We start from the raw sequence: 57,072 nt of genomic DNA, 5'->3' as shown, positions 1-57,072 counted from the left end.
GAACACGTCCTGCGGCCGGGGCTTGCCCGGCTCTCCGCCGCGGCCGACGCGGGTGGCCTTGGCCTGGGCGACGTTCTCGGCCGGGAAGGGCTCGTTGTCCTGCCATGCCAGGCGGTAGTGGAGGCGGAACTCGGAGCCCTTGGTTGCCGGCGCATCGGGCACCCAGAAGGCGCCGATATTGTCGTGGATCTCGTCATCCGTGGGGATTTCGAGCAGTTCCACCCGCCCGGCGCCGAGCGGTTCGATCGGCTGGACCCAAAGGCTCGGGCGGCGGTCATACATGACGCCGTCCTGGTAATGATCGAAGTTGCGATCGCGCTGAAGCAGCCCGAAGCCGCGGGGATTGTCGTCCGAGAAGCTCGATACGGTGGTGAAGGGCGGGTTGTTGAGCGGGCGCCAGATGCGCTCGCCCGATCCGGTCCACAGGGCCAGGCCGTCGGAATCGTGCACTTCCGGACGCCAGTCGTTCAGCCGTTCGCGCCCATACTCGCCGTACCAGAACATCGAAGTCAGCGGCATCAGGCCGAGGCGCTGGATATCCTCGCGCAGGAAGAGGTTGGCTTCCACCTCCATCTGCACGCCCTTGGTGCGGTCGAGCCCGCGCATCAGGTAGAAGCGGAAGGCGCCGGTGATGCTCGGCCCGTTCAACAGGGCACAGACGACGACCGGCTGCTCCGGGTTCTCGGCCTCGTCGATGTAGAATTCGGTAAAGTCGGGGAACTCTTCCGGAACGTCCGGGACGGCGGCGTTGATCACCACGCCGCGGGCCGACAGGCCGTACTGGCCGGACGCGCCGATGGCGCGGAAATAGGAAGCGCCCAGGAAGGCGACCCAATCCTGCGTGCGCCAGTCCTGCGCACCGTTCCATTCCTGGAGGCGGAAGCCGGCAAAACCCGAATCGGACGGCAGCCGCCGGGCCGGCGAATCGTCCGGCATGTCGAACAGATCGGGCGAATATTCGAACTCGCGCGCCTGGCCGTTGACCACGACATGCATGGCCACCGACTTGCCGAAAAACTGGCCGAGATGGAAGAAGGTCGCCGGATAGGCTCCGCCGGCGCCGGCAAAAGGCGAATCCTGCGTGCGGAACTTGATCTTGCCGTGCTGCTCGTAATCGATCTGCTGCACGATCTCAGGGTCGGGCCGGTAAGGCGCCACATAGGGCGCGGCGGCCGAATCGCGGGCCCGCTGCACCAGCCAGTCATAGGAGAAGTCGAAGGGCTCTCCCATCACGGCGGCGGCACGCGCCGGGCGAAGAGCCGATGGCGCGCCCAGAAGCGCGGCCGTGGCGGCGGTCGTATAGAGAAAGTGCCGTCGGTTGATCTGTCCCATCGGTGTCCAAGCGTCCTTCGGATCGAAGCGGTGAAGCGCGAACTGTCCTGCCGGCCCGCACCGGCGGCGGTCAGGAAGCCGCAAATCAGGGCACGATGATGGCTGACCCCACTCGAAATTCAAGCACGTGGCCCTATTTCGAGCACTACCACAGGTTTAAAGTCCGGCGGCTTTCAACGGGAATCTCTGGGTCGTGCCATGAACAGGCTGCAGTTCATCGATGGGCTGAGGGGCTATTTCCTCGTGTTCATGATGATCAACCACCTGAACTTCACCGGTGGCTACTGGCTGGTGAAGCTCAATCACAACCAGCTCGCCTTTGTGGAGGACGCGCAGGGGTTCATCTTTTTGTCGGGCCTCCTGGTCGGGCTCGTCTATGCACGCAAGATGATCAAGAGCGGCTTCATGGCCGGCGCGTCCGCCGTCTGGCGCCGCGCACGGCAGCTCTACGTCTATGTCCTCGTCGCGCTCGCCATCCTGCTCGTGGCCGCCGCGCTCCTGCCCGATGCCGCGCAGCTCTGGTCACCCTGGATGGGGGATCTGTCCATCACCGACCCGGTGCGCGTGATCTCGGCCATGCTGATGGTCTACCAGCCCACCTATATGGACATCCTGCCGCAATACATCCTGTACATGCTGGTCGCGCCCTTCGCGCTCTGGCTGTGCCTGAACGGGCGGTGGGGGGTCGTGGCGCTCGTGTCGTTCCTCTTGTGGTTCACGGTGCAGCTCGGCCTGCAGACCGTCCTGACCACGCCCATCGACCGCGCGCTCGTTGGCGAGGGGCAATTCGGCATCCGCGCGCATTTCAACATCCTGGCCTGGCAGACGGTGTTCTTTTCCGGCGTGGTCCTCGGCACCCTGACGGCGCAGAAGAAAATCGACTGGACGCGGGTCTTCTCGCCGGAGCGCAGCATCATTCCCGTTGCGGCACTGGCGGTCTGCCTGTTCTTCCTGCCCCTGCGGGTGGCGACGGGCTATGGCCTGATGTCCGAGGACCTGCTGCAGCGCTTCATGCCCTTCGAGGTCCGGGCGACCTTCGGTCCGGTCTATCTTTTGAACTTCGTGGCGGCTGCGGCGGGCGTTGCCTGGCTGGCCATTGCCGGGCCCCGGCACCGCTTCGCCTTCGTCCGCGCCATCGCCAATGCGCTGCATTGGGTGATGACGCTGCAGTTCCTGCAACTGATCGGGCGTCACTCGCTGCAGGTCTATGCCTGGCACATCATCATCGTCTACGGGCTGATCTATGTCGACCTGAAGACACCGGTCTTCTCCGAGTTGACCAAGACGCTCATCGCCTTCCTCGGCATATCGCTGCTGGCCATCCCGGCCCTGTGGCGCGAGCGTGACAAGACGGGCGGCGAAGGCGGGACCCCGGCGGCCTCGCCGCGCGTGCCGCGCTAGCGGTCTACCGGCCGGCCCTGTCCGGTCGAGGGCGCGGCGACAAGGTCGGCGAGCCGGCGCCCGAGCCCCGCGCCCGGGTCGGCGAGGGCGAGCACCACGCGCAGGTGGTCGAGGCCGTCTTCCACGCGTTCCTCGCTTGCAAGGCCAAGCGTGCCGAGCAGGGTGTGCATCTCCTGGCACTGCCGGTGGAACGGTTCCGTCTCCCGCGTGCCGCGGGTCAGGATGCGGATCGGCACCGGCCGATGCCGCGCCCGCAGGGGCGACCAGGCCTGTGCTTCTGCCACCGTCATGCGGGTTTCGTCCTTCAGGAAGCTCGTCGGGATCTCGGACAGGTCGTAAAGGCCGCTGACGAGCAGCATGCCGGTGAGCGCGGGCAGGGCGAGCGGCGCGGTCTCATGCGGCGCCGTCGCCGCGAGGTAGCTTGCCAGATGCGCGCCGGCCGAATGGCCACTCACCGACAGGCGTGCCGGATCGGCGCCGAGCCGCCCGGCCATGGCGGCCGTGGCCCGGGCTGCCGCACGAACCTGGCCGACGATATGGGCCAGCCCGACACCGGGCATCAGATCATAGCCCGCCAGGACGGCGATGCCGCCGGCGGCCAGGACCGGCGCGGCAACGAGCCGGTGATCCTCCCGCCGGCCCGAGCGCCAGTAGCCGCCATGCAGGAACAGGTGGATCGGGCAGCCGCGCGCCGGGGCGCGCGGGGCGATCACGTCCAGCTTTTCCCGCGCGCCGGCGCCATAGGGCACGCCCTCGGTCAGGGCGACGCGGGCCGACAGTTCGGCCGACCGCGCGGCGATCTCGTCCATCACGGCATCGAAATCGGCGATGACGTCCCGGTTCCGGTAAGGATCGGCGGCCATGGTTCCCTCAGAAGTTCACGGCGAAATATTTCGGCTCGAGATATTCGGCAATGCCCGTCACGCCGCCCTCGCGCCCCAGCCCACTCTGCTTGGTGCCGCCGAAGGGGGCCGCCGGATCGGACATCAGCCCCCGATTGATGGCGATCATGCCGCTTTCGATCCCCCGGCCGACGCGCAGCGCCCGGGATAGGTCCTTGGAAAAGATGTAGGCGGCGAGCCCATACTCAGTATCGTTGGCCTGCCGGATCGCTTCCTCCTCCGTGTCGAACCGGTACAGAGCGGCGACGGGGCCGAAGATTTCCTCCCGCGCCATGGCGGCATCGGGCGGCACGTCGGTGAGGACCGTCGGCGGGTAGTAGAAGCCGGGGCCCTTCGCCGCCTGGCCGCCGGTCAGGACCGTTCCGCCCTGCGCCACCGCATCGCGCACGAGGCGGTCGATCTTGTCCACGGCCGCGGCGGTGATCATCGGGCCGACCTCGGTTCCAGCCTCGGTTCCCGCCCCGACCGTCAAGGCCGCCATGCGGGCGCTGAGGCCCTGGGCAAAGCGGTCGTAAATGCCGGACTGGACGTAGAAGCGGTTCGCCGCCGTGCAGGCCTCGCCCGCATTGCGCATCTTGGCGGTCATCGCCCCGTCCAGCGCAGCTTCCAGATCGGCATCGTCGAACACCAGGAAGGGCGCGTTGCCGCCGAGCTCCATCGAACAGGAGACGACCGAGCCCGCCGCCTCCGCCAGAAGGCGGCGGCCCACGGCCGTCGACCCGGTGAAGGACAGTTTGCGCACGCGCGGATCGGCCAGCATGGCGCCGACGACCGGGCCGGGCTTCGTGGTGGTCACGACGTTGACGACGCCGGCCGGAACCCCGGCCGCTTCACCCAGCCGCGCCATGGCATAGGCGGTCAGCGGCGTTTCGCTGGCCGGCTTGAGGACCACCGTGCAGCCAGCGGCCAAAGCGGGCCCGATCTTGCGCGTTGCCATGGCGGCGGGGAAGTTCCACGGCGTGATCAGGACGCAGACGCCGATCGGGTCGTGATCCACCAGAATGTGGTTGGCGCCCGACGGCGCGTGGCGGAACTCGCCGGCGATGCGCACGGCCTCCTCGCCATACCAGCGGAAGAATTCGGCGGCGTAGGCCACCTCGCCCCGTGCGTCCGGCAGCGCTTTTCCATTCTCCAGCGATATCAGGGTCGCCAGGTCTTCGGCATGCTCCTTCATGAGCTCGAACCAACGCATCAGGATCTCGCTGCGGCGGCGGGGCGGGGTCGCGCGCCAGGCGGACGCGGCGGCATAGGCGGCCTCGACCGCCTGCAGGCCCTGTTCGACGGACGCATCGGCCACTTTGGCCAAAACCGTTCCGGTTGCAGGGTCCGTCACGTCGATGCCCGTTCCGGGCAACCAGGCACCGCCGATGAACAGGCCTTCCGCATGGACGGTTGGGTCGGCATAGGACGGGTCGGGGCGATCGAGCATGGTCATCTCTCCTTCAGACACTCAGGAAAGCCCGGCCGTATCGCCGACGAAGGCGGCATGGACGAGCCTGTTCATGGATGGCCGGTCGAGCGGCCGGGGGTTGTTGCGCAGGAGCCGCTCGATGCCGCAGGACTGCTCGGCCACCCAGTCGAGGCGGTCTTCCGGCAGGCCGAGATCGCGCAAGCTGCGCGGCAGGCCGATGCGCTGGAACAGGCCCGCCACCGCATCGATCACCTCCGCGCCGGAGGCGACGCCGATGACCTGCGCGATGGCATCCAGTTCCGGCTCGATCTTGGGCCGGTTGTAGGCCATGACATAGGGCATGAGGCAGGCGACACCCGCGCCGTGCGGCGTATGGGTCAGGGCGCCGACGGGGTACTGGATCGCATGAGCGGCGGCCGTGCCCGCCACGCCGAAGGCCAGGCCCGCCAGCGTGGCCCCCCGCATCACGCGGGAGCGTGCCGCAAGGTCGCCGCCATCGGCACAAGCGGCCGCCAGCCCGCTCCACAAGAGCTCGATGGCCGCGAGCGCGAAGTGATCGGACAGAATGTTCTTGCCCACGAAGACGCGGTCGCGCACCAGCGCCGGGTTCGCCTCGGACCGGCTGGCCGTGAAGGCCTCGATGGCATGCGTCATGGCATCCGCGCCGGCGATCGCCGTCAGACCCGGCGGGCAGGTCAGCGTCAGTTCCGGATCGCAGAGCGCAAGGTCCGGGATGAGATAGGGGCTCGAAATGCCGACCTTCAGGCTGCGTTCGCTGTCGGACAGGACCGCCACCGGCGTGACTTCGGACCCCGTACCCGCCGTGGTCGGGACGGCGACCAGCGGCACGACCGGCCCCGGCACCTTCAGCTCCCCGTAATAGTCCGCGGGCCGCCCGCCATGGGCGAGCAGCAGGGACAGGCACTTGGCCATGTCCAGGCAGGAGCCTCCGCCCACGCCCACAACGATATCGGGCGCATAGCCCCGTGCCGCGTCTGCCGCAGCCACGGCCGTCTCCGCCGGCACATCGGGCTGGCAGCTCGCATCGATGCGGACTGTAACGCCCTGGTGCTCCAGATCCGCGATCATTTGGTTGAACTGCGGATCGGCCGCAAGCCGCGCATCGGTCACGACGAGCGCCCGACTGCCGCGCCGGGCGACGAGGCCGCCCAAGGCATGCCGCTGCCCGGCGCCGAAGAGGATCTCACGTGGAGACCGCATAACCCCGAAATCGTCCATCATGTCCTTGCCCTCCCCTCGGGCATGCGCCCTGCCATTCAAAATCGGATCGTATACGATATTGTGTTTGACATTCGATATGAGCTTTGTAAACCTCTGGCTGTTCAATCTTGGATCTGACGACATGGCGATCACAGCGGAACGCGAACGCTCCGGAGCGGCGACAGGCCGGCCGGGAAGCGTTGTGGAGTGGGTCTATGACAGTATCTACGAGCGGCTCATGTCGCTCGAGATCGCGCCCGGGGCGCGGCTTCCCATCGACCTCATCGCGCGCAATCTGGACGTGTCGCAAACCCCGGTCCGTGAGGCGCTGTCGCGGCTCGAAACCGAAGGGCTGGTGCGCAAGGCGCATCTGATCGGCTACAGCGCCGCGCCGCAGCACAGCCGCAAGCAGTTCGAGGATCTGTTCGACTTCCGCCTGCTCGTCGAGCCGGACGCCGCCCGCAATGCCGCCGCACGGATGGACGAGGACGCGCTGGCGCGGCTGGATGCCATGGCCTGCGATATGAGCCAGGGCGAAGCGCCGGTCGACAGGACGAGCCGCTACTCCCGCTTCGCGCGGACCGACGCCGTCTTCCACGACGAAATCCTGAAGATCGCCGGAAACGCGGTCGTCCGGCGGGCGATGGCGGACCAGCACGTGCATCTGCACCTGTTCCGCCTCCTGTTCCACAGCCGCGTCACGCAGGAAGCGCTGACCGAGCACGAGGCGATCATGGACGCCTTCCGCCGGGGCGATGCCACGGCTGCCGAACACGCCATGCGCGAGCACATCACCCGCTCGCGCGGGCGCCTGATGCTGGCCTTCGAATGAGGGCCCAGGCACCGCGCCGGGGCGACGCGCCCGATCCAGAGCCCGCCCGATACGGGCAGGCCACGTTGCATGCCGAAGGTCTGGGCAAGGCCTACGGGCCCATCACCGTCCTGTCGGACATCACCCTCGATATCCGCCCGGGCGAGGTCCACGCCATCATCGGTGAGAATGGCGCGGGCAAGTCAACCCTGATGAAGCTTCTGTCGGGCTATGTCCGGCCGACGGCCGGACGGCTGTCGCTCGAGGGACGGGTGGTCGAATTTTCCGGCGCGGCGGCGGCCGAAGGCGCCGGGATCGTGCTCGTCCACCAGGAGATCCTTCTGGCGCCGGATCTGACCGTCGCCGAAAACCTGTTTCTCGGCCGCGAGCTGCGGCGGGGGATCATGCTGGACGACCGCGCCATGAACCAGCGCACCGCCACGGTGCTCGGATCGATCGGGGCGCGGTGCCATGCGGGAGACCTGGTCAGCGCCCTGCCCCTGGCGCAGCGGCAGCTCGTCCAGATCGCGCGGGCGCTGATGGAGCCGCGCAAACTCGTCATCTTCGACGAGCCGACGGCCATGCTGGCGCAGCACGAGGTGGCCGCGCTCCTGGACGTGGTGCGTGGGTTGCGCGCGCGGGGCGTCTCGGTCCTCTATATTTCCCACCGGCTGGACGAGGTGGAAGCCCTGGCCGACCGCATCACCGTGCTGCGGGACGGGCGTATGGTGGGCACCTGGCCCGCCTCCGGGCTGACGCAACGGCGGATGGCGGAGCTGATGGTCGGGCGCGAACTCGGCCATCTCTATCCGGCCAAGCGCGGGCCATCCGCGGCAGCGCCCCTTCTGGAGGTGGAGGATCTCTGTGTCGAACAGGGGCTGGCCACCGCCAGTCTTAGCGTAAGGCCGGGCGAAGTGCTCGGCATCGGCGGCATGGTCGGCGCCGGCCGCACCGAGCTCTTCGAAGGGCTGATGGGCCTGCGCCCGGCCACGGCCGGCCAGGTGCGCCTGGCAGGCCGACCCGTCACAAGCCGGTCCGTGCGGCGCTGGCAGGAGGCCGGCCTCGTCTACCTGACGGAGGATCGCAAGGGCAAAGGCCTTCTCCTGGACGAACCGCTCGCCACCAATCTGACGCTCCAGGCGCTGGATGCGGTGCAGCCCGGCCTGGCGCTCGACCGGCGGCGCGACATGGAGCGGCTCGACGAGGCCGTGTCACGCTACGATATCCGGGTCCGGTCGAACCATCTGACCGCCGGACAGCTTTCAGGAGGCAACCAGCAGAAGTTGCTCCTGGCCAAGCTGATGCTGGCCGATCCCTCGGTCATCGTCATCGACGAGCCGACACGCGGCATCGACATCGGCAACAAGAGCCAGATCTACGATTTCATCGACCGGCTGGTGCGCTCGGGCAAGGCCTGCATCGTCATTTCCTCGGAGCTGCCGGAACTGGTCGGGCTGTCCGATCGCATCCTGGTGATGCGCGGGGGGCGCATCGTGGCCGAACTGGCCGGGGGTGAGATCACCGAGGAGAACGTCGTCTATGCGGCGACGAGCGGCCAGGCTTCCAGCGCATTCGCCGTCAAGGACCGGGGAGGGTCTGACAGTGTCCAGCATAGCCACGCAGGTGGGAGCCACTAAGGCGCCCGCACGGATCCGTCTCGCCGAACTGGCGCCGTTCATCGCGCTGGCGCTGGTGATCGTCCTGGGCATGGCCCTCAATTCCAGCTTCCTGAGCGGGACCAATATCGCCAATGTCGTGACCCGGTCGGCCTTCATCGCCATCATCGCGGTCGGCGCCACCTTCGTCATCTCGTCCGGCTGCCTGGACCTGTCCGTCGGCTCGATGATGGCCTTCGTCACCGGCATCATGATCCTGACCATGAACCGTCTGGAGCCGACCCTCGGGGCCAACGCCATCCTGGTCGGCGCGCTGGTGGGGCTCATGGTCGGTGCCGCCTGCGGGCTCGTCAACGGGCTGATCGTGACCATCGGCAGGATCGAACCCTTCATCGCCACGCTCGGGACGATGGGGATCTTCCGGGCGCTCATCACCTGGATGTCGGATGGCGGATCAATCCCCATGGACCGCGCCCTGCGCGAGCCCTACCGCCCGCTCTACTTCGGCAACGTTCTCGGCATCCCGGTGCCGGTGCTGATCACCATCGCGGTGGTGCTGGTGGCCGGCTTCGTCCTGTACCGCACGCGCTACGGGCGCCGCTGCATGGCGGCAGGCTCCAACGCCGATGTCGCCCGCTTCTCCGGCGTTTCCGTCGCCGGCGTCAGGACGGCGGCCTATGTGATCCAGGGCCTGTGCGTGGCGATCGCGGCCATCTGCTACATCCCGCGCCTCGGCGCAGCGACGCCGACCACGGGCCAGCTCTGGGAGCTTCAGGTGATCACCGCGGTGGTGATCGGCGGCACGCTCCTGCGCGGGGGCCGGGCGCGGCTCCTGGGGACCGTCGCGGGGGCGCTGATCCTGGAGGCCATCGCCAACCTGATGGTCCTGTCGAACCTCGTCTCCGAATATCTCGTGGCCGCCGTACAGGGTGTGATCATCATCCTGGCGATGCTCGCCCACCGCTTCATCCGATAACAACGCCCCGGGAGGGGGCACATAACGGGAGGAACCGATGACGCATCTCATCACGAAAGGGCTCTTCGCGGCTTCGGCCATGGGCCTTGTCGCGGCACTGGCGGGCGGCGCGGCGGCGCAGGACAAGAAGACCATCGCCGTTTCCATTCCGGCGGCCACGCATGGCTGGACGGGCGGCGTGGTCTACCACGCCGAACAGGCCGAGAAGGAGATCGAGGCGGCCTTCCCTAATATCGACGTGATCGTCAAGACCTCTCCCTCCGCGACCGCGCAGGTCTCGGCGCTGGAGGATCTGTCCGCATCCCAGACGCTGGATGCGCTGGTGATCCTGCCCTTCACCTCGGAGGAGCTCACCGGGCCGGTCGAACAGGTGAAGGCGAACGGCACCTTCATCGCCGTCGTCGATCGTGGCCTGACCGATCCCTCGATCCAGGACCTCTACGTGGCGGGCGACAACATCGCCGTCGGGGCGAACACCGCCCACTGGATGGCCGAGAAGCTCGGCAACCAGGGCAAGATCGTGGTGCTGCGCGGCATCCCGACGGTCATCGACGACGAGCGCATCAAGGGCTTCACCGACGTCATGAAGGATACGCAGGTCGAGATCCTCGACATCCAGTATGCGAACTGGAACCAGGACGAAGCCTTCAAGCTGATGCAGGACTATCTGGCCAAGTACCCGCAGATCGATGCCGTCTGGGCCAATGACGACGACATGCTGCTCGGCGTTCTGGAGGCGGTCAAGGAATCCGGCCGCACGGACATCAAATATGCGCTGGGCGGCAACGGCATGAAGGACGTGATCGAGCTGGTGAAGGCGGAAAACGCCATGACGCCGGTCTCCACGCCCTATCCCCCGTCCATGATCAAGTCCGCCATCTACATGACGGCGGCGCAGTTTGCCGGCCAGGCGCCCATGCGGGGCACCTTCAAGCTGGATGCGCCGCTCATCACCCCTCAGAACGCGGACCAGTTCTATTTCCCGGACAGCCCTTTCTGAAGTTTTGCCGGGGCGCGTCCCGCGTTCCGGATCCCACATGCCGGCAGCGGAGGAGTTTTACATGAGCGGCAAGACCATATTGATGCTTTGCGGTGAGTTCACCGAAGAATACGAGATCTTCGTGTTCCAGCAGGGAATGGAGGCGGTGGGCCACACGGTCCATGTCGTCTGCCCGGACAAGAACAAGGGCGACCGGATCCAGACCTCGCTGCACGACTTCGAGGGGCACCAGACCTATATCGAGCGGTTCGGCCATCTGGCCGAGATCAACAAGACCTTTTCCGAGATCGACCTCGACAGTTACGACGCGGTCTACTGCGCCGGCGGACGTGGCCCGGAATATATCCGCACGGACCGTCGCATCCAGGCCATGGTCCGGCATTTCCACGAAACCGGCAAGCCGATCTTCACCATCTGCCACGGGGTCCAAATCCTGATCGCGGTGGACGGGGTCGTGCGGGGGAAGAAGGTCGCCGCGCTCGGCGCCTGCGAGCCGGAGGTGATCCTGGCCGGCGGCACCTATGTCGATGTGGCCCCGCACGAGGCCTATGTCGACGGCAATATGGTGTCGGCCAAGGGATGGACGGGGCTGGCCGCCTTCATGCGCGAATGCATGGCGGTCCTGGGCACGCGCATCTCCCACGCCTGACCCGGCGCCCCAACCCCGCGAGCCGCGTGTCCGCGCGGTTCGCGGGGGGAACGCGGACGCCACATGCCATGCGCGCCGGCGAATTTGCCGGATGCTAAAATCCGTGGTTGCCCTATTGTGGAGACGCCGCCGGGGAATAAGTCTAGCGGCGAAGGACGCGCCGCCGGCGCCGAGCCACGGAGTCGGGAGCCGACATGCAGATCGGAATGATTGGGCTGGGGCGCATGGGCGCCAATATGGTGCGGCGGCTCATGCGGGCCGGGCATGATTGCGTGGTGTTCGACGTCAATCCGGCCAATGTCGCGGCCCTGGCCGCGGAAGGCGCCACCGGCGCCGACACGATGGACGCCTTCCTGGCCGCGCTCAACCCGCCCCGCGCCGTCTGGCTCATGCTGCCGGCGGCCATCACCGGCAAGATCGCACGCGAGCTGGCCGGCGGCATGCAGGCCGGCGACACGCTGATCGACGGCGGCAACTCCTACTATCGCGACGCGGTCGATCTGGCGGACGAACTCGCGCCCCGTGGCATCGGCGTGGTGGATGTGGGGACGAGCGGTGGCGTCTGGGGCCTCGATCGTGGCTACAGCCTGATGATCGGCGGCCCGGACGAGCCCGTGCACCGCCTGGATCCGATCTTCGCCGCGCTGGCCCCGGGGCAGAACGGGCAAGGCGGTGAGGCCGGCACCTCGCAGACGGCGCGCCAGGGCTACCTCCATTGCGGGCCCTCCGGCTCCGGGCATTTCGTGAAGATGGTCCATAACGGGATCGAGTACGGGATGATGGCCGCCTATGCGGAAGGCATCAACATCCTGAAGGCCGCCAATGCCGGCAACCGGCCCCGCGCCGCGGATGCCGAGACGGCGCCGCTCGACGATCCGCATTATTACCGCTTCGACATCGACCTGCCGGCCGTCACGGAAGTGTGGCGGCATGGCAGCGTGATCGGCTCCTGGCTCCTCGACCTGACGGCGCAGGCGCTCGATCGCGATCCGACGCTGGACCATTTCGCGGGCCATGTCTCGGATTCGGGCGAAGGGCGGTGGACCCTGCGCGCAGCGGTGGACACCGGCGTTCCCGCGCCGGTCCTGGCGACGGCGCTCTTCAACCGCTTCGCCTCACGCGGCAACGACGATTTTGCCAACAAGCTCCTTTCGGCCATGCGGGCCGCCTTCGGCGGCCACGACGAAAAGCCGAAGGATGCTTGAGATGGCGGCGCAGCGCTCGCAGGCCCTGGTCGTCTTCGGGGCGACCGGCGACCTTGCCCACAAGATGATCTTTCCCTCGCTCTACCAGATGGTCCGGCACGGTCACCTGCGCGAGCCCGTCATCGGCGTCGCGCTGGACGACTGGACCGTCGAGCAACTGGCCGCCCGTGCCCATGACGGCATCGCCGCCGTCTTCGGCACGGTGGACGAGGCGATCTTCGCCCGGCTGAAGGGGCTCCTGAACTATGTGCGCGGGGACTACCGTGCCCCCGAGACCTTCGCCGCGCTGGGGCAGGCCCTCGGACAGGCACAGCATCCCCTCTTCTACCTGGCCATACCGCCGTCCCTGTTCGAGACGGTGGTGCAGGGCCTTTCGGCCGCCGGCCTGGCGCAAGGGGCGCGGCTGATGGTCGAGAAGCCTTTCGGGCACGATCTCGCCTCGGCAAGGGATCTTAACGCGGTGCTGCATGCCGTCTTTGCCGAAGACGCGCTGTTCCGGATCGACCACTATCTCGGCAAGGAGGCGATCCAGAATCTTCTGTATTTCCGCTTTGCCAATGCCTTCCTCGAACCGGTCTGGAACCGGACCTATGTGGAGAGCGTGCAGCTGACCATGGCCGAAAATTTCGGCGTGGCCGGGCGCGGGCGCTTCTATGACGAAGTCGGCTGCATCCGGGACGTGATCCAGAACCACCTCGTCAACGTGCTCCTGCTCCTGACCATGGAGCCGCCGGTCACCACCGCCGCAGACGACCTGAACGACGAGAAGGTGCAGGTGCTGAAAGCCATGCGGCCGCTGACGCCGCCGGACGTCGTCCGGGGCCAGTTCGACGGCTACCGGGCGGAGCCGGGCGTTGCGCCCGATTCCACGGTGGAGACCTTCGCCGCCGTCCGCCTGTTCGTGGATACATGGCGCTGGAACGGGGTGCCCTTCTATATCCGCGCCGGCAAGAACCTGCCGGTGCGGGCCACCGAAGTGGTGGTGCGCTTCCGCCATCCACCCATCGCCATGTTCAGGGATGTCGATACGACGCCGCCCAACTATCTGCGCTTCCGGGTCGGCCCGGAAGTGTCCATCGCCATCGGTGCGCGCCGCAAGGCGCCGGGCAGCGAGATGCTCGGAGAGGCGGTGGAACTGTCGGCTGTCGACAACACGACCGACGACATGATGCCCTATGAGCGCCTGATCGGCGATGCCATGGACGGCAATCGCCAGCTCTTCACCCGGCAGGACGCCGCCGAGCTTGCCTGGCGGATCGTGGATCCTGTCCTTCAGGCCGGCACGCCGCTGCTTCCCTATGCACCGGGGAGCTGGGGGCCGTCCGACGCCATGGAGGGTTTCGGCCCTCCCGGCGGCTGGGTCGATCCGGAGGCCTGATCCATGGCACGCCGCCCCCCCCGCACGAAACTCGTGATCCTGTCGATCGATATCGGCGGCTCGCATGTCAAGATCCTGCCGAGCACCGGCGGAGAGGAGCGCAAGGCCGAGTCCGGCCCGGCCATGACCGCCGCCGGCATGGTGGAAACCGTTCTGGCACTGGCGCAAGGATGGCACTTCGACGCCGTCGCCATGGGCTATCCCGGCCCCGTCATCCACGACAGGATCCTGGCAGAGCCGCACAATCTGGCGCCCGGCTGGGTCGGCATGGACTTTGCCGAAGCCTTCGGCAAGCCGGTCCGGGTCGTCAACGATGCCCTGATGCAGGCGATCGGCAGTTACGACGGCGGCCGGATGCTGTTCCTCGGCCTTGGCACCGGGCTCGGCGCCGCGATGATCGTCAACAATGTGGCGCAGCCGATGGAGCTGGCGCACCTTCCCTACCGCAAGGGCCGCAGCTACGAGAATTATCTGGGCGAGGCGAGCCTGGAGAAGCGCGGCCACGCGAAATGGCAGCGGCATGTCTTCAAGGCCGTCGGGCTTCTGACGGCCGCGCTCGAGCCCGATTACGTCGTCATCGGCGGCGGCAATGTGCGCGCGCTGACCGAGCTGCCGCCCAACTGCCGCCGCGGCGACAATGCCAATGCCTTCAAGGGCGGCTTCGCGCTCTATCTGAACACGGCGCTGCAGGTCTGACGGCGGGGGCCGTCAGCCGAGCGCGATGGCGTGGTCGACGCCGCTCCACCGCTCCGCGGCCACGTCGTAGAAGGTGAAGTCCAGGCGCGAATGGCCGGCCAGCATGGGGGCGTCGAACCGGACCAGGAACATGCCCAACCCGTTCGGCTCGGCCGTCAGGTCGGCCGGCCCCTGCCAGCCGTCGAAGCCGAAATGGAGACGGAAGGGCGTTGCGGCCTCCACGATCAGGCCGCGGCCTGCGGGCAAGGCCGCGAAGGGACTGCCGATCCGCCAGTGCCAGACAGCGGCGCGCGGCGGCTGGCCGTGATAGCGATCCTTGACGTCCAGCAGGCGTTCGACCGGCGTTCCGGTTGCCCGCGTCGTCAGAAGCTTGATGAGTTCGCCATGCGCCCAGACGAGCGGCATGGCGCTGCCGGAGGGCTTGCCCGGCCACAGGCCGCGCTCGGCGATCGGGTCGCTGTCCCAGACCTGTTCGGGAATGAGCCCGCCCCGCCCGACCATGCGGATCATGGCATCGAGATAGGGGCCGGGATCCTCGCCGCTGAGCGCGGCGTAATGTCCGCGCTCGCCCGAAAGGAGCGGCCAGAGACGGCCGATCCCCGTCCCGTCGAAGGGGCGGCCATCGGCATGTTCGCCGTATCCATCGCCATTGTAGCGGTAATAGGCCGGGCCGGACGGCGTCTCGGCCCGCAGCACACGATCGATCAGCCGCACCGTCCCCACGATGCGCGGGTCGTCCGGGGAGCGCAGGCCCATCCGGACCAGCGTCAGGAACTCCAGGCCGATGAGGTTGCGGGCCGGTATTTCCCCATGCAGGACATTGCGGCGGCTGACGATGCCGTCGATGCCGCCATCGGCCGCGCGCGGGGACAGGCGGATATAGTAGCCGTCCAGGCCCAGCTCGCGGCCGAGATCGCCATTCTGGACATAGGTCCAGTCCTCGATGCGCTCGTTCCAGCAATCGGCAAGCGACAGGACATAATCGCGCTCCGCACCGCTGAAATAGGCGGCCCCTGCCACGAGCGCGCAGATCATCGCGGCCAGGGTGAAGGGGCTCGCGCCGGAATTCTCTTCCCAGCGGTCCTGGTCGCTCATCGGGCCGTTACAGGCGATGAAACGGACGGCCTTGCGGACCATGTCCTCTTCCGGCTGGGAATGCGTCAGATGGCCGACCGCACCCAGCTTGGCCGCCAGGATCACCGGCAGGGCGACCTCGTCGAGCTGGCGGCCGCTCCAGTAGCCGCGCCCGTCCGGATAATAGTTCTGCGCCCAGCTTCCATCCGCCGCCTGCGTGCCGATCAGATAGTCCAGCGTGCGGCCGGCATCCTCGAACTGGCCGACGCAGATAAGCGCCAGGGCCGCCTCCACCGTGTCGCGCGTCCAGACCAGGTGGTAGCCGCCGGCATCGTCGTGGCTCGAGCCCCAGGGCACGCTCAGGCTGGCGACGACGGCCCCGGCAAAGGTGCGGTCCCGGTGGACCTTGATCACCATGGCCGAGCGCTCGGCGGCCTCTGTCAGCTCGGGCGCGGCATAGGGAAGCTTCAGCCGCGTGGCCCAGTCTTCCCATCCCTTGACGAAGATGGCGCGCGTTTCGTCGTAATCGTCGGCCAGGCTGGAACGGGACAGGGTGCGCGCGCCTTCCGGCGTTTCCGCAAAGCCGAGCGCCAGAAACCCGCTATTGGAAGCCAGCTCCCCCATCAGGCCGACATTGCCGCCTTCGGCACGCCCATAGGTCCATTGCATGGAACCGTTGCGCGAGAAATCCGTCCATCCGTCCGAGGCGCCGACGAAGCCCGCGCTCGTACGCGAAAAACCCTTGTCCGCCCGCAGGCACAAAGCCGTGCCGGGCCGGTGCGCCGCCAGATCCTCCCCGGCCTCTGCCGTATTGTCCTGCGCATCGTCCAGATGCGGGGCAAGGAGCGCGTAGAGCCGGGCCCCCTCGCCCGACAGGGCGTATTTGATCAGCAGCGTATCGCGCAGCGGGTGCGGCAGGACTTCGAGGACGAGGCGGTATCCCGGCCCCTCATGCACGACCTGCGACAGGGGAACATAGGGTTTTGGCATGGAGAAGAGGTAGTTCTCCGCGCGCTTCACCTCGGTCCAGGTCCCATGCCCGTCGACGACGATGAAGCCGAGATCGCGGATCTGCGGCCGGCCGGTCGACGGCCAGTAGACCTCGTTCAAGATGCCGTGGCCGAGCGTGGCCCAGATGCGCGCCATGCCGAGGCTGGTCGTCACCATGTCCTTGTCGCTGGACGACCAGGTCGCGACGATGCCCGGCCGGCCGGGTGCTTCATCAACGCTCATCCTGTCCCCCTCCGAGCCTCTGGCCGAGCGGGACTTTAGCGGGTTCCCGGCAACAAGAAACCCCGCCGTTGCCGGCGGGGTTCGCAAAACTGCAACTTCTGATCGGCAGGCGAGATTTCGGCCCGCCGACGCCCGTCAGGACGCGGTGTTCTTCAGATGGGCGCGCAGGAACCAGGCGAACTTGTCGTGAATTTCGATCCGGCCGGTGGCCATGTCGTTGGTCGCCCAATCGCCATGCTGCTCGGCGACCTGCGCCAGGGCCGACAGGGTGGAGGACAGCGTCTCCTGGTCGGCCAGGAGCAGCTCGACCATGGATTTGGCATCCGTATGGCCGTCATGCTCCTGGATCGCGCTGCGCTCCAGATAGACCGAGTAACGGCCTTCGGCATGGGCATCGAACGCCTTGATGCGTTCGGCCAGGAGGTCCTGCGCCTCGAAATGATCCTCGTAGATCTTCTGGAACAGTTCGTGCAGCGGCCCAAAGGACCAGCCGGTGACGTTCCAGTGGAAGTTCTGGGCCTTCAGCGTCTCGATGGCGGTTTCCGCCAGTGCCTGGGTCAGACCGTTGACGATCTCTTCCTTGGCGTTCGGTTCAATCTTTGCGGCGATCAGGCCCATGGTACTTACCTCGCGTAACGCCGGCGCGCCGGATCGGCCGCGCCCTGCAAACTGGAATGGTTACAAACTAGACCCTCTTCGCACGGCTTTCAAGAGTCTTTAGAATTTTTCTAAACAAGCTCCCGGTTCCTTCCCCGGTCCCCGGCATCGAGGCCGTGTTCCAGCGGAATGGCGGTCCAGCGACCTTGCCCCATCGCTCGCAGCGTTTCCAGAAATTCCACGAAACTCACCTGCGAGCGCGCGCCCATGAAGAGGGCAGCGACGCTGCAGGGAACAAGGACAAGGATGATATGCAGGGATGTGAATGCCACCGCAGGTGCCCCCAGCGCTTTGTCGATATGAAAGTTGAATATCACTTTCATGTTTTACGCAAGAGGCACCGTTCGGTGGGTTGCGTCAGAGGGTGCCGATCACCGCTGCGCAGTCGCCCGCCTTGACGAGGCCGGGGAAATGGCGGGCCGCCAGAATGCCGCCAAGGCCTGCGCGCAGCTCCACCACGGGCGCGCCCGTCCGTTCGATCGGGTAGATGCGCGCGACGGCCTGGCCCTCTGCGACCGGGGCGCCCAGGTCCACCAGCGGCTCGAAAAGCCCGTCATGTTCGGCGAAGGTGAAGCAGGCATCGGACGGCATGTCGAGCCAGCGCGTGGGCGCCGGAACGACGTCGCCCTCCAATATGCCCGCATGCCGCAGGAGGTTGGCGACACCCTGCCGGGCGATGCCCGCGCTCAGCGCGGTGGCGGTGCCGCCGCCGCCGAGTTCGGTGGTGACGAAGGTCTTGCCCTGCGCTTCGGCCGCCGTGTCGTACATGCCGACGGCGTCGATCTCGAGCATCTTCATGGAGTAGGGCGCGCCGAAGGCCGCGACCGCCGCGAAGCTCTTCGCCTCCTGCGCCTTGTCGGGCAGGATATGGGCGGCCGCGAAGGGCACGAAATCGAGCGTGCGCCCCCCGGAATGGAAGTCGAGCACGATATCGGCCAAGGGCAGGAGATGCCGCTGGAAGACATCGGCGATCTTCTGCGTCACGGTGCCGTCCGGCCGGCCCGGAAAGCTGCGATTGAGGTTGCCCCGGTCGATGGGGGAGGTCCGCGTCCCCGCCCGGAAGGCGGGGTAGTTCATGGCCGGCACGATAATGACCCGGCCCTGCACCTCCTCCGGCCGCAGGCTGCGCGCCAGGTCGAACAGGGCGATGGGGCCTTCATATTCGTCGCCGTGGTTGCCGCCGGTCAGGAGCGCCGTCGGCCCCGTCCCGTTGGCGATCACCGTCAACGGGATCATCACCGAGCCCCAGGCGGAATCGTCCCGGCTGTAGGGCAGCCGCAGAAAGCCGTGCCGCACGCCCGGCGCGTGAAGGTCGATCGTCGGCACGACGGGCGATGGGGGCTGGTCCGCCACGCATGTCATGACGGTCATTCCTTGACGAAGAGCTGGCGCGGAACATCGGCCAGGATCTCGACGCCGGTCTGCGTGATGGCGATGGATTCAGTGATTTCCAGGCCCATATCCTCGAGCCACAGGCCGGTCATGAAGTGGAAGGTCATGCCGGGCTGCAGCACCGTCCGGTCCCCCGGGCGCAGGCTCATGGTGCGCTCGCCCCAGTCCGGCGGATAGGACAGGCCGATCGGGTAACCGGTGCGGTTGTCCTTGACGATGCCGTATCTACGTAGGACCGCAAAGAAAGCGTTGGCGATATCCTCGCAGCTATTGCCCGGCCGCGCGGCCTCGAGGCCGGCCTCCATCCCTTCCAGCGTCGCCTTCTCGGCATCCAGGAAGGCCTGTGTCGGCTTGCCCAGGAAAACGGTGCGCGACAGCGGGCAATGGTAGCGCTTGTAGCATCCCGCGATCTCGAAGAATGTCCCCTCGCCCCTCCGCATGGGCCTGTCGTCCCAGGTCAGGTGCGGCGCGGATGCGTCGGCGCCGGAGGGCAGCAGCGGCACGATGGCGGGGTAATCGCCGCCATGGCCGTCGACCCCCCGCGTGCCCGCATCGTAGATCTCGGCCACCAGGTCGCACTTGCGCATGCCCGGCTCGATCCGCTCGACGATGCGCTGGTGCATCGCGCCGACGATCTTCGCCGCCACGCGCATATAGTCGAGCTCCTGCGCGCTCTTGACGGCGCGCTGCCAGTTGACGAGCCCCGTCGCATCCTGGAACCGGGCATTGGGCAGGTGCCGCGTGAGCGAGGCGAAGGCCGCGGCCGAAAACCAGTAATTGTCCATCTCCACGCCGATGGACAGGCGGTCCCAGCCGCGCTCCGCGATCACCTGGGACAGGTAGTCCATGGGGTGGCGCTCGGTCGACTGCACGTAATGATCCGCATAGCCGATGATATTGTCGTGCGACAGATAGGCCGTCCGCTTCGCGCCGTTGCCGTCCTGCCCGCGGCCGAACCAGACGGGCTCGCCCTCCGGCGGGACGATCACGCCCTGATGGACGTAGAAGGACCAACCGTCATACCCGGTCAGCCAGGCCATGTTGGAAGGGTCGGACACGTAGAGGAGGTCGATCCCGCGCTCGGCCATGGCCTTGCGGGTCTTGTCCAGGCGCGCGGCATATTCGGCCCGGGTAAAGTTGAGCTGTGGTTCTGTCATGGTGCCCCCTCGGCGGACAGTCAGATGGAAAAGCGCGTTCCCGACCCGGCCGCGATGGCGCGGGCATAGGCCAGCGTGGCGATGGCGGTATCCTGGACACCGGTTCCGGTCAGGTCCGCGATGGTGATGGCGTCGGCGTCCGGGCGGCCCGCATGCCGGCCGGAGACGACGGCGCCGAGCTCCGGGAAATCGGCGTCGGCAGAGGCGCAGCCGGCCGCGATGGCAGCGCGCAACTCCCCGAGGATGCGCGTCTGGGACAGCCGGTCGGCGACATAGACCCCATCGCGCAGCAGCGCCGGATCGATCTCGTTCTTGTGCTCGGCGTCGGAGCCCATGGCCGTGACATGCGTGCCGGCCCGCACCCAGTCCCGCTGCAGGATCGGCGTCTGCGCGGGCGTCGTCGTGACGATGATGTCGGCCCTTCGGGCGGCCTCTGCAGGGTCGGCCACCGCCTCCACGGGGATGCCGAGCGCCTGCGCCATCCGGTCGGCCGTCTGTGCCGCCCGTACGCCGTCCCGCGCCCAGACGACGGCGTGGCGGATCGGGCGCACCAGGCATAGCGCCTCGAGCTGGAGCCGCGCCTGAAGGCCGGCGCCGAAGATGGCCGCGACATGCGACTGCGGCCGCGACAGGGCCCGCGCCGCGACGGCCCCGGCCGCCGCGGTGCGGATATCGGTCAGGTAGCCATTGTCCAGAAGAAGCGCCTGCGTCAGCCCCGTGCGGGCCGACAGGAGCACCATCAGCCCGTTCACGCTCGGAAGGCCAATCGCCGGATTGTTGAAGAAGCCCGGGCTGATCTTGATGGCGAAGCCGTCCAGCCCCGGCACATAGGCGCTTTTGACGTCCACCTCCCCGCCGTGCTCGGGCATGTCCAGCCGCTGGATGGGCGGCATGGCGACACCGCCCGACGACAAGGCCCGGAAGGCGTCCTCGACAAGGTCGATCACGGCGGTGTCCAGCGGCACCAGGGGCCGCAGGTCGGCCTGCGTCAGGATCACGATGTCCGGCATCAGGCCGCCTCCTCCAGAGCGTCGGCCCCGGCCACGATGCGCGCGTGCAGCCCCATGTCGATGTTGCGCCCGGACAGAAGCGCCACGACGGGCCCGCCGGCCGGCAGGCGCCCGGCCAGAAGCGCCGCGATGCCGACGGCCGCGGCCCCCTCGACGATCTCCCGCTCCTGAGCGTAGGCATGGCGGATCCCGGCGGCGATCTCGGCCTCGGACAAAAGGATGACCTCGTCCACGAGATCGCGCACCATGGCGAAACTGTAGCGGTTGGACAGGCCGACGCCGCCGCCCAGGGAATCGGCGAGCGTGGGCAGTTCCTCCACCGCCACCGGCCGCCCTGCATCCAGGCTGGCGGCCATGGCGGCGCCGCGCGCCATGGACAGGCCGACGATGCGGATGCCGGGCCTTGCATCCTTGAGCGCGCAGGCGATGCCGGCGGCAAGCCCGCCGCCGGACAGAGGCACGAGCACCGTTTCCGCTTCCGGAACCTGGTCGAGCATTTCCAGCCCGATCGTGCCCTGGCCGGCGATGACATGCGGATGGTCGAAGGGCGGAACGGGCGTCAGCCCCTCCTCCACGACGAGGCGGTCGATCTCCTCCTGCGCATCGTCCTGGCTGCGGCCGACGATGCGGACCTCTGCGCCGAGCGCGGCAATGGCGCGCACCTTGTTCATGGGCACCAGCGCCGACATGGCGATGACGGCGCGTACGCCGGCGCGCCGTGCGGCATAGGCCAGCGCACGGCCGTGATTGCCCGTGGACGCGGCCGCCACGCCGCGCTCGCGTGCCGTCTCGTCCAGGAGCGCGATGGCGTTGCTGGCGCCGCGCAGCTTGAAGGCCCCGGTGATCTGGCGGTGTTCGAGCTTCAGAAAGACCGGCCGGCCGCAGATCTGCGTCAGGCTTTCGGACTGGTCGACCGGCGTTTGCCGGACCTGTCCTGCAATGCGCTGCCGGGCGGCGTGGATGTCCTGCGGGTCGATCATGCGGCAAGCCCCCGGCCAAGCCGCATGAGTGCCCCGACGCCGCGCGCGTCGACCGGCGCACCGCACAGTGACAGGGCGGCCCAGGCGGTCGCCTGGTTGCTGGTGACGACAGGGCGGCCGATGGCGGCTTCGATCTCGTCGACCGCTGCGGCCGAGCGGAGCGCCGTGCAGGAGATGAACAGGGCGTCGGACTGCGGCGCCGTGGCCGCGATCGCCGCCTCGACGATCGTGCGGCGCGACAGGCGCGCCATGACGCGGTCATCCTCCAGCCCGAGGCAGGTGAAGCGTGTCAGCTCCAGCCCGCGCGCGATGAAATAGCGGGCCATGGGCTCGCTGGTTTCCACCGTATAGGGCGTCAGCACGCTGACCCGGCGGGCGCCGAGCGCCGCAAGGCCCGACAGCGCCGCATCGGGCGGGGTGATGACCCGCGTGCCCGGCTTGCCCTGCAGGATGGCCTGCGAGACCGCCGCATCGCCGATCACCACGCAGGCCGAGGTGCAGGAAAAGACGATGGCGTCCAGCGGCTCGTCCGGCAGGATGAGCGCGGCCGCTTCCGCCAGGTGCGGCGCGGCGGCGCGCAGCGTGGCGGGCGTTACCGGATTGGCATAGGCGATCCGCGTGGCATGGACGGCCAGGTCCGGCCCGGCCACCATCCGCGCGAAATCCTGTTCGCTCGTATGATCGGTGGCCAGGAGGATGAGACCGATCCGGCGCCGGCTCGGCCTGTCGTCGAAGCTAGGGCGGATGGCCGCGCGGGTGATGGGGGTGGTCATGTCAGGCCACCTTTCCGTAGCGCCGTTCCAGAATGCGCACGCCGAGCACCGCGATGAGCGAGATGACCAGGAAGAAGGCGCCCACCAGCGTGATGGGCTCAATGTAGCGGTAGTTGTAATTGGCGATGGAGCGCGCCTGGTTCATGAGTTCGAGCACGGTGATGGCCGACAGGAGCGGCGTTTCCTTGAACATGGCGATCAGATAGTTGGCGAGTGCCGGCACCATGGGCGACACGGCTTGCGGCAGGACGATATGCCGCCAGGTCTGCCCGGAGGTCAGGTTGCAGGCTTTCGCCGCCTCCCACTGGCCGCGCGGCACGTTCTCGATCCCGGCGCGGTACACTTCGGCCGTATAGGTCGCATAATGGACGCCGAGCCCGATGACGCCGGCCACCAGCGGCGCCAGGGTCAGCCCGAGATCGGGCAGGATGTAGAACAGGAAATAGAGCTGCACGAGCAGCGGCGTGCCGCGGATGAAGGCCACGAAGGCCGAAACGCCCCGCGCCAGCCAGCGATGGGTGGAGCGGCGCGCGACCGCGAAGACGAGCCCCAGCATCGCGGCCAGGGCAAAGCCGAGGAGCGTGGCCAGGATCGTGATCTTGGCCCCTTCCATCAGGGTCGGCATGATCTGCCAGACGAAGGCCCAATCCCATTCCATCGTCAGGCCCTCACGCCGTCGAGGCCGCGTGCCATCCGCCGCTCCAGAAGGCCGACGAGCCCGGAAATGACCGTGGCCATGGCGAAGTAGAGGACGAGAATGGTGAGGAACGGGATGGCCGTATTGCCCGTCTGCGAGCGGACCACCTGCGCCTGGAAGGTCATGTCGGCGAGCGAGATGAGCGATACGATCGCGGTCGCCTTCAGAAGCTCGATCGCATTGTTGCCGAAGGTCGGCAGCATCACCACCACCGCCTGCGGCAGGATGACGTGGCGCATGGCCTGCCCGCGCGTCAGGTTCAGGGCGATGCAGGCTTCGCGCTGCTCGCGCCCCACGGCCCGCACGGCGCCGCGCACCACCTCTGCGCCATAGGCGCCGACATTGAGCCCCAGCGCCAGCACGCCGGCCTGCATTTCTGTCAGCGTCACGCCCATCAGCGGCAGGACGTAATAGGCCCAGAAGAGCTGCACGAAGATGGAGGTGCCCCGGAAGAACTCCACATAGGTGCCGGCCAGGAAGCGCACCACAGCGTAGCGGGACAAGCGGCCGAGCCCCGCCACGAAGGCGACGACCAGCGCGAAGGCGCAGCCATAGACCGTCAGCTTGATGGTGACGATCGCACCCTCGAGGATGAGCTGGAGGTAGCCGAGCCACATGTCCATGTGCAGATGGAGCCCTTCCGGCGCAGTTGCGGGAACGCACGGCGGCCGGCGCCGCCGTGCCGATGCTTGCGAGCCCTATTTCTGGGCGCAGAGCGCGTCGCGGTTGGCGTTGATGGCGGCATCCGCCGAGAAGCCGTAGGGCTCGATGATGGCGGCGAACTCGCCCGAGGCCTTCAGCGCCGCCAGTTCCGTATCGAAAGCGTCCCGCAGGGCGGTCTGGTCGCGGCGGAAGGCGGCGCCGTCGCAATAGACCGGAGCGCCTTCGACCGGCGCGACGACTTCGAGCGCCGTATCGCCCGACTGCTTGTAGAGCGCATTGATGGACAGGACCGGCAGCGAATAGACGTCGATCCGGCCCTGCTGGACCATGGTCAGCCCGCTTTGCGCGTCGGGAACGACGATCACCCGTTCCCGCGGGACGCCGGCTTCCAGCGCCAGCCGCTCTTCGGTGCCGCCGCCGGGGGCGCCGATGCGGGCCTGCGGATTGTCGGCGATGTCCTTGTAGCTCTTCAGCTTCAGGGGATTGCCGGCCTTCAGAAGGAAGGCTTCCGCATCGCACAGGATGGGCTGCGAATAGGCCACGGCCGCGCAGCGCTCGGGCTTCATGAAGAGGCCCGCGGTGACCGCATCGAAGCGGCGCGCCTGCAGCCCGGGGATCATGGCGCCATATTCGGAGATGGAGGCCACGACATCATCGACGCCGAGGCGCTTGAACACGGCCCGGGCCACGTCCGGGCCGGCGCCCGAGACGCTGCCATCCGGGTTGACGGCGGTGAAGGGCGGCTCGTTGGCAATGGCGATGCGGGCGAAGCCCTGCGCCTTCAGGGCGTCCAGCGCCTCGTCGGCACTGGCGGGCAGCGCCGTGAGCAGGAAGGCGGTGGCGGCAGTCGCGACGAGGCTGCGGGCCAGTCGGTCGGTTCTCATCAATAGGGCTCCGTGTTCCGGTGAGTGACAACCGCTCAGACGCGCGGTCCGGCGGCAACGACCTTGCGTAGGAAAGCCTGGGTCCGCTCCTGTTGCGGGCGGACGAAGATCTCGTCCGGCGGGCCGGACTCCACGATCCGGCCGCGATCGAAGAACAGGACGCGGTCGGCGAAATCATGGGCGAAGCTCATCTCATGCGTGACGAGCAGCATGGTCATGTCCGTCTGCGACCCCAGGAGCCGCATGACGTTCAGAACCTCTTCCACCAGCTCGGGATCGAGGGCGGAAGTGACCTCGTCGAACAGCATGATGCGCGGGCTGAGCGCCAGCGCCCTGGCGATGGCGACACGCTGCTTCTGGCCGCCCGACAGGGCGGACGGCATGGCATCGGCCTTTCCCGCCATGCCGACCATGTCCAGGAGCTCCATGGCCCGGCGCTGAGCATCGGCGGGCTTGACCCCTTTGGTCAGGATCGGCGCCAGGGCGACGTTGTCGCGCACGCATTTGTGCGGAAACAGGTTGAAGTGCTGGAAGACCATGCCGATCTTGCTGCGCATCCGGTGCAGGTGCTTCTCGTCCGCCGGGACCAGCGCCGTGCCGCGCTGCATGTGGAAGAGCTGCTCGCCATCGACCAGGATGTGCCCGTCGCTCAGCGTTTCCAGCGTCATCAGAAGGCGCAGGATGGTCGTCTTGCCCGATCCCGACGGGCCGATCAGCGCCAGTTTTTCACCCGGCATCACGTCGAAATCCAGCCCGTCCAGCACGGTGAGCTCGCCGTAGCGTTTGGTCACGTTCTGAAGCTGGATGATGGGCTGCAACAAGCGTCGACCCCTCGTTTCGGGCTTGGATGACCAACGATGAGGCGGGCGCTAAATCATGTCAATCAACAAAATAATATCATGACAATTTAGAGAAATGTGCCGTCTTATCCGGCAGGGTTGCGCAGAGATCGGGCAGGCCAGAGCGCCCGCCGAACGGCGCTTGCCCACGGTTCACCAAGGGTCGTCGCTCAAATGGCGAGCAGCAGCGGTTCGGGATCGGAGCGGTGCAGATGCGCGATGACCGACAGGCCGGTGCGCAACTCGGCCTCGCTCGTCGAGCCGACCGACACGCGCACCGCCGGGTGGTGTATCGGCCCGGTCTGGAAGGAACGGCCCGGCGCCAGCGCGACGCCGCGCAACCGGGCCTGGGCCACGAAGAGCTCTTCGGCCGCCGGCGAATCCAGCGGCAGCCAGACATGCAGCCCCTCGGGATGTGCAAGGTAGGGAAGACCGGCCAGGATGTCCGCCGCGACGGCCTGCCGCCGGCGGAGCGACTGGCGTTGCCAGTGAACCAGTTCGATGGCCGTGCCGTCGGCGACCCAGCGTGTCGCCAGTTCCGCAATGAGCGGCGTGGCGATCCAGTTGGTGACGAGATGGCGGTTCATGACGGCGGGCAGCATGCGATCGGGCACGGCAAGGTAGCCGGTCCGCAGCCCGGGCAGGACCGTCTTGGTGAAGGAGGTGACATAGAGCGTGCGCTCCGGCGCGAAGGCGGCCAGCGGCGGCGGACGGTGTTCGATCAGGGGGCCGAGCACATCGTTCTCGATGATGGCGATGTCGTGCTTGCGGGCGACGGCGGCCAGCGCTGCGCGCCGTTCCCCGCCCATCAGGGCGCCCGTCGGCCCGATCACCGATGGCTGCACGAAGACGGCGCGGATGCCGTCATGGCGGCAGGCCGCGTCCAGCGCCTCCGGCAGGATGCCTTCGCCATCCAGTTCCAGGCCCGTCAGCTTGAGGCCGAGATAGGTGGCCAGCGGCACCAGCGTATGATGGCCGATGGCCTCCGTGGCGATGCTGCAACCCGGTGTCGCCACGCTCATCAGGGCGATGGTCATGCCGGCCGTGGCGCCGTTGGTCAGGCACACATTGGACGGCTCGACCGACAGGCCGCAGAGGCGCAGCCAGTCCACCGCGACGGCACGATGGCGCGGAAAGACGACATTGGGCCGGAAGGACAGGACGGTGGACGGGGGCAGGTTGCCCGCCAGGTCGATCAGCGCCGCCTGCATGCGCTCCAGATGCAGGGGCTCGCAGACGGGTTTGAGGATGGACAGGTCGATGATCTCGCCCAGCCGTTCGGGGATGTAGGGAAGCGTCCCCTCCGAGCGCTCGCCGCGCACGAAACTGCCGCGCCCCGTTTCACCCGAGACGAGACCGCGCCGGATCAGATCCTCATAGGCCCGGCTGACGGTCTGGACCGACAGGTCCAGCGCATCGGCCATGCTGCGGTGGGGCGGCAGGCGGAAGCCGGGGGCGAGCCGACCGTCCCCGATGGCGCGTGCGATCTGGTCGGCAAGCGACAGATAGGCAGGCCGCTTCAAAGCGGCCTTGTCGATGAACCACATTGTCATGATAAACTATGTGCGCGAAATCAGGACAATTCACAATTGGAAATCAATTGGTGTCCGCGCATAAAACAGCGGCACGGCCACGGAAGGGTACGACGGGATGAGCGATACCAGGCTGGATGCTGCGGACCTGCGGATCCTGGCCGCGATCCAGGCAGAGGGGCGGATCACCAAGCTGGCGCTGGCGCAGCGTGTCGGCCTGTCGCCGACGCCCTGCTGGAACCGCCTGAAGCGCCTGGAGGATGCCGGGATCCTGACTGGCTACCGTGCCCGCCTCAAGGTGCGGGCGATTGCGCCGGTGACCGAGTTCCTCGTGCAGGTGACGCTCGAGCACCATCGCCAGTCCGATTTCGACAGGTTCGAGCGCGCCATGCGCGCCACGCCAGCCGTCACCTGTTGCTGGGCGGTCGGCGGCGGCGTCGATTACATGCTGAAGATCGTCAGCCACAGCATCGACGCCTATCAGCGCCTCCTGGACGGTTGGCTGGAGCAGGAGATCGGCATTGCGCGCTACTACACCTATGTCGTGACCCGGACCGTCAAGGAGGAGGTCGACGCACCTGTGGAATTGCTGGCCGCAAAGGAGTAGTGCTGGCTCCAGCATCATAGGGAGAACCCAATGAACCGACTGATCCGACCGGAAGACAAGGACGCCTGGCTGACCCTCTGGGAAGGCTACCAGCGCTTCTACAAGGTCGAGATCCCGCGCGATGTTTCGGAACGGACCTTCGAACGGCTTCTCGACCCGGCGGAGCCGATGTTCGGCGCCCTCGCCTTCGAGGACGAAAAGCCGCTCGGGCTCGTCCATTATATCTTCCACCGCTCCACCTGGACGCTGGGTGACTATTGCTACCTGCAGGACCTCTTCGTTGCCGAAGGCATGCGTGGACGCAGCCTTGGCCGCAAGCTGATCGATTTCGTCTATTCCGAAGCCGCCAAGGCCGGCGCCTCCAAGGTCTACTGGCTGACGCACGATACCAACCGCGCGGCCATGAAGCTCTACGACCAGGTCGCGGACAGATCCGGCTTCCTGCAATACGCCAAGACGCTCTGACCCGCGCGGAGAGATTCTCTCCGCGTGCCGCCCGGCCGGGGAGACTGTCTCTCGCAACGCCCCTCGATAAGGACGAAGCCTCGCTCGCGCCTGGCTTAGCATCGGACCTGCCCATCGAAGGAAGGTCCGAGCCATGCGTGCGATCAAAGAGCCCCATGACGACCATGCCGCGCCCGCTCGCCTGAAGGACGCGCAGCTCTGGCGCGACCGCGCCTACATAGACGGGCAATGGCTTTGCGCCGGGCCCGGCGACAGCTTCGCCGTGACCGATCCGTCGACGGGCCGGACCCTCGCTTATGTCGCGGCGCTCGGGCCGGACGAGACGCGGCAGGCCATTGCCGCGGCCGCCTCTGCGCTCGCCGCCTGGCAAAGCCTCTACCCGCAGGAGCGGGAGGCGATCCTGCGTCGCTGGCACGACCACATCCTCTCCGCGCGGGAAGACCTGGCCCTAATCATGACGCTGGAACAGGGCAAGCCACTGGCCGAGGCACGCGGAGAGATCGACTACGCCGCGTCCTTCATCGCCTATTATGCGGCGGAAGGCTGCCGGATCGGCGTCGAGAGCGTCACCAGCCATCTGCCCGGCGCCGCCATGAGCGTGACGCGCGTGCCCGTCGGCCCCGTCGGCCTCGTCACGCCGTGGAACTTCCCCTCCGCCATGTTGACGCGCAAGGCCGCGGCGGCCCTGGCCGCGGGCTGTACCATCGTCGCCCATCCATCGAGCGAAACGCCGCTGTCGGCCCTGGCACTGGCGGAGCTGGCCGGGCGGGCGGGCTTCCCGCCCGGGGTCTTCAACGTCGTCACCGGGCCGGCCGAGCCGATCGTCGGCGCCATGTGCGCCGATCCGCGCTTGCGGGCACTGAGCTTCACCGGCTCCACCGGCATCGGCCGGCAGATCGCCGCGCAATGCGCGCCGACCCTCAAGCGCCTCGTGATGGAGTTGGGCGGCCACGCACCGCTCGTGATTTTCGAGGATGCCGATATCGACCGTGCCGTGTCGATCGCCATGGATGCCAAGTTCGCGACATCGGGCCAAGACTGCCTGGCCGCCAACCGGATCCTCGTGCACCGCGATATCCATGATGCGTTTCTGGACCGCTTCGCCGCCCGCGTGCGCACCCTGCGTTGCGGCAACGGGCTCGAGCCGGGCGTTGAGATCGGCCCGCTGATGCATGCGCGTGCGCTCGCCAAGGTGGCGGCGCAGGTGGAGGATGCCGTGGCGCGGGGCGCCAGGCTGGTCGAGGGCGGGTTCGCCGGCCGGCCCGGCCCGCTCCATTATGCCCCGACGGTGCTGGCGGACGTGCCGGCGGATGCGCTGATCATGCAGGAGGAAACCTTCGGCCCGGTCGCGGCCGTCACGTCCTTCGATACGGAGGCACAGGCGCTCGCCACCGCCAACGACACGCCCTACGGGCTTGTCGCCTATGTGGTCACGCGCGATGCGGCCCGCGCCGCCCGCATGGTTGCCGGGCTCGACTTCGGGATGGTGGCCGTTAACCGGGTCAAGATCACCGGCGCGCCCGTTCCCTTCGGCGGCGTCAAGCAATCCGGCCTCGGCCGCGAGGGCTCGCGGCACGGATTGGAAGCCTTCACCGAGCTGAAATATGCCTGCCTGGATCTTGCCTGATCCCGGCCGCCCTTTCCCACACTCAGGACAGGAGACGTCCATGCTGGACCTCGACCCGCGCGACAATGCGTTGAACGCCTACGACCGGGACCACATGTTCCACCCGTCGACGCATATGGGCATGCATGCCAGGGGTGAGTCCCCCAACCGGATCATCACCGGCGGGCAGGGCTCGACCATCATCGACCGGGACGGGCGCGAGAGCCTGGACGCCTTTGCCGGCCTCTACTGCGTCAATGTTGGCTATGGCCGCACGGAAATCGCCGAGGCGATCGCCGAGCAGGCGCACAAGCTCGCCTACTACCATGCCTATGCCGGCCATGGGTCCGAGCCCTCGATACGCCTGTCCAAAATGATCGTGGATCGGGCACCGGCGGGCATGAGCCGGGTCTATTTCGGCCTGTCCGGGTCCGACGCGAACGAGACGAACATCAAGCTCGTCTGGTACTACAACAATGTGCTCGGCCGGCCCGACAAGAAGAAGATCATCTCGCGCTGGCGCGGCTATCATGGCTCCGGCGTCATGACGGGCTCGCTCACGGGCCTTTCCCTGTTCCACAACGCCTTCGATCTTCCCCGCGCCCCCATCCTGCATACCGAAGCGCCCTATTACTTCCGGCGGGCCGACAGGTCGCTTAGCGAAGAGGCCTTCTCGCAGTTCTGCGCCGACCGGCTGGAAGAGATGATCCTGGCGGAGGGGCCGGACACGATCGCGGCCTTCATCGGCGAGCCGGTGCTGGGAACGGGCGGCATCGTGCCGCCGCCGGCCGGCTACTGGGACAAGATCCAGGCCGTGCTGCGCAAGTACGACATCCTCATGATCGCCGACGAAGTCGTCACCGGGTTCGGCCGCCTCGGCTCCTCCTTCGGCAGCACGCATTACGGCATCGAGCCCGACCTCATCACCATCGCCAAGGGGCTGACCTCGGCCTATCTGCCGCTGTCGGGAACGATCGTGTCCGACAGGGTCTGGCGCGTCCTGGTGGAAGGATCGGACAGGCTGGGCGTCATCGGCCATGGCTGGACCTATTCGGCCCATCCGCTCTGCGCGGCGGCGGGGATCGCCAATCTGGAGCTGATCGACAGGCTCGACCTCGTCTCCAACGCCGCAACCGTCGGCGCCCATTTGCGCAAGGCCTTGCGCGACGGGCTGGCGGACCATCCCCATGTCGGCGATATCCGGGGCGAAGGCATGCTCGCATCGGTGGAGTTCGTCGCGGATCGGGACGATCGCCGCTTCTTCGATCCGGCGGACAAGGTGGGCCCGCGCCTGGCCGCGGCTCTGGCAGAGCGCGGCGTGATCGCCCGGGCGATGCCGGAGGGCGATATTCTCGGCTTTGCGCCGCCGCTCTGCCTGACCATCGAGGAAGCCGACCGTGTGGCCACGGCCGTGCACGGCGCGGTCAGTGCCGTCCTGCCAACCCGGTAATCGATCAGGCGGCGCCGAGCGCCGCCACGATCTGGTCCGGCATATATGGCTTGGTCACGAAGCCGATGGGCCGTGCGTCGGCGGCCGTCTGCCGCAGCTTGTCGGTGATCTGCGCGCTGACGAAAAGCGAGGGGACGCCCAGTTCCCCACGAAGCCGGCGCGCCGTTTCGACGCCGCAGCTTCCATGGGCCAGATTCACGTCCATGATCGCCGCATCGACCTTGCCGCTGCGGGCCATCGCCATGGCCGCCTCGCAATCGGCGGCAACGCCCACCACGTCGTAGCCGGCATCGGACAGGATGTCTTCGAGATCCATGGCGATCAGGAACTCATCCTCGACGATCATGATGCGGTGACACACGTCCGACATACAACTTCCATGGGCTGCGACGGGCCTGTACCCGGCTATCTTGGTGCAAACGCGTGGATGGCTAAAAAGTGCCATGGCATGGTCACAATTCTTCACGCCCGGCCGAATTGACGCATCGGGTATACGTTGATAACAACATAATATCTGTAGTTGGAGGACGGATATGACCCGACGCATCTTCATAAACCTGCCGGTGGCCGATCTCGACGCATCGATCGCCTTCTATGAGCAGACGGGCTTCCAGAACGAGCCGGCCTTCACCGACGCGACGGCTGCGATGATGCGCCTGTCCGATACGATTGCCGTGATGCTTCTGACGCATGCGCGCTTTGCCGACTTCACCCCCCGGACGGTTGCCGATGCCAAGGCCGTCACGCAGGTGCTGCTGGCGCTCAGCGTCGACAGCCGCGCCGACGTGGACGCGGCGATCGACCGTGCAGTGGCGGCGGGGGGTCAGGCCGATCCCGGTCCGGTCCAGGACCACGGCTTCATGTATGGCCGCAGCTACGCCGATCCGGACGGCCACATCTTTGAACTGGTGTGGATGGACATGGCGGCCCTGCCCTCGCAGCCCGACGCGCCTCTTGCGGATTAGGACAACAAGACTTCGCAGTTTGGAAAGGGTTTTGCGCAAGCCTGTTTCACTTTGGATCACCATACGCCTTGTTCCTTCATCCACGCCGTAAGGCGCCAGACACAGGAAGCGCGAATGACCAGATCCTATCCCATCCGCAGGGCGATGACGGCGGCCCTTCTCGTCAGTGGCATCGGCGCCGCCCAGGCCAGCGACCCTGACGCCTGCGCGGCACCGCGCTTCTCGGATGTCGGCTGGACCGACATCACGGCGACGACCGCCATCGCCAGCGAACTTCTGGGTGCGCTCGGCTACCAGCCGGACGTGTCCGTCCTGTCCGTTGCCATTACCTTCCGCGCGCTCGAGCAGGGCGATACGGACGTGTTCCTGGGCAACTGGATGCCGTTGCAGGAACCGATCGCGACACCGCTGATCACCTCCGGCGCGATCGAGGTTGTGGCGCAGAACCTGACCGGTGCGCGCATCGGCTTTGCGGTTCCCAAGGCCAGCTTCGACGCCGGCCTCAGGACCTATGGCGATATCGCCGCCTTCCGCGATGCCTTAAGCGGGGAAATCTACGGCATCGAGCCCGGCAGCAGCGCCAACGAGACGATCACCGCCATGATCGCGGACGACCGCTTCGGCCTGAAGGATTTCACCCTCGTCGAATCCAGCGAACAGGCCATGCTGGCACAGGTGTCCTCGCGCATCCGCCAGGACGAGGCCGTGCTCTTCTTCGGCTGGCAGCCGCACCCGATGAACCTGAACTACGAGATCGCCTATCTGGAAGACGGGCAGGACGCTTTCGGCCCCGACGACGGGGGCGCAACCGTGCAGACCGTGACCCGCAAGGGCCTTGGCGCGGACTGTCCGAACCTCGGGCGCTTTCTGCGCAACCTCGTCTTCACGGTGGAGATGGAGGATCGGTTGATGAGCGACATCCTCGACAAGGGGATGGAGCCGGCGGCTGCCGCGCGGGGATGGATGGCGGAAAACCCCGATACGGTCACGGCCTGGCTGGACGGGGTGACGACACGCGACGGCGAACCCGGACTGCCGGCCATCACGCAAGGCCTGGACCTGGCCGAGCGGCCCTGACGCCGCGCTCTCAACTGCGCTTGCGCCGGGCCATGGAGGGCGCTTCCCCATAGGCCCGGCGAAAGGCCCGCGACAGGGCAGAGATGGACGAAAAGCCGCTGCGCGCCGCGATCTCGGCCATGGACAGGTTCGTATCCAGGACAAGCCGGCGGGCGGCCCCCAGTCGCAGCTTCAGGAAATAGGCGCCCGGAGAGGCGCCGACCGTCCGGCGGAACAGCACCTCCAGGCTGCGCGCCGAGAGCCCCAGGCGCCGCGCCAGGGCCGCCATGGTCAGCGCCGTATCCAGGCTGGCTTCCATGATGCGGATGGCCTCCGCCACGCGGGGCTCGTGGTGGCGGATGCGGCCAAGCGAGACGACCGGCTGCGTATCGGCGCCGGTGCGCATTTCCTCGTAGATGTAGAGGCTGGCCACATCGAGTGCCGCCGAGTAGCCATGCCGTGCGCGGATCAGCGTGAGCATCAGGTCGAGCGCCGGCGTGGCGCCACCTGTCGTGTAGCAGGGGCCATCGCCCACGAAGCGGTCCGGCACCACCTCCACATGCGCGAAGGCGGCCGCGAACTCTTCCAGATCCTCCCAATGCGTCGTTGCGCGCCGACCGTCCAACAGCCCGGCCCGCGCCAGCACCCAGGCGCCGGCCTCCACGCCGATCACCGTCTGAGCCCGGCGGGCCGCCTTGCGTATGGCGCGCAATGTCGGCGGGACGGACTGCCGATCCGCGCCGAAGGCCGCCACGACGATCAAGAGCGCGCCGACATCTTCGGGATCGAAGGCGCCGTCGACCGCCAGCTCCAGCCCGCAACTGGCGGTAGCCGGTTTCCCGTCCATGGTGACGAGGCGCCAACGATAGGCACCCCGGGCCAGGACGCGGTTGGCGCCGCGCAGCGGATCGAGCGTCGCGGCGAGGGACAGGAGCGAGAAGCCCGGGAAGATCAGGAGGGTGACGTCGAGCGGCCCGTCGGCTTCGGCAAAGACCATGCTTTCGCATAATGGCAAACGCGCTTCGCCTCAAGCCGGAATGCCGGCTGTGGCCTCTGCCATGCTCCGTCCGGGAATGACGACAGGAAAGGCGAACAGACATGCCGCTAGCCATGAACCGCGACGTCTTCATCACCTGCGCCGTGACCGGCTCCGGCGACACGGCCGGCCGCTCCCCGCATGTGCCGGTGACGCCGGCCCAGATCGCCGCATCCGCCATCGAGGCCGCGAAGGCAGGCGCCGCCATCGTGCATTGCCATGTGCGCGACCCGCAGACAGGGGCGCCGTCGCGCCGGCTGGAGCTCTACCGGGAGGTCACCGAGCGCATCCGCGATGCGCAGACGGACGTCGTCCTGAACCTGACGGCCGGCATGGGCGGCGATCTCGTCTTCGGTTCGGTCGAGGCGCCCTTCCCCATCGATCCGGACGCGACCGACATGGCCGGCGCGACCGAGCGTCTGGCCCATGTGGCCACCTGCCGGCCCGAAATCTGCACGCTGGATTGCGGCACCATGAACTTCAACCTCGGCGACTATGTCATGGTCAACACGCCGGCGATGCTGCGGGCCATGGCGGCGCGCATCACCGAGCTCGGCGTGCGGGCCGAGATCGAAGCCTTCGACACGGGGCATCTGTGGTTCGCGCGCCAGCTCGTCGAGGAGGGGCTGATCCCCCAGCCGGTCCTGGTGCAGCTTTGCATGGGCATAGGCTGGGGCGCCCCGGACGATCTGAACACCCTCATGGCCATGGTCAACAACCTGCCGGTGGGTTGGCACTTCTCTGCCTTTTCCATCGGGCGCAACGCCCTGGCCTATCCCGCGGCGGCCGTCCTGGCGGGCGGCAATGTCCGCGTGGGGCTGGAGGACAATCTGAAGCTTGGCCGCGACGAGCTGGCGACGAACGCCAAGCTGGTGGAGCGCGCCGTCCAGGTGGTGGAGGGCATGGGCGCCACGGTGATCGGCCCGGATGAGGTGCGCCGCAGGCTCGGGCTGACCAAGCGCGCGGGGGACAAGGCATGAGTGCGCCGCTTCCCGGCCACGTGGCCTGCATCGGCGGCGGCGTCATCGGGGGCGGCTGGGTCGCCCGGTTCCTCATCGCGGGGAACGACGTGTGCCTTTACGATCCGCACCCGCAGGCCGAGCGCATCGTATCGCAGGTGGTGGCCAACGCCCGCCGCGCCTATGGCATGCTGACCACCGCGCCCCTGCCCGCTCCCGGCACGCTGCGGCTCTGCGCCAGCCTGGCCGAGGCGGTGGACGGCGCGCACTGGATCCAGGAAAGCGTGCCGGAGCGCCTGGAGCTGAAACGCGACATCCTGGCACAGATCGATGCGGCGGCTGCGCCCGACGCATTGATCGGCTCATCGACCTCCGGCCTCCTGCCGAGCGAGTTGGCGGCCGGGCTCAAGCACCCGGAGCGGTTCTTCGTCGCCCATCCCTACAATCCGGTCTACCTTTTGCCGCTGGTGGAACTCGTCGGTGGCCGGGCCACCGATCCGGCCGTCCTGGACGATGCGGTGGCAAGGCTCGACACGATCGGCATGAAGGGTGTCGTCATCCGCAAGGAGATCGAGGCCTTCGTCGGCGACCGGCTCCTGGAAGCCCTGTGGCGCGAAGCGCTCTGGCTGGTGCGCGACGACATTTGCGACGTAACGACGCTGGACGACGTGATCCGCTACTCGTTCGGGCTGCGCTGGGCGCAGATGGGCCTGTTCGAAACCTACCGGATCGCCGGTGGCGAGGCGGGCATGCGCCACTTCCTGCACCAGTTCGGACCCTGCCTGTCCTGGCCATGGACGCGGCTGACCGACGTGCCGGAGCTCGATGCCGCACTGGTGGACAAGATCGCCGCCCAATCGGACGCACAGGCGGGCGGGCGGTCGATCCGCGCGTTGGAGCGCATCCGCGACGAAAACCTCGTGGGCATTCTCCAGGCGTTGAAATCGGGCAATGGCGGCGCGGGCTGGGGCGCAGGCGCACTCCTGTCCGCCTTCGAGGAAGGGCTGCGGCACAAGGCCGATCCGGGCCCCGCGCCCGACGGGCGGTTCGCCACCGTGACGGCGGCCGTCGCCCCCGCCTGGATCGACTATAACGGCCACATGACCGAACATCGCTACCTGCAACTCTTCGGTGAGGCGACGGATGTGGTCCTGCGCCATCTTGGCGTCGATGGCGCCTATGTGGCCGCGGGTGCAAGCTACTACACGGTCGAAACCCATCTGCGGCATCTCGGCCAGGCGCGCAGTGGCGATGCGTTGCGCGTCACGTCGCGGCTCCTGTCCTGCGACCCCAAGCGGCTGCATCTCGTGCATGAGATGCAGGGGCCGGAAGGCGATCCGATCGCCACGTCGGAGCACATGCTCCTGCATGTGCGCGGCCAGGCTTGCGTGCCGGCGCCGGAGGCGGTGCTGGACCGGGCCAGGCAGCTCGCGCGATCGCAGGCGGGCCTGCCGCAGCCCGCCTATGCCGGAAGGGCCGTTTCCATGCCGGTCAGATGATGGTCCGCAGGCGGTGCCCCGGCGGGTGCACCATGCGGACCTGCGTGATGGGCTGCGTCAGAAGGAAGGTCAGGCGCTCGGCCACGAAGACCGGCGTGCCCGCGCCAAGGCCCAGATGCTGCGCTTCCGCCGCTTGTGCCGGTGCCGCCAGGAAGGCGAGCTCGGCATAGGAGAAGGGCGCGTTGTCGACCAGCCATTCGTTCGGACCGATCCTGGCGAAGCTTTCTCCCCGAACCTCAGGCACGCTCGACACGAGGATCAGCCGATCCTCGAACTGGTAGGGGACGCCGTCGGCCCTGTGCAGGCAGGTGACGGCCAGAATGGGCGCACCGGTGCCGACACGAAGGCGCCGGGCATCGGCAGCGGTGGCGGCGCGTTCCTCACGCGCGATCAGCTCGTAGCCATGCGTGCGGCCTGTGGCCGATATCTCTTCCGACACGAGCGGGATGGACAGCCGGGCATGCCGGACGGGATTGAGCGCGACGCGCGTTCCCGCCTTGCGCTTGCGCTCGATGAGCCCGGTGCGGGCCAGATCCTGCAGGGCGCGATTGACGGTGGCGCGCGCCGCCTTGAACTCCTGCGCCAAATCGGCCTCGCCCGGGATGAGGGTGCCGGGGGGCCAGATCCGTGCACCGATGCGGCGGGCGATCTCGTCCCGAATGGACCGGAAGGACTGCCGCTCCGCCATGGCCGGTTCAGGCCAGCCGGTCGAGGCGCGCGCAGACCGTCCGGTAGCGCGCCGCGATCTCGGCCCGGCCTTTGTGCGCGCCATCGGCGACGACATGGCGGCCGGCACTCCACACATGCGTCACGGCGCGGCTATCGCCCGTAAAGACGAAGCCATCGAGAAGGCCATCCCCCTCTGCCCGGCCGGAAAAGCGGGCCGGATCCAGCGCAACGAGATCGGCCCAGCGGCCGGTGTCGACGGCGCCGCTGTTTCGGGCGAGCGCCTGCGCGCCGCCGGCCAGCGCCGCGTCGTAAAGATGGCGGGCGACCGAGCCGCCGGGGCGCGCCAGAACGGCCCGCTCGCGGTGCCGGAGACGCTGGGAATATTCGAGCTGGCGCAATTCCTCTCCGGTCGCGATGCGGATGTTGGAGTCCGATCCTATGCCGAGCCGCCCGCCGGCGGAACCGTAATCGACGGCGTTGAAGATCCCGTCGCCCAGATTGGCTTCCGTCACCGGGCACAGGCCCGCAACGGCGCCGCTGGCGGCAAGGCCACGCGTCTCCGCCGCGTCCATATGCGTGGCATGGATCACGCACCAGCGCTCATCCACTCCGTACCGCTCGAGGAGAAGCTGGATCGGGCGCAGGCCCGTCGCCTCCAGAACCTCGGCCACCTCCACCTCCTGCTCGCCGGCATGAATGTGGAACGGCCCGGTCGGATTGAGCGCCAGGAGCTCCGACAGGCTGCCGGCCGGCACGGCCCGCAACGAATGCGGGGCGACGCCGAGCATCGTATCGCCCGGCAGGGCGGCAAGGGCCTGGCGGGCGCCGTCCATCAGCCGGGCGAAACCATCGAGATCGTTGTAGAAGCGCTGCTGGCCGCCCGCGAGGGCACGGCCGTCGAGGCCGCCCGTCTGGTAGAGGACGGGCAGCAGCGTCAGCCCGATCCCGCTGGTCGCAGCCGCGGCCGCGATGCGCACGCTCAGCTCGGCCGGATCGTCATAGGCGACAGCTCCGGCTGCGCGGTGCAGGTAATGGAATTCGGCAACCGCACCAAAGCCGCTCTCCAGCATTTCCATGAAGGCGAAGGCGGCGATGGCTTCGATGTCGTCCGGCGTCAACACGTCGAGAAAACGATACATCAGGCTGCGCCAGGTCCAGAAACTGTCGCGCCCTGTCGGGCCCCGCCATTCGGTCAGCCCGGCCATGGCGCGCTGGAAGCTGTGACTGTGCAGGTTCGACAGCGCCGGCAGGAGAACGGGGACGTTCATGTCCCCCCGGCGCCCGGCCGCGTCCTCGACGCCGGCAATGCGCCCATCGGCGCCGATCACGACGATGGCGTCATCTCGCCAGCCCTGCGGCGTCAACATCGTATCGGCGCGTATCAGCATCGGCTCGGCCCCCGTGCAGTGCCGCGAAGGCACCTGATTGACTTCTTATGTCTATACATAATAGCGTTCCCGGACAAGCTTCAGCCATGGGATCGCCGGCCGATGGACCCACGACTCCTCACCGACATGACGCTGTGTACGATGGCGGGGGACCGGCCCTACGGCCTCGTTCCAGATGGCGCGGTCGTGATCGAAGACGGCCTGATCGCCTATGCCGGGCCGCGGGCGGGCCTGCCGGAGCGGTGGAGCGCGGTCCCGGCGCGCAGCCTTCAGGGGCGTCTCGTCACCCCGGCGCTGATCGACTGCCACACGCATCTCGTCTTCGGCGGGGACCGCGCGCGTGAGTTCGAAATGCGGCTGACGGGGCACAGCTACGAAGAGATCGCCCGGGCCGGCGGCGGCATCGCCGCCACCGTGGCGGCGACACGCGCCCTGCACGAGGACGCGCTGGTGGCCGCCGCGCGGCCGCGGCTGGACGCCCTGCGCCGGGAGGGCGTGGCGACGGTAGAGATCAAGTCCGGCTACGGCCTGAGCGTTTCGAGCGAACTCACCATGCTGCGGGCGGCGCGCCGGCTGGGCCGGGAGGCCGGCATCCGCGTGCGGACGAGCTATCTGGCGGCCCACAGCGTCCCGCCGGAATATCGCGGCCGGGCGGATGCCTATCTGTCGCAGGTCGTGCTGCCCGGCATGGAGCATGGCGCGGCCGAGGGGCTGATCGACGCGGTCGACGCCTTCTGCGAAGGCATCGCCTTTTCCGTGGCCGAGGTCGAGCGCGTCTTCGATGCGGCACAAGCGCTGGGCCTTCCGATCAAGCTCCATGCCGAGCAACTTTCCAACCTGAACGGGGCGGCGATGGCCGCGCGGCGGGGCGCGCTGTCGGCCGACCATCTGGAACATCTGGATGCGGACGGGGTGGCGGCCATGGCGCGATCGGGCACGGTGGCCGTGCTCCTGCCCGGCGCCTACTACGCCCTGCGCGAGACGAAGGCGCCCCCGGTCGCCGCCTTGCGGGACGCCGGCGTACCCATGGCGCTCGCGACGGACTGCAACCCCGGCACCTCGCCGATGAGCTCGCTGCTGCTGGCCATGAACATGGGCGCGACCCTGTTCCGCCTGACGCCGGAGGAGGCGCTGGCGGGCGTGACCCGCCATGCCGCCCGGGCGCTCGGCCTCGCCGACACGATCGGCACGCTGGAGCCCGGCAAGCGGGCGGAACTGGCCGTCTTCTCGGTCTCTCACCCGGCGGAACTGGCCTATCGCATCGGCTTCAACCCGCACCACGAAACCATATTGGGGCATCGACCATGACAATCGTGCTGACGCCGGGCGCTGTCACGCTGTCCACGCTGGAGGCCATCCATTCCGGCGCAGGGCCCGTGACGCTCGATCCTGCCACCCGCCCCGCCGTGGAGGCCGGCGCCCGCCGGATCGCCGAGATTGCCGGCGGCGACCGTGCCGTCTACGGGATCAATACGGGATTCGGGAAGCTCGCCAGCGTGCGCATCGCCCCGGCCGATGTCGCGACCCTGCAGCGCAACCTGATCCTGTCCCATTGCTGCGGCGTCGGCGATCCGCTGCCCGATGACGTCGTCCGGCTGATCATGGCCATGAAGCTCATATCGCTCGGGCGGGGTGCCTCCGGCGTGCGGCCGGTCATCATCAGCCTGATCGAAGACATGCTGGCCGCCGGCATCACGCCCGTCATCCCCGGCCAGGGATCGGTCGGCGCCTCCGGCGATCTGGCACCCCTGGCGCATATGGCCAGCGCCATGATCGGCGCCGGGACGGTGCGTTACCAGGGGGTGGTGCAGCCGGCCGGCAAGGCCCTCTCCCAGGCGGGGCTCGAGCCCGTCTCCCTGGCGGCCAAGGAAGGCCTGGCGCTGATCAACGGGACGCAGGTCTCGACAGCCCTCGCCCTGTCCGGCCTGTTCCGCGCCCACCAGGCATCCTCGGCCGCCCTCGTCACCGGTGCCCTGTCGACCGATGCGGCCATGGGCTCCTCCGCCCCCTTCCACGCAGAGATCCACAGCCTGCGCGGCCATGCGGGGCAGATCGATGCCGCGCGCGCCCTGCGCGGCCTTCTGGAAGCCTCGCCGATCCGGGAAAGCCATCTGGAAGGCGACGAACGCGTGCAGGACCCCTATTGCATCCGCTGCCAGCCGCAGGTGGATGGCGCCTGTCTCGACCTTCTGCGGCAGGCCGGCCGCACCTTGCGGATCGAAGCCAATGCGGTGACCGACAACCCGCTCATCCTGTCCGACGGGCAGGTCCTGTCCGGCGGCAACTTCCATGCCGAGCCCGTCGCGCTGGCTGCCGACCAGATCGCCCTGGCGGTCTGCGAGGTCGGCGCTATCGCCCAGCGCCGCATCGCACTTCTCGTCGATCCGGCCCTGTCCTTCGGCCTGCCGGCCTTCCTGGCGCGCAATCCCGGGTTGAACTCGGGGATGATGATCGCCGAGGTGACGTCCGCGGCGCTGATGTCGGAAAACAAGCAGATGGCCTATCCGGCCTCGGTGGATTCGACGCCGACCTCCGCCAACCAGGAGGACCATGTCTCCATGGCCTGCCACGGCGCCCGGCGCCTGCAGGCCATGACGGCCAATCTGGCCGGCATCATCGGCATCGAAGCCATGACGGCCGCCCAAGGGGTGGAACTGCGCGCGCCCCTGCGCACCAGCCCGCAATTGCAGCGCGTCCTGGAAACGATCCGGGCAAAGGTTCCGACACTCGACGAGGACCGCTACATGGCCGAGGACATCGCCCGGGCGACCCGGCTCGTGGCGGATGGCAGCCTGACGCGCGCCGTCGAGCCCGGCCTTTTGCCGGAGCTGGAGAGCGCGGCGTGACGCCCGTCCTCGTCGAGCGGGGCGATCTGCCGGTCATCCTGGCCTTTCCGCATACGGGAACCCACCTGCCCGACGCGATCCACGCCAGGCTGAACGCCGAAGGCCGCATCCTGCGCGATACGGACTGGCATCTCGACCGGCTGTATGACGGGCTTCTGCCGGGTGCGAGCGTGGTGCAGGCGACCTTCCACCGCTATGTCGTGGACGCCAATCGCGATCCGAGCGGCCAAAGCCTCTATCCCGGCCGCAACACGACCGACCTCGTGCCGCGGACCAATTTCGACGGGGTTGCGATCTGGCGCGAGGGGGCGGAGCCGGATGCGGCGGAATGCCGGGAGCGGACCCGGCGTTTCCACGCGCCCTACCACGCCGCGCTGGCGCAGGAGATCGAGCGCGTGCGGGCGGCGCATGGCATCGCCATCCTGTATGACTGCCATTCCATCCGCTCGGCCATCCCGCATCTCTTCGATGGCGTGCTGCCGGACATCAATCTCGGCACGGATGGGGGACGGACGCTGGCGCCTGCGCTGGAGAAGGCGGCTCTGCACATCGCCTCCGAAGCGGCGGGCTTGAGCCATGTGCTGAACGGGCGCTTCCGGGGTGGCTGGACGACACGCCATTACGGACGGCCGGAAGAGGGCGTCCATGCCTTCCAGATGGAGCTGGCCCAGAGCACCCATCTGGTAAGCGAAACACCCCCCTTTGCCTATGATGCCACCCGCGCCGCGCCGCTGCGCGCCGTGCTGGCGAAGCTTCTGAACCGTTTCTCGGCGCTCGCGCCGACCCTTGCTGGAGGTGCCGCATGACGATCAGGGATCGCGCAAGCAACAGCCGTATCGTGCGGGCGCCGCACGGCACGGAGCTGACCGCCCGGAGCTGGCTGACCGAGGCGCCGCTCCGCATGCTGATGAACAATCTCGATCCGGACGTGGCCGAGAACCCGGACGAGCTTGTCGTCTATGGCGGGATCGGCCGGGCCGCGCGCAGCTGGGACGATTTCGACCGCATCGTCACGACACTGCGGCGGCTCGGGGACGACGAGACGCTGCTCGTCCAGAGCGGCAAGCCGGTGGGCGTCTTTCGCACCCATGCGGACGCACCGCGGGTCCTGATCGCCAACTCCAACCTCGTTCCGCACTGGGCGACCTGGGACCATTTCAACGAGCTCGACCGCAAGGGCCTGGCCATGTACGGCCAGATGACGGCCGGTTCCTGGATCTATATCGGCACGCAAGGCATCGTGCAGGGGACGTTCGAGACCTTCATGGAGGCCGGGCGCCAGCATTATGGCGGGGATCTGACCGGCCGGTGGATCCTGACGGCGGGGCTCGGCGGCATGGGCGGCGCGCAGCCGCTGGCCGCCGTGATGGCGGGGGCATCGTGCCTCGCCATCGACTGCAACCCGGACTCGATCGCCTTCCGGCTGCGCACCCGCTATCTCGACCACGCGGCGCAGACGCTCGACGAAGCGCTGGAGATGATCGCGCAGTGGACGCGGGCGGGCGAGGCAAAATCGGTCGGCCTTCTCGGCAATGCTGCGGAGATCCTGCCGGAGATGGTCCGGCGCGGCATCCGGCCCGATCTCGTCACCGACCAGACCTCCGCCCATGATCCGGTCAACGGCTATCTGCCGATCGGCTGGAGCGTGGCGGAATGGAAGGCGCGGCGCGAAAGCGATCCGAAGGCTGTTGAGCAGGCGGCGCGCGCCTCCATGCGCACCCATGTGGAGGCGATGCTCGCCTTCCACAAAGCCGGGGTGCCAACGGTCGACTATGGCAACAATATCCGGCAGGTGGCGCTGGACGAGGGCCTTGCGGACGCCTTCGCCTTCCCCGGCTTCGTGCCGGCCTATATCCGGCCGCTCTTCTGCCGTGGGATCGGCCCGTTCCGCTGGGCCGCCCTGTCGGGCGACCCGCAGGACATTCACCGCACGGACGCCAAGGTGAAGGAACTTTTGCCCGACAACGCAGCCCTGCACCGCTGGCTCGACATGGCGCGCGAGCGCATCGCCTTCCAGGGCCTGCCGGCCCGGATCTGCTGGGTCGGCCTCGGGGACCGGCATCGTCTCGGCCTCGCCTTCAACGAGATGGTCGCCCGGGGCGAATTGAAGGCGCCGGTGGTGATCGGCCGCGATCACCTGGATTCCGGCTCCGTCGCCTCGCCCAACCGGGAAACCGAAGCCATGCGGGACGGGTCGGACGCCGTGTCCGACTGGCCGCTTCTCAACGCCCTTCTGAACACGGCATCGGGGGCGACATGGGTGAGTCTTCACCATGGCGGGGGCGTGGGAATGGGCTACTCGCAGCATTCGGGAATGGTCATCTGCTGCGACGGCAGCGCGGACGCGGCCCGGCGTATCGAACGCGTCCTGTGGAACGATCCCGCCACCGGCGTGATGCGCCATGCCGATGCCGGCTACGACATCGCCCTCGACTGCGCGCGCGAACAGGGGCTCGACCTGCCGGCCATCCTGTAGGGACGAGCCCAAATGCAAAGGCCCCGTCCTGCGACGGGGCCTTCGTTGGGGTGCTGCAGGGCAGCGCCGCTCAGTCCAGCGCGTGGATATCCCTGTGCCGCGTATCGCGCAGGAACAGCATGCCGATCACGAAGGACATGGCGGCGATCACCACCGGGTACCACAGGCCGGAGTAAATGTTGCCGGTCGCGGCCACGATGGCAAAGGAGGTCGTCGGCAGGAAGCCGCCGAACCAGCCATTGCCGATGTGGTAGGGCAGCGACATGGAGGTGTAGCGGATGCGCGTCGGGAACAGCTCGACCAGATAGGCGGCGATCGGCCCGTAAACCATCGTCACCAGAAGAACGAGGAAGAACAGGATGGCCGTGGTGGCCACGTAGTTGATCTCGTTCGGATCGGCCGCGGCCGGGTAGCCGGCGGCGCGGATCGCTTCCGTCGCAGCGGCGCCGAAGGCGTCCGTCTGGGCCTTGCGATCCTCGGCCGACAGGCCCGTTCCCTCGAAGCTCGGGATCACCGTTGCGCCCACCGCGACGGAGGCCACCGTGCCGGCGGGCGCTTCGATATTGTCGTAGTTCACCGCATTGCGCGCTAGGAAGGCCTTGGCGATATCGCAGGAGCTGGTGAAGGTGCTGGTTCCGACCGGGTTGAACTGGAAGGAACAGGTGGCCGGATCCGCCGTGACGGTGACCGGTGCGGAAGCCTGTGCCGCAGCCAGGCGCGGATTGGCGAACTGCGTCATCATCTGGAAGGCGGGGAACAGTGTCACCACCGCCAGGATCAACCCGGCCATGATGACGGCCTTGCGGCCGATCCGGTCCGAGAGCGCGCCGAAGATCAGGAAGAAGGGCGTGGCCAGGAGCAGGGCGATCGCCATCATGATGTTGGCGGTCGGCCCGTCCACCTTGAGCGTCTGCGTCAGGAAGAAGAGCGCATAGAACTGTCCGGTGTACCATACCACCGCCTGTCCGGCCGTCAGGCCGAACAGGGCCAGGAGCACGATCTTCAGGTTCGGCCATTTGGCGAAGGAATCCCGCAGCGGGCTCTTGGACGTCTTGCCCTCGGCCTTCATCTTCTGGAAGATCGGGCTTTCGTTCAGCTTGGTGCGGATCCAGACCGAGATCGCCAGAAGGAAGATCGAGATCAGGAACGGAATGCGCCAGCCCCAATCTGCGAATTCCGCCTCGCCCAGCACGGTCCGCGTGCCGAGGATGATGATGAGGGACAGGAAAAGGCCCATCGTGGCCGTGGTCTGGATCCAGGCGGTGAAGAAGCCGCGACGCCCATTGGGCGCATGCTCCGCCACGTAGACGACCGCGCCGCCATACTCGCCGCCGAGCGCAAGACCCTGCAGAAGGCGCAGCACGATCAGGATCACCGGTGCGGCGACGCCGATGGCGGCATAGTTGGGCAAAAGGCCGACCAGGAAGGTCGACAGGCCCATGATGACGATGGTGATCAGGAATGTGTATTTGCGCCCGACCATGTCGCCCAGGCGCCCGAAGACGAGGGCACCGAAGGGGCGGACGGCAAAGCCCGCCGCAAAGGCCAGGAGCGCGAAGATGAAGCCGGCCGTCGGATTGACGCCGGCGAAGAACTGCGCCGCGATGATCGCGGCGAGCGATCCGTACAAATAGAAGTCGTACCATTCGAAGACGGTGCCCAGAGAGGAGGCGATGATCACCTTCCGCTCTTCGCGCGTCATGCTCGTTCCACTGACCGATGCGTCGCCGTTGCGTATGTTCGCCACGTATTCCCCTCCCCGTGCCGCCATTCTTTGTGCGGTCATCAACACATGCACGTGTGCGAAGGTGAGGCTATACGAGTTGTGACAAATGAAAAGTGGCAAACGGGCGCCGAGAACACGCCAAAGCTTGAGGACGCGAAGCTCCCACACGGGAACGATAGTCCGGGCGATGCGTTGATCCGACAAGATTATTCATTCGCAAGGAGTTTGTCCCATGATCCGCTCGATCATCAAGGCCGTCGTCGTCGGCTGGATCGCAAAGAAGTTACTGGGTGCCGAGCGCAGCCAGCAGAATCAGAGAAACGAACAGCGTTCCGCACGCGCCTGACAGTTATTCTTGGGCCCTGCGGGGCCCGCTGCTTCCCCACATGCGAGCCGATTGACAAGCGCCGGGCTTCGGCGCATATCGGCCGCATGTTTGCGCGCTCCATGATTAAAACCGCGATTAGCTAAGGCCTTCGTCCCGCACTCCCCCGGGACGGGGTTGGAGGCGTTCGACGACGGTTGGCGGGGAGCAAGGGACGAAATCTAGATGGGGTACAAGGTAGCTGTCATCGGTGCGACGGGGAATGTCGGCCGGGAGATGCTCAACATCCTGCACGAGCGCGGCTTCCCGGCGGACGAGGTCGTGGCGCTCGCGTCGCGGCGCAGCCAGGGCCGCGATGTCACCTATGGTGACACCACGCTCAAGGTCCGCGCGCTCGACCTCTACGACTTTTCCGATACCGACATTGCCCTGATGTCCGCCGGCGGCTCGATCGCCAAGGAATGGGCGCCGCGAATCGCGGCCCAGGGTTGCGTTGTCATCGATAACTCGTCGGCCTTCCGCTACGACCAGGACGTTCCGCTCATCGTGCCGGAAGTGAACGCCGACGCCATCTCCGGCTTCAGCAAGCGCAACATCATCGCCAACCCGAACTGCTCGACTGCGCAGCTCGTCGTGGCATTGAAGCCGCTGCACGATCACGCCACGATCCGCCGGGTCGTCGTGTCGACCTACCAGTCGGTTTCCGGCGCGGGTAAGGAAGGCATGGACGAGCTCTTCGAGCAGAGCCGCGCCGTCTTCGTGGCCGATCCCATCACGGCCAAGAAGTTCACCAAGCGCATCGCCTTCAACGTCATTCCGCATATCGACGTCTTCATGGAAGACGGCTCCACCAAGGAAGAGTGGAAGGTGATGGCGGAAACCAAGAAGATGCTGGACCCGAAGATCAAGGTAACCTGCACGGCCGTGCGGGTGCCCGTCTTCATCGGCCATTCCGAAGCCGTCAACATCGAGTTCGAGAAGCCGATCACGGCCGACGAGGCCCGGGCCATCCTGCGCGAAGCGCCGGGCTGCCTGGTCATCGACAAGCAAGAGGATGGCGGCTACGTCACGCCGCTCGATTCCGCGGGCGAGGATGCCACCTACATCTCCCGCATCCGCGAGGACCAGACGCTCGACAACGGCCTGAACCTTTGGGTTGTGGCGGACAATCTGCGCAAGGGCGCGGCGCTGAACGCGGTGCAGATCGCCGAGCTCCTGGTCAACCGCAAGCTCCTGACCGAGCGTCAGGCAGCCTGACACAAAGGGGTTGGGCCGTGCCGGAAACGACATGGCCCGCCCCTCCCCCTTCCAGGTGGCTGGCCTCGCATCCGTTCCCGCGATATGAAGCATATCCGGAACAGTTTGCCCCATGTCCACCTGACGAGATGCTCCCCATGAAAAAGACCATCGCCGCCTTCGCCTCCCTGGCCATACTGAGCGGCTGCACCACCACCAACCCCTATACGAACGAGTCGCAGGTTTCCCGCACGGCCGCCGGAACCGGCATTGGCGCGGGCGTCGGCGCGCTCGGCGGCCTTCTGGTGGGTGAGATCGCAGGCGTCGATCGTGGCCGCGCGGCACTGATCGGGGCGGGCGTCGGCGCACTGACGGGCGGCGGTATCGGTGTCTACATGGACCGCCAGGAAGCGGACCTGCGCGCCCAGCTCCAGGGGACCGGCGTGTCGGTCACGCGGCAGGGCGACAGGATCATCCTGAACATGCCGTCCAACATCACCTTCGCGACCGATCAGGATCAGGTACGGTCCGAGTTCTACAACACGCTCACCTCGGTCGCGATCGTCCTGAACAAGTACAACCAGACCATCGTGGACGTGTCGGGCTTCACGGACAATGTGGGCTCGGAAGGCTACAACTTCGCCCTGTCGCAGCGCCGCGCCGCCAGCGTCGGCCAGTTCCTGCAGACACAGGGCGTGGCCGGCAACCGCCTGAACATTCGCGGCTTCGGCATGTCGAACCCGGTGGCCTCCAACTCTACCGAACAGGGCCGCGCGCAGAACCGCCGGGTGGAGATCGCCATCTCGCCGCTCCAGGCCGGGTAAGCGCATTACCCTTTTCGGAAGAGGCGAAAGTCAAAGGCCGGCCCCGTGCCGGCCTTTTGCGTTTCAGGCACCTGCCGCCGCGCGCCGATCGCGCAGCATGCTGTAGGCGGCAACAGCCAAGGCCAGGGCCGCGACCAGACAGGCCCCAAGCGGCAATTCGCGGTAATCGAAGCCGATGGTGATCATGGCCCCGCCGAACCAGGCCCCGATCGCATTGCCGAGGTTGAAGGCGCTCTGGTTGAAGGTCGAGGCGAGGTTGCGGGCGCCGACGGCCTTGGAGACGATGCGCATCTGGATCGGCGCCACTAGGCCGAAGACGACGATGCCCCACAGGAACATGACCGGCACCATCGCCATCATATGCGGCATGGCCGGGTAGAGAACCGCCATGACGAGGACAAGCGCAGCAAAGAGTGCGACGATGGAGGGCATCATCTTCCAGTCGGCCAGCCGCCCACCTGCCACGTTGCCGATGGTCAGGCCGACGCCGAAGACGAGGAGGACGTAAGGGATCGACTGAGGCGCCATGCCGGTGACCCCTTCCAGCATGGGCGCGATATAGGTGAAGACTGAAAAGAAGGCGATCGACGACAGGACGCTGAGAAGCATCGCCAGAAGCACCTCGCCCCGCGTCAGCGCGCGGACTTCCTGCCGGAAGCTGATGCCGGCCAGCGGATAGCTGCGCGGAACGAAGGCATAGAGCGCCGCGGCGGCGATGAGCGTCAGTCCGGTGACGGCCCAGAAGGTCGCGCGCCAGCCGAAGGCCTGCCCGATGAAGGTGCCGAGCGGGACGCCCATCACATTGGCGAGCGTCATGCCCACGAACATGAGCGAGATGGCCTGCGTCTGCCGCCCGGGCGGCGCAATATCGGCGGCCAGCACCGCGCCGATGCCGAAGAAGGTCGCATGCGCGAGCGCCGTAAAGACGCGTGCGGCCATGAGGAGCCCATAATCGGGCGCCAGCGCGCAGGCCGTATTGCCGATCACGAAGATCGCGATCATCCAGAGCAGCAACCGGCGCCGCTCCATGCGGGAGGTCAGCGCCGCCAGGAACGGCCCGCCGAAGACCACGCCCAGCGCATAGCCCGTGACGAGCAGCCCGGCCTTGGGAATATCGACGCCCAGATCCTGCGCGACGCCCGGCAACAGGCCCATGATGCCGAACTCGCCGACGCCGATCGAGAAGGAAGCGACGGACAAGGCGGCCAGTGCGTAACCTGCACGGCCGAAGCCACGTGCCGCATCTGTGCCGGGTGCGACCGCGGGCGCGACCGCCGGATCGATGGTGGGAAGCATGCGGAACCTTGCGAAAAACCGGATGGGCCGGAGCGGATCGGGCCGATTGCTCTTTCTACCGCTATGCAACATCGCCAACAAGACGGGGGGCGTCATTTGTGCGGCGCAAAGGCAGCGCGCTTATCTGCCGGCGCACAGCATTTTCCCTTTGCAACCGCATCGAACCATTGTTATAGAGGCGCCCGTCGGCCCGTTCCGGCACCCCTGCTGGGGGATAGTTTAAGGGTAGAACAGCGGACTCTGACTCCGTTAGTCTTGGTTCGAATCCAGGTCCCCCAGCCACTTCCCATGATCGCGAATTTTCCATGAAACCCGATGCAGATCGGGTCCATCGGACTTTGCGCGTGCGTTTCCACCGTGAAATGAAGGGGAAACACCCCTACAAAGATGGCTTGAAGGCGCAGGTGTCACGCGCGATCGAGCGCCTTGCGACGCGAACGCAGGTCGTCCAGACGTGCTTGCTCTTCCTCGATCCTTGTGGCGATGGCCTCCTCGTTGGCGGCACCGGACGCTGCGGCAGCCTGTTCGCTGAGCTCGCGCAGGCTTGCCTCCAGCCGCACAATGTCCCGATCCAGCGCTTCCTTTGTTTCGATATCGCTCATAGACCGCTCCCGCTTTGACGTCTGCAGTCAAGATGGCGCGGCTTCGGTATGCCGGCAACCGGGCCGCTTGCCGAGCGGCGGTTTATACCGCATTCTGCGATCCACGGTTGTGCGATCGATATCGAGCTGCAGCCCCGGCACCGCGGCATGCGCGCAAAATACATGCCGGCAAGGGTTGCGAACATACATGCACACATGTATCTATGTCGCACCGCAATGTGGGATACCGGTGCGCGGAGTCCCGCCGCCCCATGCACAGATGCGGCGCGACCGCGACATCAAAGGCATCTCTATGCGTAGCTCTCAGTACCTTGCACTGCCGATCCTGGCGTCGATGCTGCTTCTGGCGGCGTGCCGAGGCGAAGAGCAGGCAGGGCAAGCCCCGCAGCGGCCGCCGGCCCAGGTGGGCATCGTCACGACGCAGCGCGAAGCGCTGCCTGTCGTTTCCGATCTGCCGGGCCGCATCGCGCCGACCCGGATCGCCGAAGTGCGGCCGCGCGTCAACGGCATCATCGTGCGGCGCGTCTTCGAGCAGGGGTCCGACGTCGAGGAAGGTCAGCCGCTCTTCGAGATCGACCGTGCGACCTACGAGGTCGAGGTCGAGGCGGCCCGTGCCTCCGTCATGCGCGCCGAGGCCTCGCTCCTGCGGGCGCGCCAGGACGCGGAACGGGCCCAGCAGCTCGTTTCCACCCGCACCACGAGCCAGGCCACCTTCGATACGGCCGTGGCGGCGCTGAAGCAGGCGGAAGCGGACCTTGCCTCCGCCCGCGCGTCGCAGCGCGGGGCGGAAATCAATCTCGACTACACGACCGTCCGTGCGCCGATCGCCGGCCGCATCGGCCGCGCGCTGGTGACCGAAGGTGCGCTGGTCAGCTTGAGCAGCACCGAGGCCCTGGCCACGATCCAGCAGCTCGATCCCGTCTATGCCGACGTCCAGCAGCCGGTGACCGAGCTGATCCGCCTGCGCCAGGCGCTCGCCAATGGCGAGCTGGAGCAGGTCGAGCCGGATGTCGCCAAGGTCAGCCTGATGCTCGATGACGGAACCCCGTATGGCGAACCGGGACGGCTTCTCTTCTCTGAGGCGACGGTCGATCCGACCAGCGGCCAGGTGACGCTGCGCAGCGAGTTCCCCAACACGGACGGCAATCTTCTGCCCGGCATGTATGTTCGCGTGGCGGTGGAGCAGGGCATCGACCAGGCGGCCATCGCCGTTCCGAGCCAGGCCGTCCAGCGCGATACGGCCGGCCGTTCGCAGCTCTATGTCCTGGATGGCGACAACAAGATCATGCTGCGCGCGGTGACCATCGCCCGCACGGTCGGCAACCGGGCCATCGTGGCGCAGGGCCTGGAGCCCGGCGAGCGCGTCGTGGTCGACGGATTCCAGAAGACCGGCCCCGGCGCGACGGTGGAGCCAGTCGCCTGGACGGACCCGACCGCAGCCCCTGCCGCCGATGCGCCGCAGGACGGTGCGGCAGGTGCCGACCAGGGGAACGCCGCGGCAGCACCGGGCGCGGGAGCGGCCGATGCCGCCCCCGCCGATGCGAACGCCACGCCGAGCGGTGGCGATGCCACGCCGCAAGGCAATGCACCGGCACAGGCGGGTGATGCACCCGCCGGCCAGACGGCGGAATAAGGACCGGTAACCCAGATGCCTCGTTTCTTCATCGACCGCCCGATCTTTGCATGGGTGGTCGCGATCTTCATCGTGCTTGCCGGCGTGATCTCGATTCCGAGCCTCCCGATCGCGCAGTACCCGAATGTCGCGCCACCCCAGCTCACCATCTCGACCAACTATCCCGGTGCCTCGCCGGAAGATCTGTACCTGCAGGTCACCAAGCCTATCGAGGAGGAGCTGAACGGCGTTCCGGGCCTGATTTACTTCGAGTCGACCAGTGATGCGAGCGGCCGGGTCGAGATCACCGTGACCTTCGAATCCGGCACGAACATCGCCCAGGCCGTCGTCGACACGCAGAACCGCATCAAGCGCGTCGAGGCCTCGCTGCCCAGCGTCGTCATGCAGCAGGGCCTGCAGGTGGAGGAAGCCGGATCGAGCTTCCTGATGGTCGTGTCGCTCATCGCCGACGAGCAGTCGGACCTCGATGCCGTCGGGCTCGGCGACTATCTGAGCCGCAACGTGCTGAACGAGATCCGCCGCGTCCCCGGCATCGGCCGCGCGCAGCTCTTCGCATCCGAGCGGGCCATGCGTATCTGGCTGGATCCGGACAAGCTGATCGGCCTGAATCTCGCCGTCTCCGATGTCACCAGCGCCATCCAGTCGCAGAATGCGCAGGTCGCGGCCGGCTCCATCGGCGCGCAGCCCAATCCGGTCAGCCAGCAGACCACGGCCACCATCCTGGTGCGCGGCCAGCTGACGACGCCGGAAGAGTTCGGCGCCATCGTCCTGCGGTCCAATGCGGACGGCTCGCTGGTGCGCCTGCGCGATGTGGCGGATGTGGAGATCGACGCCGAAAGCTACGGCTTCACGACCTTCCTGAACGGTCAGCCCAGCGCCGCCGTCGGCGTGCAGCTTTCGCCCACGGGCAATGCCCTGGCGGCCGCCGAAGGCGTGCGTGCCGTCATGGAGCGGCTCGCGCCGCTGTTCCCGGAAGGCGTCACCTACGACATACCGTACGATACGTCCCCCTTCGTGGAGGCGTCGATCGAGAAGGTGGTCCACACGCTGATCGAAGCCATCGTGCTCGTCTTCGTCGTGATGTTCATCTTCTTGCAGAACTTCCGCTACACGATCATCCCGACACTCGTGGTGCCTGTCGCGCTGGCCGGAACGCTGGCGGTGATGCTGGCGGCGGGCTTCTCCATCAACGTTCTGACCATGTTCGCCATGGTGCTCGCCATCGGCATTCTGGTCGATGACGCCATCGTGGTGGTGGAAAACGTCGAACGCATCATGTCCGAGGAAGGGCTTCCCCCGCGGGAGGCCACCCGCAAGGCCATGTCGCAGATTTCCGGCGCCATCATCGGCATCACGCTGGTGCTGGTCTCGGTCTTCGTGCCGCTGGCCTTCTTCCCCGGCTCGGTGGGTGTCATCTACCGCCAGTTCTCGCTCACCATGGTCACGTCGATCCTGTTCTCGGCGCTCCTGGCCCTGTCGCTCACGCCTGCCCTCTGCGCCAGCTTCCTGAAGCCGGTCAAGGCCGGCCATCATGAGTCCAAGGGCGGGGTCTTCGGCTGGTTCAACCGTGGCTTCGACAAGACCTCGCACGGCTATAGCGGCATCGTCCGGCGCACCACGCGCAAGGCGGGGCGGCTCATGCTCGTCTACATCGCGCTCCTCGCAGGCCTCGGCTACTTCTACGTTCAGATCCCGAGCGCCTTCCTGCCGCAGGAGGATCAGGGCTTCCTGATCGCCAGCTTCCAGGGCCCGTCCGGCGCCACGTCGAACCGCATGCGTGAAGTGACGCGCGCCAGCGAGGAGTTCATCCTTCAGAACCCTGCGGTGGACAAGATGATCACCATCCAGGGCTTCTCCTTCTCCGGAACGGGCCAGAACGCCGCGCTCGCCTTCATCACGTTGAAGGACTGGTCCGAGCGGACCGGTCCCGGCCAGAGCGCGGGCGAGCTCAGCGGCGCCTTCACCATGCGCCTTCTGCAGTTCCGCGATGCCATCGCCTTCGCCTTGTCGCCACCGCCCATCCAGGGCCTCGGCAATGCGGGCGGCTTCGAGTTCCGCCTGCAGGACCGCGGCGGGCAGGATGCCGCCGCCCTGGCAGCCGCGCGCGACCAGATCCTGGGTGCGGCCGCACAAAGCCCCATTCTGGCCGATGTGCGCTTCGACGGCCTTCCGGACGGGCCGCAGGTGGAAATCAACATCGATCGCGAAAAGGCGAACACCTTCGGCATCACCTTCGCCGATATCAACCAGACCATCTCGACCAGCCTTGGTTCGAGCTACATCAACGACTTCCCGAACAATGGCCGCATGCAGCGCGTCATCGTGCAGGCGGACGAGCGGTCCCGCATGCGGGTGGAGGACATCCTGGCCCTCAACGTGCGCAACGCGCAGGGTGGCATGGTGCCCCTGTCGGCCGTCGCCACGGTCGGCTGGACGGTGGGGACCTCGCAGCTCGTCGGCTATAACGGCTATCCGTCGGTCCGCATTTCCGGCTCGGCCGCCCCGGGCTATTCCAGCGGCGCGGCCATCACCGAGATGGAGCGTCTGGCCGGGGACCTGCCGGAGGGCTTCGCCTTCGAATGGACCGGGCAGTCGCTGCAGGAAATCCAGTCCGGATCGCAGGCGCCGATCCTGATCGGCATGGCGATGCTCTTCGTCTTCCTGTGCCTGGCGGCTCTGTATGAAAGCTGGTCGATCCCCTTCTCGGTCATGCTGGTCGTGCCGCTCGGCATCATCGGCTGCGTGGTGGCCGTGCTGCTGCGTGGCCTCGACAACGACGTCTACTTCACGGTGGGCATCATCACGATCATCGGCCTGTCGGCCAAGAACGCGATCCTGATCGTGGAGTTCGCCAAGGACCTGCGCGCCGAGGGCAAGGATCTCCTGGAAGCCACGGTCGAGGCCGCGCATCTGCGGTTCCGCCCGATCCTGATGACCTCCCTCGCCTTCACCATGGGCGTCATTCCCATGGCCATCGCGACGGGCGCCAGCGCCGCCAGCCAGAACGCCATCGGCACGGCGGTGATCGGCGGCATGATCTCGGCCACCGTCCTGGCCGTGCTCTTCGTGCCGATCTTCTTCGTCTTCGTGATGCGCACCTTCGGGGGCGCCGGTCGCAAGAAGGAAGACCCGGCGCCCGACACCGGCGCGCATTAAGAGCGCGAAAGCGGATCTGACATGAAAAGGGCCGCCGAGCATCGCTCGGCGGCCCTATTTCATGTGTCGCTCCCGGCAGCGCCTGACGGCGGTCAGCCCTTGCGGTTCTGCCGGTTGTCGATGAGGTCATCGACGACGCCGGGATCGGCCAGTGTGGACGTGTCCCCCAGGGCGCCGAAATCGTCCTCGGCGATCTTGCGCAGGATCCGGCGCATGATCTTGCCCGAACGGGTCTTCGGCAGGCCGGGGGCGAACTGCACCTTGTCCGGCGAGGCGATGGCCCCGATATCGGCGCGCACATGCTGCACCAGTTCCTTGCGCAGCGCGTCGGTCGGCTCGACGCCCTCCATCAGCGTGACATAGCAGTAGATCCCTTGCCCCTTCACATCGTGCGGATAGCCGACCACCGCCGCTTCCGACACTTTGGGATGCGCCACCAGAGAGGATTCCACCTCCGCCGTGCCCATCCGGTGGCCCGAGACGTTGATGACGTCGTCGACGCGGCCGGTGATCCAGTAATAGCCGTCCGCATCGCGCCGCACGCCGTCGCCCGTGAAGTATTTATTGGCATAGGTGGAGAAGTAGGTCTGCTCGAACCGCTCGTGATCGCCGTAGACGGTGCGCATCTGGCCGGGCCATGAATCGACGATGCACAGATTGCCGTCCACCGCCCCCTCCATGACCGTGCCCTCATTGTCGACGATCTGCGGCTGGACGCCGAAGAAGGGCCGTGCGGCCGAGCCGGGCTTGAGCGGCATGGCGCCGGGCAAGGGCGTGATCAGGATGCCGCCCGTCTCGGTCTGCCACCAGGTATCCACCACGGGGCAGCGCTCCTCGCCCACGACGCGGTAGTACCACATCCAGGCTTCCGGGTTGATCGGCTCGCCCACCGAGCCGAGCAGTCGGATGGACCTGCGCGAGGCGGACTGAACCGGTGCATCGCCGGCGCCCATCAGCGCGCGCAGCGCCGTCGGCGCCGTGTAGAAGATGTTCACCTGATGCTTGTCGATGACCTTCCAGAACCGCGACACGTCCGGATAGCTGGGCACGCCTTCGAACATCAGCGTGGTCGCCCCGTTGGCGAGCGGCCCGTAGACGATGTAGCTGTGCCCCGTCACCCAGCCGACATCGGCCGTGCACCAGAAGACCTCTCCGTCGCGATAGTCGAAGACGTAGCGATGCGTCATCGACGCATAGACGAGGTAACCGCCGGATGTGTGCAGGACGCCCTTCGGCTTTCCGGTCGAGCCGGAGGTGTACAGGATGAAGAGCGGATCTTCCGCCGCCATCTCTTCCGGGGGGCAGTCGGCGCTGACCGTCTCGCGCGCATCATGCCACCAGACGTCGCGTCCTTCGACGGTACCGACATCGGCGCCCGTCCGGCGCACGACGAGCACCGTATCCACCGTCTGGCCAGCACCGGCGGCAATCTCGACGGCCCGGTCGGCATTGGCCTTGAGCGGAATGCGCCGTCCGCCGCGCAGGCCCTCGTCGGCCGTGATCAGCACGCGCGATCCCGCGCCCTCGATCCGGCCCGCCAGTGCATCCGGGGAAAAGCCGCCGAAGACGACGGAATGCACGGCGCCGATGCGGGCGCAGGCCAGCATGGCATAGGCGGCCTCCGGGATCATCGGCATGTAGATGGTCACGCGGTCGCCCTTGCCCACGCCGCGCGCCTTGAGGACATTCGCCATGCGGCAGACATGGTCATGAAGTTCGCGGTAGGAGATCGCCCGCGACTCGGAAGGATCGTCCCCTTCCCA

The 57,072-nt window shown here is 67.4% G+C and carries 50 protein-coding genes and 1 tRNA gene (2 of these 51 running past the window's edge); 26 read left to right on the top strand and 25 right to left on the bottom strand.

Annotation, left to right across the window (positions count from 1 at the left end; translation table 11 throughout):
• On the bottom strand, positions 1 to 1,332 hold the 5' portion of the coding sequence (locus AUL30_RS04270) for a glucan biosynthesis protein (protein WP_062226623.1). It extends 273 nt beyond the left edge of the window; only the first 1,332 of its 1,605 coding nucleotides appear in the window; the start codon lies at positions 1,330 to 1,332; its stop codon lies off the left edge, out of view.
• Between the two features lie 198 nt (positions 1,333 to 1,530).
• On the opposite strand from AUL30_RS04270, the gene AUL30_RS04265 reads away from it, so the two are divergent.
• Positions 1,531 to 2,733, top strand: a complete 1,203-nt coding sequence (locus AUL30_RS04265; protein WP_062226622.1) for an OpgC family protein — start codon at positions 1,531 to 1,533, stop codon at positions 2,731 to 2,733.
• On the opposite strand, the gene AUL30_RS04260 is transcribed toward AUL30_RS04265, so the two are convergent.
• Genes AUL30_RS04260 through AUL30_RS04250 form a run of 3 tightly spaced genes read right to left on the bottom strand, consistent with a single transcriptional unit; the run spans position 2,730 to position 6,285 of the window.
• Entirely contained in the window at positions 2,730 to 3,596 is an 867-nt protein-coding gene (locus AUL30_RS04260) for an alpha/beta hydrolase (protein ID WP_062226621.1), read from the bottom strand. The two genes, AUL30_RS04265 and AUL30_RS04260, sit on opposite strands and share 4 nt — an antisense overlap.
• Before the next feature lie 7 nt (positions 3,597 to 3,603).
• Complete coding sequence (locus tag AUL30_RS04255) at positions 3,604 to 5,070, bottom strand: NAD-dependent succinate-semialdehyde dehydrogenase (protein WP_062226620.1); 1,467 nt, start codon at positions 5,068 to 5,070, stop codon at positions 3,604 to 3,606.
• Positions 5,071 to 5,085: 15 nt separating this feature from the next.
• On the bottom strand, positions 5,086 to 6,285 hold the full coding sequence (locus tag AUL30_RS04250; protein ID WP_062226828.1) for an iron-containing alcohol dehydrogenase: 1,200 nt from the start codon (positions 6,283 to 6,285) through the stop codon (positions 5,086 to 5,088).
• A 124-nt stretch (positions 6,286 to 6,409) separates the two neighbouring features.
• Between AUL30_RS04250 and AUL30_RS04245 the strand changes: the two genes are divergently transcribed.
• The 8 genes from AUL30_RS04245 to AUL30_RS04210 all read left to right on the top strand — a co-directional run bounded on the left by AUL30_RS04245 (position 6,410) and on the right by AUL30_RS04210 (position 14,598).
• The gene (locus tag AUL30_RS04245; protein WP_062226827.1) at positions 6,410 to 7,099 is read left to right on the top strand and encodes a GntR family transcriptional regulator; all 690 of its coding nucleotides are present in this window, start codon (positions 6,410 to 6,412) and stop codon (positions 7,097 to 7,099) included.
• The gene (locus AUL30_RS04240) at positions 7,096 to 8,715 is read left to right on the top strand and encodes a sugar ABC transporter ATP-binding protein (protein ID WP_062226619.1); all 1,620 of its coding nucleotides are present in this window, start codon (positions 7,096 to 7,098) and stop codon (positions 8,713 to 8,715) included. The genes AUL30_RS04245 and AUL30_RS04240 overlap by 4 nt, the downstream gene beginning before the upstream one ends.
• Positions 8,681 to 9,670: an ABC transporter permease gene (locus AUL30_RS04235; protein ID WP_407638260.1), complete on the top strand. Its 990-nt coding sequence runs from the start codon at positions 8,681 to 8,683 to the stop codon at positions 9,668 to 9,670. Before AUL30_RS04240 ends, AUL30_RS04235 begins: the two co-directional genes overlap by 35 nt.
• Before the next feature lie 37 nt (positions 9,671 to 9,707).
• Positions 9,708 to 10,670: a substrate-binding domain-containing protein gene (locus AUL30_RS04230; RefSeq protein ID WP_062226618.1), complete on the top strand. Its 963-nt coding sequence runs from the start codon at positions 9,708 to 9,710 to the stop codon at positions 10,668 to 10,670.
• Between the two features lie 61 nt (positions 10,671 to 10,731).
• On the top strand, positions 10,732 to 11,319 hold the full coding sequence (locus AUL30_RS04225; RefSeq protein ID WP_062226825.1) for a DJ-1/PfpI family protein: 588 nt from the start codon (positions 10,732 to 10,734) through the stop codon (positions 11,317 to 11,319).
• A gap of 194 nt (positions 11,320 to 11,513) precedes the next feature.
• Positions 11,514 to 12,524, top strand: a complete 1,011-nt coding sequence (gene gnd, locus AUL30_RS04220; protein ID WP_062226617.1) for a phosphogluconate dehydrogenase (NAD(+)-dependent, decarboxylating) — start codon at positions 11,514 to 11,516, stop codon at positions 12,522 to 12,524.
• 1 nt (position 12,525) lies between these two features.
• Positions 12,526 to 13,902, top strand: a complete 1,377-nt coding sequence (zwf, locus tag AUL30_RS04215; protein ID WP_062226616.1) for a glucose-6-phosphate dehydrogenase — start codon at positions 12,526 to 12,528, stop codon at positions 13,900 to 13,902.
• Between the two features lie 3 nt (positions 13,903 to 13,905).
• Positions 13,906 to 14,598: an ROK family protein gene (locus tag AUL30_RS04210; RefSeq protein ID WP_062226615.1), complete on the top strand. Its 693-nt coding sequence runs from the start codon at positions 13,906 to 13,908 to the stop codon at positions 14,596 to 14,598.
• Between the two features lie 12 nt (positions 14,599 to 14,610).
• On the opposite strand, the gene AUL30_RS04205 is transcribed toward AUL30_RS04210, so the two are convergent.
• From AUL30_RS04205 to ehuR, 13 genes are all read right to left on the bottom strand, one after another.
• Complete coding sequence (locus AUL30_RS04205) at positions 14,611 to 16,905, bottom strand: glycoside hydrolase family 15 protein (protein WP_062226614.1); 2,295 nt, start codon at positions 16,903 to 16,905, stop codon at positions 14,611 to 14,613.
• Positions 16,906 to 17,040: 135 nt separating this feature from the next.
• On the bottom strand, positions 17,041 to 17,523 hold the full coding sequence (locus AUL30_RS04200) for a Dps family protein (RefSeq protein ID WP_062226613.1): 483 nt from the start codon (positions 17,521 to 17,523) through the stop codon (positions 17,041 to 17,043).
• Positions 17,524 to 17,633: 110 nt separating this feature from the next.
• Entirely contained in the window at positions 17,634 to 17,885 is a 252-nt protein-coding gene (locus AUL30_RS04195; RefSeq protein WP_062226612.1) for a hypothetical protein, read from the bottom strand.
• A gap of 34 nt (positions 17,886 to 17,919) precedes the next feature.
• Positions 17,920 to 18,924 carry a N(2)-acetyl-L-2,4-diaminobutanoate deacetylase DoeB gene (gene doeB, locus AUL30_RS04190; protein WP_062226824.1) on the bottom strand — a complete coding sequence of 335 codons (1,005 nt, stop codon included), beginning with the start codon at positions 18,922 to 18,924 and terminating at the stop codon, positions 17,920 to 17,922.
• A 5-nt stretch (positions 18,925 to 18,929) separates the two neighbouring features.
• A complete protein-coding gene (gene doeA, locus AUL30_RS04185; protein WP_062226611.1) occupies positions 18,930 to 20,111 on the bottom strand; it encodes an ectoine hydrolase DoeA in 1,182 nt (393 codons plus the stop codon).
• Between the two features lie 20 nt (positions 20,112 to 20,131).
• Positions 20,132 to 21,121 carry an ectoine utilization protein EutC gene (gene eutC / locus AUL30_RS04180; protein WP_062226610.1) on the bottom strand — a complete coding sequence of 330 codons (990 nt, stop codon included), beginning with the start codon at positions 21,119 to 21,121 and terminating at the stop codon, positions 20,132 to 20,134.
• Entirely contained in the window at positions 21,121 to 22,101 is a 981-nt protein-coding gene (gene eutB, locus AUL30_RS04175; RefSeq protein WP_062226609.1) for a hydroxyectoine utilization dehydratase EutB, read from the bottom strand. Before eutB ends, eutC begins: the two co-directional genes overlap by 1 nt.
• Positions 22,098 to 22,874, bottom strand: a complete 777-nt coding sequence (gene eutA / locus AUL30_RS04170) for an ectoine utilization protein EutA (protein ID WP_083507662.1) — start codon at positions 22,872 to 22,874, stop codon at positions 22,098 to 22,100. The genes eutB and eutA overlap by 4 nt, the downstream gene beginning before the upstream one ends.
• A gap of 1 nt (position 22,875) precedes the next feature.
• Positions 22,876 to 23,532: an ectoine/hydroxyectoine ABC transporter permease subunit EhuD gene (gene ehuD / locus AUL30_RS04165; RefSeq protein WP_062226608.1), complete on the bottom strand. Its 657-nt coding sequence runs from the start codon at positions 23,530 to 23,532 to the stop codon at positions 22,876 to 22,878.
• Positions 23,533 to 23,534: 2 nt separating this feature from the next.
• Complete coding sequence (gene ehuC, locus AUL30_RS04160; RefSeq protein WP_062226607.1) at positions 23,535 to 24,194, bottom strand: ectoine/hydroxyectoine ABC transporter permease subunit EhuC; 660 nt, start codon at positions 24,192 to 24,194, stop codon at positions 23,535 to 23,537.
• 75 nt (positions 24,195 to 24,269) lie between these two features.
• Positions 24,270 to 25,118: an ectoine/hydroxyectoine ABC transporter substrate-binding protein EhuB gene (ehuB, locus tag AUL30_RS04155; RefSeq protein ID WP_062226606.1), complete on the bottom strand. Its 849-nt coding sequence runs from the start codon at positions 25,116 to 25,118 to the stop codon at positions 24,270 to 24,272.
• A gap of 35 nt (positions 25,119 to 25,153) precedes the next feature.
• Positions 25,154 to 25,939 carry an ectoine/hydroxyectoine ABC transporter ATP-binding protein EhuA gene (gene ehuA / locus AUL30_RS04150; protein WP_062226605.1) on the bottom strand — a complete coding sequence of 262 codons (786 nt, stop codon included), beginning with the start codon at positions 25,937 to 25,939 and terminating at the stop codon, positions 25,154 to 25,156.
• A 188-nt stretch (positions 25,940 to 26,127) separates the two neighbouring features.
• A complete protein-coding gene (gene ehuR, locus AUL30_RS04145; protein WP_062226604.1) occupies positions 26,128 to 27,510 on the bottom strand; it encodes a MocR-like ectoine utilization transcription factor EhuR in 1,383 nt (460 codons plus the stop codon).
• A gap of 97 nt (positions 27,511 to 27,607) precedes the next feature.
• Between ehuR and AUL30_RS04140 the strand changes: the two genes are divergently transcribed.
• The 4 genes from AUL30_RS04140 to AUL30_RS04125 all read left to right on the top strand — a co-directional run bounded on the left by AUL30_RS04140 (position 27,608) and on the right by AUL30_RS04125 (position 31,617).
• Positions 27,608 to 28,096: an Lrp/AsnC family transcriptional regulator gene (locus AUL30_RS04140; protein ID WP_062226603.1), complete on the top strand. Its 489-nt coding sequence runs from the start codon at positions 27,608 to 27,610 to the stop codon at positions 28,094 to 28,096.
• Positions 28,097 to 28,126: 30 nt separating this feature from the next.
• Positions 28,127 to 28,561 (top strand): GNAT family N-acetyltransferase, encoded by a 435-nt coding sequence (locus AUL30_RS04135; protein WP_062226602.1) that lies wholly within the window; start codon positions 28,127 to 28,129, stop codon positions 28,559 to 28,561.
• A gap of 133 nt (positions 28,562 to 28,694) precedes the next feature.
• Entirely contained in the window at positions 28,695 to 30,188 is a 1,494-nt protein-coding gene (locus tag AUL30_RS04130; protein WP_062226601.1) for an NAD-dependent succinate-semialdehyde dehydrogenase, read from the top strand.
• Positions 30,189 to 30,228: 40 nt separating this feature from the next.
• Positions 30,229 to 31,617: an aspartate aminotransferase family protein gene (locus tag AUL30_RS04125; RefSeq protein WP_062226600.1), complete on the top strand. Its 1,389-nt coding sequence runs from the start codon at positions 30,229 to 30,231 to the stop codon at positions 31,615 to 31,617.
• Positions 31,618 to 31,621: 4 nt separating this feature from the next.
• On the opposite strand, the gene AUL30_RS04120 is transcribed toward AUL30_RS04125, so the two are convergent.
• A complete protein-coding gene (locus tag AUL30_RS04120; protein WP_062226599.1) occupies positions 31,622 to 31,987 on the bottom strand; it encodes a response regulator in 366 nt (121 codons plus the stop codon).
• Between the two features lie 163 nt (positions 31,988 to 32,150).
• On the opposite strand from AUL30_RS04120, the gene AUL30_RS04115 reads away from it, so the two are divergent.
• On the top strand, positions 32,151 to 32,582 hold the full coding sequence (locus AUL30_RS04115) for a VOC family protein (protein ID WP_062226598.1): 432 nt from the start codon (positions 32,151 to 32,153) through the stop codon (positions 32,580 to 32,582).
• Between the two features lie 114 nt (positions 32,583 to 32,696).
• A complete protein-coding gene (gene choX / locus AUL30_RS04110) occupies positions 32,697 to 33,659 on the top strand; it encodes a choline ABC transporter substrate-binding protein (protein ID WP_062226597.1) in 963 nt (320 codons plus the stop codon).
• Between the two features lie 10 nt (positions 33,660 to 33,669).
• Here the strand turns inward: choX and AUL30_RS04105 are convergent, their stop codons facing one another.
• The gene (locus AUL30_RS04105) at positions 33,670 to 34,635 is read right to left on the bottom strand and encodes a GlxA family transcriptional regulator (protein ID WP_062226596.1); all 966 of its coding nucleotides are present in this window, start codon (positions 34,633 to 34,635) and stop codon (positions 33,670 to 33,672) included.
• 101 nt (positions 34,636 to 34,736) lie between these two features.
• Between AUL30_RS04105 and AUL30_RS04100 the strand changes: the two genes are divergently transcribed.
• Together AUL30_RS04100 and AUL30_RS04095 are read left to right on the top strand one after the other, a co-directional pair.
• Complete coding sequence (locus AUL30_RS04100) at positions 34,737 to 35,654, top strand: BKACE family enzyme (RefSeq protein ID WP_062226595.1); 918 nt, start codon at positions 34,737 to 34,739, stop codon at positions 35,652 to 35,654.
• The gene (locus AUL30_RS04095; RefSeq protein ID WP_062226594.1) at positions 35,651 to 37,132 is read left to right on the top strand and encodes a carnitine 3-dehydrogenase; all 1,482 of its coding nucleotides are present in this window, start codon (positions 35,651 to 35,653) and stop codon (positions 37,130 to 37,132) included. The genes AUL30_RS04100 and AUL30_RS04095 overlap by 4 nt, the downstream gene beginning before the upstream one ends.
• Here AUL30_RS04095 and AUL30_RS04090 read toward each other — a convergent pair.
• Positions 37,125 to 37,820 (bottom strand): GntR family transcriptional regulator, encoded by a 696-nt coding sequence (locus tag AUL30_RS04090; protein WP_062226593.1) that lies wholly within the window; start codon positions 37,818 to 37,820, stop codon positions 37,125 to 37,127. The genes AUL30_RS04095 and AUL30_RS04090 overlap by 8 nt on opposite strands.
• 7 nt (positions 37,821 to 37,827) lie before the next feature.
• A complete protein-coding gene (locus AUL30_RS04085) occupies positions 37,828 to 39,189 on the bottom strand; it encodes a formimidoylglutamate deiminase (protein ID WP_062226592.1) in 1,362 nt (453 codons plus the stop codon).
• 102 nt (positions 39,190 to 39,291) lie between these two features.
• Between AUL30_RS04085 and hutI the strand changes: the two genes are divergently transcribed.
• The 4 genes from hutI to hutU are packed head-to-tail and all read left to right on the top strand — an operon-like array spanning position 39,292 to position 44,511.
• Positions 39,292 to 40,497: an imidazolonepropionase gene (hutI, locus tag AUL30_RS04080; protein ID WP_062226591.1), complete on the top strand. Its 1,206-nt coding sequence runs from the start codon at positions 39,292 to 39,294 to the stop codon at positions 40,495 to 40,497.
• Positions 40,494 to 42,035, top strand: coding sequence for a histidine ammonia-lyase (hutH, locus tag AUL30_RS04075; protein ID WP_062226590.1), 1,542 nt, complete (start codon positions 40,494 to 40,496; stop codon positions 42,033 to 42,035). The genes hutI and hutH overlap by 4 nt, the downstream gene beginning before the upstream one ends.
• Positions 42,032 to 42,841: an N-formylglutamate deformylase gene (hutG, locus tag AUL30_RS04070; RefSeq protein WP_062226589.1), complete on the top strand. Its 810-nt coding sequence runs from the start codon at positions 42,032 to 42,034 to the stop codon at positions 42,839 to 42,841. Before hutH ends, hutG begins: the two co-directional genes overlap by 4 nt.
• Positions 42,838 to 44,511, top strand: coding sequence for a urocanate hydratase (hutU, locus tag AUL30_RS04065; protein WP_062226588.1), 1,674 nt, complete (start codon positions 42,838 to 42,840; stop codon positions 44,509 to 44,511). Before hutG ends, hutU begins: the two co-directional genes overlap by 4 nt.
• A 70-nt stretch (positions 44,512 to 44,581) precedes the next feature.
• On the opposite strand, the gene AUL30_RS04060 is transcribed toward hutU, so the two are convergent.
• Positions 44,582 to 46,213 carry an MFS transporter gene (locus AUL30_RS04060; protein WP_062226587.1) on the bottom strand — a complete coding sequence of 544 codons (1,632 nt, stop codon included), beginning with the start codon at positions 46,211 to 46,213 and terminating at the stop codon, positions 44,582 to 44,584.
• A gap of 574 nt (positions 46,214 to 46,787) precedes the next feature.
• Here AUL30_RS04060 and AUL30_RS04055 point away from each other — a divergent pair.
• Positions 46,788 to 47,819 carry an aspartate-semialdehyde dehydrogenase gene (locus AUL30_RS04055; RefSeq protein WP_062226586.1) on the top strand — a complete coding sequence of 344 codons (1,032 nt, stop codon included), beginning with the start codon at positions 46,788 to 46,790 and terminating at the stop codon, positions 47,817 to 47,819.
• A 137-nt stretch (positions 47,820 to 47,956) separates the two neighbouring features.
• The gene (locus AUL30_RS04050) at positions 47,957 to 48,622 is read left to right on the top strand and encodes an OmpA family protein (protein WP_062226823.1); all 666 of its coding nucleotides are present in this window, start codon (positions 47,957 to 47,959) and stop codon (positions 48,620 to 48,622) included.
• Positions 48,623 to 48,685: 63 nt separating this feature from the next.
• Here AUL30_RS04050 and AUL30_RS04045 read toward each other — a convergent pair whose 3' ends face one another.
• A complete protein-coding gene (locus tag AUL30_RS04045) occupies positions 48,686 to 49,918 on the bottom strand; it encodes an MFS transporter (RefSeq protein ID WP_083507661.1) in 1,233 nt (410 codons plus the stop codon).
• A gap of 208 nt (positions 49,919 to 50,126) precedes the next feature.
• On the opposite strand from AUL30_RS04045, the gene AUL30_RS04040 reads away from it, so the two are divergent.
• Positions 50,127 to 50,200: transfer RNA gene (locus AUL30_RS04040), tRNA-Gln, on the top strand.
• Positions 50,201 to 50,325: 125 nt separating this feature from the next.
• Here the strand turns inward: AUL30_RS04040 and AUL30_RS04035 are convergent.
• On the bottom strand, positions 50,326 to 50,520 hold the full coding sequence (locus AUL30_RS04035) for a hypothetical protein (RefSeq protein WP_062226585.1): 195 nt from the start codon (positions 50,518 to 50,520) through the stop codon (positions 50,326 to 50,328).
• A gap of 292 nt (positions 50,521 to 50,812) precedes the next feature.
• Between AUL30_RS04035 and AUL30_RS04030 the strand changes: the two genes are divergently transcribed.
• A complete protein-coding gene (locus AUL30_RS04030; protein WP_083507679.1) occupies positions 50,813 to 52,153 on the top strand; it encodes an efflux RND transporter periplasmic adaptor subunit in 1,341 nt (446 codons plus the stop codon).
• Positions 52,154 to 52,168: 15 nt separating this feature from the next.
• Positions 52,169 to 55,309 carry an efflux RND transporter permease subunit gene (locus tag AUL30_RS04025; RefSeq protein WP_062226584.1) on the top strand — a complete coding sequence of 1,047 codons (3,141 nt, stop codon included), beginning with the start codon at positions 52,169 to 52,171 and terminating at the stop codon, positions 55,307 to 55,309.
• Positions 55,310 to 55,401: 92 nt separating this feature from the next.
• Here AUL30_RS04025 and acs read toward each other — a convergent pair whose 3' ends face one another.
• Positions 55,402 to 57,072 carry the 3' portion of an acetate--CoA ligase gene (gene acs, locus AUL30_RS04020; protein WP_062226583.1) on the bottom strand. 285 nt of this gene lie beyond the right edge of the window, so only the last 1,671 of its 1,956 coding nucleotides appear in the window; its start codon lies off the right edge, out of view — the gene reads right to left on this strand; it ends in the stop codon at positions 55,402 to 55,404.

The sequence above is a fragment of the Aureimonas frigidaquae genome (genome assembly GCF_001463905.1).
In the GTDB taxonomy this organism is placed as follows: Bacteria; Pseudomonadota; Alphaproteobacteria; order Rhizobiales; family Rhizobiaceae; genus Aureimonas; species Aureimonas frigidaquae.
The sequence above is the reverse complement of the archived record's forward strand: the minus strand, read 5'-3'. Positions and strand labels throughout refer to the sequence as shown.

Coding starts and splice junctions, on each gene's coding strand:
- AUL30_RS04265 (WP_062226622.1), top strand. CDS start 1,531: ATGAACAGGCTGCAGTTCATCGATGGGCTGAGGGGCTATTTCCTCGTG.
- AUL30_RS04260 (WP_062226621.1), bottom strand. CDS start 3,596: ATGGCCGCCGATCCTTACCGGAACCGGGACGTCATCGCCGATTTCGAT.
- AUL30_RS04255 (WP_062226620.1), bottom strand. CDS start 5,070: ATGACCATGCTCGATCGCCCCGACCCGTCCTATGCCGACCCAACCGTC.
- AUL30_RS04250 (WP_062226828.1), bottom strand. CDS start 6,285: ATGGACGATTTCGGGGTTATGCGGTCTCCACGTGAGATCCTCTTCGGC.
- AUL30_RS04245 (WP_062226827.1), top strand. CDS start 6,410: ATGGCGATCACAGCGGAACGCGAACGCTCCGGAGCGGCGACAGGCCGG.
- AUL30_RS04240 (WP_062226619.1), top strand. CDS start 7,096: ATGAGGGCCCAGGCACCGCGCCGGGGCGACGCGCCCGATCCAGAGCCC.
- AUL30_RS04230 (WP_062226618.1), top strand. CDS start 9,708: ATGACGCATCTCATCACGAAAGGGCTCTTCGCGGCTTCGGCCATGGGC.
- AUL30_RS04225 (WP_062226825.1), top strand. CDS start 10,732: ATGAGCGGCAAGACCATATTGATGCTTTGCGGTGAGTTCACCGAAGAA.
- gnd (WP_062226617.1), top strand. CDS start 11,514: ATGCAGATCGGAATGATTGGGCTGGGGCGCATGGGCGCCAATATGGTG.
- zwf (WP_062226616.1), top strand. CDS start 12,526: ATGGCGGCGCAGCGCTCGCAGGCCCTGGTCGTCTTCGGGGCGACCGGC.
- AUL30_RS04210 (WP_062226615.1), top strand. CDS start 13,906: ATGGCACGCCGCCCCCCCCGCACGAAACTCGTGATCCTGTCGATCGAT.
- AUL30_RS04205 (WP_062226614.1), bottom strand. CDS start 16,905: ATGAGCGTTGATGAAGCACCCGGCCGGCCGGGCATCGTCGCGACCTGG.
- AUL30_RS04200 (WP_062226613.1), bottom strand. CDS start 17,523: ATGGGCCTGATCGCCGCAAAGATTGAACCGAACGCCAAGGAAGAGATC.
- AUL30_RS04195 (WP_062226612.1), bottom strand. CDS start 17,885: ATGAAAGTGATATTCAACTTTCATATCGACAAAGCGCTGGGGGCACCT.
- doeB (WP_062226824.1), bottom strand. CDS start 18,924: ATGACATGCGTGGCGGACCAGCCCCCATCGCCCGTCGTGCCGACGATC.
- doeA (WP_062226611.1), bottom strand. CDS start 20,111: ATGACAGAACCACAGCTCAACTTTACCCGGGCCGAATATGCCGCGCGC.
- eutC (WP_062226610.1), bottom strand. CDS start 21,121: ATGCCGGACATCGTGATCCTGACGCAGGCCGACCTGCGGCCCCTGGTG.
- eutB (WP_062226609.1), bottom strand. CDS start 22,101: ATGATCGACCCGCAGGACATCCACGCCGCCCGGCAGCGCATTGCAGGA.
- eutA (WP_083507662.1), bottom strand. CDS start 22,874: ATGACCACCCCCATCACCCGCGCGGCCATCCGCCCTAGCTTCGACGAC.
- ehuD (WP_062226608.1), bottom strand. CDS start 23,532: ATGGAATGGGATTGGGCCTTCGTCTGGCAGATCATGCCGACCCTGATG.
- ehuC (WP_062226607.1), bottom strand. CDS start 24,194: ATGGACATGTGGCTCGGCTACCTCCAGCTCATCCTCGAGGGTGCGATC.
- ehuB (WP_062226606.1), bottom strand. CDS start 25,118: ATGAGAACCGACCGACTGGCCCGCAGCCTCGTCGCGACTGCCGCCACC.
- ehuR (WP_062226604.1), bottom strand. CDS start 27,510: ATGACAATGTGGTTCATCGACAAGGCCGCTTTGAAGCGGCCTGCCTAT.
- AUL30_RS04140 (WP_062226603.1), top strand. CDS start 27,608: ATGAGCGATACCAGGCTGGATGCTGCGGACCTGCGGATCCTGGCCGCG.
- AUL30_RS04135 (WP_062226602.1), top strand. CDS start 28,127: ATGAACCGACTGATCCGACCGGAAGACAAGGACGCCTGGCTGACCCTC.
- AUL30_RS04130 (WP_062226601.1), top strand. CDS start 28,695: ATGCGTGCGATCAAAGAGCCCCATGACGACCATGCCGCGCCCGCTCGC.
- AUL30_RS04125 (WP_062226600.1), top strand. CDS start 30,229: ATGCTGGACCTCGACCCGCGCGACAATGCGTTGAACGCCTACGACCGG.
- AUL30_RS04120 (WP_062226599.1), bottom strand. CDS start 31,987: ATGTCGGACGTGTGTCACCGCATCATGATCGTCGAGGATGAGTTCCTG.
- AUL30_RS04115 (WP_062226598.1), top strand. CDS start 32,151: ATGACCCGACGCATCTTCATAAACCTGCCGGTGGCCGATCTCGACGCA.
- choX (WP_062226597.1), top strand. CDS start 32,697: ATGACCAGATCCTATCCCATCCGCAGGGCGATGACGGCGGCCCTTCTC.
- AUL30_RS04105 (WP_062226596.1), bottom strand. CDS start 34,635: ATGGTCTTTGCCGAAGCCGACGGGCCGCTCGACGTCACCCTCCTGATC.
- AUL30_RS04100 (WP_062226595.1), top strand. CDS start 34,737: ATGCCGCTAGCCATGAACCGCGACGTCTTCATCACCTGCGCCGTGACC.
- AUL30_RS04095 (WP_062226594.1), top strand. CDS start 35,651: ATGAGTGCGCCGCTTCCCGGCCACGTGGCCTGCATCGGCGGCGGCGTC.
- AUL30_RS04090 (WP_062226593.1), bottom strand. CDS start 37,820: ATGGCGGAGCGGCAGTCCTTCCGGTCCATTCGGGACGAGATCGCCCGC.
- AUL30_RS04085 (WP_062226592.1), bottom strand. CDS start 39,189: ATGCTGATACGCGCCGATACGATGTTGACGCCGCAGGGCTGGCGAGAT.
- hutI (WP_062226591.1), top strand. CDS start 39,292: ATGGACCCACGACTCCTCACCGACATGACGCTGTGTACGATGGCGGGG.
- hutH (WP_062226590.1), top strand. CDS start 40,494: ATGACAATCGTGCTGACGCCGGGCGCTGTCACGCTGTCCACGCTGGAG.
- hutU (WP_062226588.1), top strand. CDS start 42,838: ATGACGATCAGGGATCGCGCAAGCAACAGCCGTATCGTGCGGGCGCCG.
- AUL30_RS04060 (WP_062226587.1), bottom strand. CDS start 46,213: ATGACGCGCGAAGAGCGGAAGGTGATCATCGCCTCCTCTCTGGGCACC.
- AUL30_RS04055 (WP_062226586.1), top strand. CDS start 46,788: ATGGGGTACAAGGTAGCTGTCATCGGTGCGACGGGGAATGTCGGCCGG.
- AUL30_RS04050 (WP_062226823.1), top strand. CDS start 47,957: ATGAAAAAGACCATCGCCGCCTTCGCCTCCCTGGCCATACTGAGCGGC.
- AUL30_RS04045 (WP_083507661.1), bottom strand. CDS start 49,918: ATGCTTCCCACCATCGATCCGGCGGTCGCGCCCGCGGTCGCACCCGGC.
- AUL30_RS04035 (WP_062226585.1), bottom strand. CDS start 50,520: ATGAGCGATATCGAAACAAAGGAAGCGCTGGATCGGGACATTGTGCGG.
- AUL30_RS04030 (WP_083507679.1), top strand. CDS start 50,813: ATGCGTAGCTCTCAGTACCTTGCACTGCCGATCCTGGCGTCGATGCTG.
- AUL30_RS04025 (WP_062226584.1), top strand. CDS start 52,169: ATGCCTCGTTTCTTCATCGACCGCCCGATCTTTGCATGGGTGGTCGCG.